58 protein-coding genes (1 of these 58 only partly in view) are annotated in these 55,791 nt (G+C 71.6%); 47 read left to right on the top strand and 11 right to left on the bottom strand.

All coding sequences use genetic code 11. From position 1 onward, the window contains the following. Both ffh and P0Y31_RS16580 read left to right on the top strand, forming a co-directional pair. Positions 1–825: the 3' portion of a signal recognition particle protein gene (ffh, locus tag P0Y31_RS16585; protein ID WP_275871411.1), read on the top strand. It extends 789 nt beyond the left edge of the window; 825 of the gene's 1,614 nt are visible here — the last part of the coding sequence; its start codon lies beyond the left edge, outside the window; it ends in the stop codon at positions 823–825. 126 nt (positions 826–951) lie between these two features. Then, on the top strand, positions 952–1,572 hold the full coding sequence (locus tag P0Y31_RS16580; RefSeq protein ID WP_275871409.1) for a hypothetical protein: 621 nt from the start codon (positions 952–954) through the stop codon (positions 1,570–1,572). Between the two features lie 115 nt (positions 1,573–1,687). Here the strand turns inward: P0Y31_RS16580 and P0Y31_RS16575 are convergent, their stop codons facing one another. Next, positions 1,688–2,341 (bottom strand): hypothetical protein, encoded by a 654-nt coding sequence (locus tag P0Y31_RS16575; RefSeq protein ID WP_275871407.1) that lies wholly within the window; start codon positions 2,339–2,341, stop codon positions 1,688–1,690. A 320-nt stretch (positions 2,342–2,661) separates the two neighbouring features. Between P0Y31_RS16575 and P0Y31_RS16570 the strand changes: the two genes are divergently transcribed. Further along, positions 2,662–3,756, top strand: coding sequence for an amidohydrolase family protein (locus P0Y31_RS16570; RefSeq protein ID WP_275871405.1), 1,095 nt, complete (start codon positions 2,662–2,664; stop codon positions 3,754–3,756). Between the two features lie 13 nt (positions 3,757–3,769). Here P0Y31_RS16570 and P0Y31_RS16565 read toward each other — a convergent pair whose 3' ends face one another. Next, positions 3,770–4,696: a sulfite exporter TauE/SafE family protein gene (locus P0Y31_RS16565; protein WP_275871403.1), complete on the bottom strand. Its 927-nt coding sequence runs from the start codon at positions 4,694–4,696 to the stop codon at positions 3,770–3,772. A gap of 326 nt (positions 4,697–5,022) precedes the next feature. On the opposite strand from P0Y31_RS16565, the gene P0Y31_RS16560 reads away from it, so the two are divergent. The 19 genes from P0Y31_RS16560 to P0Y31_RS16470 all read left to right on the top strand — a co-directional run bounded on the left by P0Y31_RS16560 (position 5,023) and on the right by P0Y31_RS16470 (position 20,362). After that, positions 5,023–6,066 carry a sulfate ABC transporter substrate-binding protein gene (locus P0Y31_RS16560; RefSeq protein ID WP_275871401.1) on the top strand — a complete coding sequence of 348 codons (1,044 nt, stop codon included), beginning with the start codon at positions 5,023–5,025 and terminating at the stop codon, positions 6,064–6,066. 8 nt (positions 6,067–6,074) lie between these two features. Then, entirely contained in the window at positions 6,075–6,962 is an 888-nt protein-coding gene (cysT, locus tag P0Y31_RS16555; RefSeq protein ID WP_275871399.1) for a sulfate ABC transporter permease subunit CysT, read from the top strand. Continuing rightward, positions 6,959–7,765, top strand: a complete 807-nt coding sequence (gene cysW / locus P0Y31_RS16550) for a sulfate ABC transporter permease subunit CysW (protein ID WP_275871397.1) — start codon at positions 6,959–6,961, stop codon at positions 7,763–7,765. The genes cysT and cysW overlap by 4 nt, the downstream gene beginning before the upstream one ends. Continuing rightward, the gene (locus P0Y31_RS16545) at positions 7,762–8,772 is read left to right on the top strand and encodes a TOBE-like domain-containing protein (RefSeq protein ID WP_275871395.1); all 1,011 of its coding nucleotides are present in this window, start codon (positions 7,762–7,764) and stop codon (positions 8,770–8,772) included. The genes cysW and P0Y31_RS16545 overlap by 4 nt, the downstream gene beginning before the upstream one ends. 37 nt (positions 8,773–8,809) lie before the next feature. Beyond that, entirely contained in the window at positions 8,810–9,283 is a 474-nt protein-coding gene (locus P0Y31_RS16540; protein ID WP_345803645.1) for an Rrf2 family transcriptional regulator, read from the top strand. 187 nt (positions 9,284–9,470) lie between these two features. Continuing rightward, entirely contained in the window at positions 9,471–9,944 is a 474-nt protein-coding gene (rpsP, locus tag P0Y31_RS16535) for a 30S ribosomal protein S16 (protein ID WP_275871693.1), read from the top strand. 2 nt (positions 9,945–9,946) lie between these two features. After that, positions 9,947–10,189, top strand: coding sequence for an RNA-binding protein (locus P0Y31_RS16530; protein ID WP_275871393.1), 243 nt, complete (start codon positions 9,947–9,949; stop codon positions 10,187–10,189). Between the two features lie 88 nt (positions 10,190–10,277). Further along, positions 10,278–10,820, top strand: coding sequence for a ribosome maturation factor RimM (gene rimM, locus P0Y31_RS16525; RefSeq protein WP_275871391.1), 543 nt, complete (start codon positions 10,278–10,280; stop codon positions 10,818–10,820). Positions 10,821–10,822: 2 nt separating this feature from the next. Beyond that, complete coding sequence (trmD, locus tag P0Y31_RS16520) at positions 10,823–11,623, top strand: tRNA (guanosine(37)-N1)-methyltransferase TrmD (RefSeq protein WP_275871389.1); 801 nt, start codon at positions 10,823–10,825, stop codon at positions 11,621–11,623. 291 nt (positions 11,624–11,914) lie between these two features. Continuing rightward, positions 11,915–12,274, top strand: coding sequence for a 50S ribosomal protein L19 (rplS, locus tag P0Y31_RS16515; RefSeq protein WP_275804080.1), 360 nt, complete (start codon positions 11,915–11,917; stop codon positions 12,272–12,274). A 72-nt stretch (positions 12,275–12,346) separates the two neighbouring features. After that, entirely contained in the window at positions 12,347–13,093 is a 747-nt protein-coding gene (gene lepB, locus P0Y31_RS16510; protein ID WP_275871387.1) for a signal peptidase I, read from the top strand. Continuing rightward, positions 13,090–14,130, top strand: a complete 1,041-nt coding sequence (gene lepB / locus P0Y31_RS16505; protein WP_345803644.1) for a signal peptidase I — start codon at positions 13,090–13,092, stop codon at positions 14,128–14,130. Before lepB (P0Y31_RS16510) ends, lepB (P0Y31_RS16505) begins: the two co-directional genes overlap by 4 nt. A gap of 3 nt (positions 14,131–14,133) precedes the next feature. Further along, the gene (locus P0Y31_RS16500; RefSeq protein WP_275871385.1) at positions 14,134–14,895 is read left to right on the top strand and encodes a ribonuclease HII; all 762 of its coding nucleotides are present in this window, start codon (positions 14,134–14,136) and stop codon (positions 14,893–14,895) included. Further along, positions 14,892–15,209 (top strand): DUF2469 domain-containing protein, encoded by a 318-nt coding sequence (locus tag P0Y31_RS16495; RefSeq protein ID WP_275804074.1) that lies wholly within the window; start codon positions 14,892–14,894, stop codon positions 15,207–15,209. The genes P0Y31_RS16500 and P0Y31_RS16495 overlap by 4 nt, the downstream gene beginning before the upstream one ends. A 98-nt stretch (positions 15,210–15,307) precedes the next feature. Continuing rightward, the gene (locus P0Y31_RS16490) at positions 15,308–15,682 is read left to right on the top strand and encodes a YraN family protein (RefSeq protein ID WP_275871383.1); all 375 of its coding nucleotides are present in this window, start codon (positions 15,308–15,310) and stop codon (positions 15,680–15,682) included. Next, positions 15,682–17,223 (top strand): YifB family Mg chelatase-like AAA ATPase, encoded by a 1,542-nt coding sequence (locus P0Y31_RS16485; RefSeq protein WP_275871381.1) that lies wholly within the window; start codon positions 15,682–15,684, stop codon positions 17,221–17,223. The genes P0Y31_RS16490 and P0Y31_RS16485 overlap by 1 nt, the downstream gene beginning before the upstream one ends. Before the next feature lie 35 nt (positions 17,224–17,258). Further along, on the top strand, positions 17,259–18,335 hold the full coding sequence (dprA, locus tag P0Y31_RS16480; protein ID WP_275871380.1) for a DNA-processing protein DprA: 1,077 nt from the start codon (positions 17,259–17,261) through the stop codon (positions 18,333–18,335). 100 nt (positions 18,336–18,435) lie between these two features. Further along, positions 18,436–19,350 carry a tyrosine recombinase XerC gene (locus P0Y31_RS16475; protein WP_275871378.1) on the top strand — a complete coding sequence of 305 codons (915 nt, stop codon included), beginning with the start codon at positions 18,436–18,438 and terminating at the stop codon, positions 19,348–19,350. A 163-nt stretch (positions 19,351–19,513) separates the two neighbouring features. Continuing rightward, positions 19,514–20,362 carry a DUF3152 domain-containing protein gene (locus P0Y31_RS16470; RefSeq protein ID WP_275871376.1) on the top strand — a complete coding sequence of 283 codons (849 nt, stop codon included), beginning with the start codon at positions 19,514–19,516 and terminating at the stop codon, positions 20,360–20,362. Between the two features lie 15 nt (positions 20,363–20,377). Here P0Y31_RS16470 and P0Y31_RS16465 read toward each other — a convergent pair whose 3' ends face one another. Continuing rightward, entirely contained in the window at positions 20,378–20,992 is a 615-nt protein-coding gene (locus tag P0Y31_RS16465) for a M23 family metallopeptidase (protein WP_275871374.1), read from the bottom strand. A 172-nt stretch (positions 20,993–21,164) separates the two neighbouring features. Here P0Y31_RS16465 and P0Y31_RS16460 point away from each other — a divergent pair, with 172 nt between their 5' ends. Beyond that, positions 21,165–21,362 (top strand): hypothetical protein, encoded by a 198-nt coding sequence (locus tag P0Y31_RS16460; RefSeq protein ID WP_275871372.1) that lies wholly within the window; start codon positions 21,165–21,167, stop codon positions 21,360–21,362. Between the two features lie 20 nt (positions 21,363–21,382). Here P0Y31_RS16460 and P0Y31_RS16455 read toward each other — a convergent pair whose 3' ends face one another. After that, the gene (locus P0Y31_RS16455) at positions 21,383–22,549 is read right to left on the bottom strand and encodes a pyridoxal phosphate-dependent aminotransferase (RefSeq protein WP_275871370.1); all 1,167 of its coding nucleotides are present in this window, start codon (positions 22,547–22,549) and stop codon (positions 21,383–21,385) included. 70 nt (positions 22,550–22,619) lie between these two features. Here P0Y31_RS16455 and P0Y31_RS16450 point away from each other — a divergent pair, with 70 nt between their 5' ends. The 4 genes from P0Y31_RS16450 (at position 22,620) to P0Y31_RS16435 (ending at position 26,456) form a co-directional block, all read left to right on the top strand. Further along, entirely contained in the window at positions 22,620–24,086 is a 1,467-nt protein-coding gene (locus P0Y31_RS16450; protein ID WP_275871368.1) for a glycosyltransferase, read from the top strand. 259 nt (positions 24,087–24,345) lie between these two features. Next, positions 24,346–25,248 carry a 30S ribosomal protein S2 gene (gene rpsB / locus P0Y31_RS16445; RefSeq protein WP_275871366.1) on the top strand — a complete coding sequence of 301 codons (903 nt, stop codon included), beginning with the start codon at positions 24,346–24,348 and terminating at the stop codon, positions 25,246–25,248. A gap of 57 nt (positions 25,249–25,305) precedes the next feature. After that, positions 25,306–26,136, top strand: coding sequence for a translation elongation factor Ts (tsf, locus tag P0Y31_RS16440; RefSeq protein ID WP_275871364.1), 831 nt, complete (start codon positions 25,306–25,308; stop codon positions 26,134–26,136). A gap of 122 nt (positions 26,137–26,258) precedes the next feature. Further along, entirely contained in the window at positions 26,259–26,456 is a 198-nt protein-coding gene (locus P0Y31_RS16435) for a hypothetical protein (RefSeq protein ID WP_275871362.1), read from the top strand. Here P0Y31_RS16435 and P0Y31_RS16430 read toward each other — a convergent pair. Next, complete coding sequence (locus tag P0Y31_RS16430; protein WP_275871360.1) at positions 26,437–27,042, bottom strand: antibiotic biosynthesis monooxygenase; 606 nt, start codon at positions 27,040–27,042, stop codon at positions 26,437–26,439. The genes P0Y31_RS16435 and P0Y31_RS16430 overlap by 20 nt on opposite strands. A 109-nt stretch (positions 27,043–27,151) precedes the next feature. Between P0Y31_RS16430 and pyrH the strand changes: the two genes are divergently transcribed. The 5 genes from pyrH to purU all read left to right on the top strand — a co-directional run bounded on the left by pyrH (position 27,152) and on the right by purU (position 31,831). Further along, entirely contained in the window at positions 27,152–27,895 is a 744-nt protein-coding gene (gene pyrH, locus P0Y31_RS16425; protein WP_275804046.1) for a UMP kinase, read from the top strand. Between the two features lie 96 nt (positions 27,896–27,991). Continuing rightward, positions 27,992–28,549, top strand: a complete 558-nt coding sequence (gene frr / locus P0Y31_RS16420) for a ribosome recycling factor (protein ID WP_275871358.1) — start codon at positions 27,992–27,994, stop codon at positions 28,547–28,549. A gap of 29 nt (positions 28,550–28,578) precedes the next feature. Beyond that, positions 28,579–29,511 carry a phosphatidate cytidylyltransferase gene (locus tag P0Y31_RS16415; RefSeq protein WP_275871356.1) on the top strand — a complete coding sequence of 311 codons (933 nt, stop codon included), beginning with the start codon at positions 28,579–28,581 and terminating at the stop codon, positions 29,509–29,511. A 70-nt stretch (positions 29,512–29,581) separates the two neighbouring features. Beyond that, positions 29,582–30,802, top strand: a complete 1,221-nt coding sequence (gene rlmN, locus P0Y31_RS16410; RefSeq protein ID WP_275871355.1) for a 23S rRNA (adenine(2503)-C(2))-methyltransferase RlmN — start codon at positions 29,582–29,584, stop codon at positions 30,800–30,802. Between the two features lie 144 nt (positions 30,803–30,946). Continuing rightward, positions 30,947–31,831 (top strand): formyltetrahydrofolate deformylase, encoded by an 885-nt coding sequence (gene purU / locus P0Y31_RS16405; RefSeq protein ID WP_275871353.1) that lies wholly within the window; start codon positions 30,947–30,949, stop codon positions 31,829–31,831. 83 nt (positions 31,832–31,914) lie between these two features. On the opposite strand, the gene P0Y31_RS16400 is transcribed toward purU, so the two are convergent. The 5 genes from P0Y31_RS16400 to P0Y31_RS16380 are packed head-to-tail and all read right to left on the bottom strand — an operon-like array spanning position 31,915 to position 36,811. Next, on the bottom strand, positions 31,915–33,075 hold the full coding sequence (locus P0Y31_RS16400; RefSeq protein ID WP_275871351.1) for an LOG family protein: 1,161 nt from the start codon (positions 33,073–33,075) through the stop codon (positions 31,915–31,917). 25 nt (positions 33,076–33,100) lie between these two features. Next, entirely contained in the window at positions 33,101–33,490 is a 390-nt protein-coding gene (locus P0Y31_RS16395; RefSeq protein ID WP_275871349.1) for a TIGR03618 family F420-dependent PPOX class oxidoreductase, read from the bottom strand. A gap of 17 nt (positions 33,491–33,507) precedes the next feature. Next, positions 33,508–34,875 carry an FAD-dependent oxidoreductase gene (locus P0Y31_RS16390; protein ID WP_275871347.1) on the bottom strand — a complete coding sequence of 456 codons (1,368 nt, stop codon included), beginning with the start codon at positions 34,873–34,875 and terminating at the stop codon, positions 33,508–33,510. A gap of 26 nt (positions 34,876–34,901) precedes the next feature. Continuing rightward, the gene (locus tag P0Y31_RS16385) at positions 34,902–36,341 is read right to left on the bottom strand and encodes an aspartate aminotransferase family protein (protein ID WP_275871345.1); all 1,440 of its coding nucleotides are present in this window, start codon (positions 36,339–36,341) and stop codon (positions 34,902–34,904) included. Then, positions 36,338–36,811, bottom strand: coding sequence for an Lrp/AsnC family transcriptional regulator (locus P0Y31_RS16380; RefSeq protein WP_275804029.1), 474 nt, complete (start codon positions 36,809–36,811; stop codon positions 36,338–36,340). The genes P0Y31_RS16385 and P0Y31_RS16380 overlap by 4 nt, the downstream gene beginning before the upstream one ends. Positions 36,812–36,992: 181 nt before the next feature. Between P0Y31_RS16380 and P0Y31_RS16375 the strand changes: the two genes are divergently transcribed. The 15 genes from P0Y31_RS16375 to P0Y31_RS16305 all read left to right on the top strand — a co-directional run bounded on the left by P0Y31_RS16375 (position 36,993) and on the right by P0Y31_RS16305 (position 55,271). Further along, entirely contained in the window at positions 36,993–38,441 is a 1,449-nt protein-coding gene (locus tag P0Y31_RS16375; protein WP_275871343.1) for a gamma-aminobutyraldehyde dehydrogenase, read from the top strand. A 63-nt stretch (positions 38,442–38,504) separates the two neighbouring features. After that, positions 38,505–39,719 (top strand): extracellular solute-binding protein, encoded by a 1,215-nt coding sequence (locus P0Y31_RS16370; RefSeq protein WP_275871341.1) that lies wholly within the window; start codon positions 38,505–38,507, stop codon positions 39,717–39,719. Then, positions 39,719–40,852: an ABC transporter ATP-binding protein gene (locus P0Y31_RS16365; protein ID WP_275871339.1), complete on the top strand. Its 1,134-nt coding sequence runs from the start codon at positions 39,719–39,721 to the stop codon at positions 40,850–40,852. Before P0Y31_RS16370 ends, P0Y31_RS16365 begins: the two co-directional genes overlap by 1 nt. Continuing rightward, positions 40,845–41,759, top strand: coding sequence for an ABC transporter permease (locus P0Y31_RS16360; RefSeq protein WP_275871337.1), 915 nt, complete (start codon positions 40,845–40,847; stop codon positions 41,757–41,759). Before P0Y31_RS16365 ends, P0Y31_RS16360 begins: the two co-directional genes overlap by 8 nt. Before the next feature lie 2 nt (positions 41,760–41,761). Beyond that, positions 41,762–42,553, top strand: a complete 792-nt coding sequence (locus tag P0Y31_RS16355; RefSeq protein ID WP_275871335.1) for an ABC transporter permease — start codon at positions 41,762–41,764, stop codon at positions 42,551–42,553. A gap of 5 nt (positions 42,554–42,558) precedes the next feature. Beyond that, positions 42,559–43,830, top strand: a complete 1,272-nt coding sequence (locus P0Y31_RS16350) for a saccharopine dehydrogenase C-terminal domain-containing protein (protein ID WP_275871333.1) — start codon at positions 42,559–42,561, stop codon at positions 43,828–43,830. A 9-nt stretch (positions 43,831–43,839) separates the two neighbouring features. Next, a complete protein-coding gene (speB, locus tag P0Y31_RS16345; RefSeq protein ID WP_275871331.1) occupies positions 43,840–45,027 on the top strand; it encodes an agmatinase in 1,188 nt (395 codons plus the stop codon). Beyond that, positions 45,027–46,487 (top strand): NAD-dependent succinate-semialdehyde dehydrogenase, encoded by a 1,461-nt coding sequence (locus tag P0Y31_RS16340; protein ID WP_275871329.1) that lies wholly within the window; start codon positions 45,027–45,029, stop codon positions 46,485–46,487. The genes speB and P0Y31_RS16340 overlap by 1 nt, the downstream gene beginning before the upstream one ends. A gap of 33 nt (positions 46,488–46,520) precedes the next feature. Beyond that, complete coding sequence (locus tag P0Y31_RS16335) at positions 46,521–47,042, top strand: potassium channel family protein (protein WP_275871327.1); 522 nt, start codon at positions 46,521–46,523, stop codon at positions 47,040–47,042. 108 nt (positions 47,043–47,150) lie between these two features. Further along, positions 47,151–48,227, top strand: coding sequence for a DnaB-like helicase C-terminal domain-containing protein (locus tag P0Y31_RS16330; protein WP_275871325.1), 1,077 nt, complete (start codon positions 47,151–47,153; stop codon positions 48,225–48,227). 49 nt (positions 48,228–48,276) lie between these two features. Further along, on the top strand, positions 48,277–49,545 hold the full coding sequence (gene dxr, locus P0Y31_RS16325; protein ID WP_275871323.1) for a 1-deoxy-D-xylulose-5-phosphate reductoisomerase: 1,269 nt from the start codon (positions 48,277–48,279) through the stop codon (positions 49,543–49,545). Further along, positions 49,545–50,888, top strand: coding sequence for a site-2 protease family protein (locus P0Y31_RS16320; RefSeq protein WP_275871689.1), 1,344 nt, complete (start codon positions 49,545–49,547; stop codon positions 50,886–50,888). The genes dxr and P0Y31_RS16320 overlap by 1 nt, the downstream gene beginning before the upstream one ends. Positions 50,889–50,937: 49 nt before the next feature. Next, positions 50,938–52,098 (top strand): flavodoxin-dependent (E)-4-hydroxy-3-methylbut-2-enyl-diphosphate synthase, encoded by a 1,161-nt coding sequence (gene ispG / locus P0Y31_RS16315; RefSeq protein ID WP_275871321.1) that lies wholly within the window; start codon positions 50,938–50,940, stop codon positions 52,096–52,098. A gap of 186 nt (positions 52,099–52,284) precedes the next feature. After that, positions 52,285–55,005: a lamin tail domain-containing protein gene (locus P0Y31_RS16310; RefSeq protein ID WP_275871319.1), complete on the top strand. Its 2,721-nt coding sequence runs from the start codon at positions 52,285–52,287 to the stop codon at positions 55,003–55,005. Further along, the gene (locus tag P0Y31_RS16305; protein ID WP_275871317.1) at positions 55,002–55,271 is read left to right on the top strand and encodes a hypothetical protein; all 270 of its coding nucleotides are present in this window, start codon (positions 55,002–55,004) and stop codon (positions 55,269–55,271) included. The genes P0Y31_RS16310 and P0Y31_RS16305 overlap by 4 nt, the downstream gene beginning before the upstream one ends. Before the next feature lie 51 nt (positions 55,272–55,322). On the opposite strand, the gene P0Y31_RS16300 is transcribed toward P0Y31_RS16305, so the two are convergent. Then, positions 55,323–55,791: HNH endonuclease signature motif containing protein (locus tag P0Y31_RS16300; protein ID WP_275871315.1), on the bottom strand; the 469-nt coding region annotated here is incomplete at its 5' end.

Here is a 55,791-nt window from a genome sequence, read left to right as displayed (position 1 = left end):
CTCTCCAAGCTCGACGGTGACGCCCGCGGTGGTGCCGCCCTGTCGGTGGCCTCGGTCACCGGGCGGCCGATCATGTTCTCCTCCGTCGGCGAGGGCGTGAAGGACTTCGAGGTCTTCCACCCCGACCGGATGGCCTCACGGATCCTCGACATGGGTGACGTGCTCACCCTCATCGAGCAGGCCGAGAAGGCGTTCGACCGCGCCCAGGCGGCCGAGATGCAGCGGAAGTTCCTCGCCGAGGAGGACTTCACGTTCGACGACTTCCTCAGCCAGATGGCCGCCATCAAGAAGATGGGGTCGCTGAAGTCGATGCTCGGGATGATGCCGGGCATGGGCCAGATGCGCGCCCAGCTCGACAACCTCGACGAGCGCGAGTTCGACCGGGTCGAGGCCATGGTGCGCTCCATGACGCCGTTCGAGCGCACGCACCCCAAGCAGATCAACGGCTCGCGCCGCGCCCGCATCGCCAAGGGCTCGGGCGTGCAGGTCTCGGAGGTCAACGCGCTGCTCGAGCGGTTCACCGAGGCGCAGAAGATGATGAAGCAGCTCGCCCGCGGCGGCGGCATCCCGGGTATGCCGGGCATCCCCGGCATGGGTGGCGGCGGCCGCAAGGGCAAGCAGCAGCCGCAGCGCAAGAAGTCCAAGTCCGGCAACCCCGCCAAGCGCGCGGCCGAGGAGAGGGCTGCCGCGGAGAAGGCCCAGGCGGCCCGGACCTCCGGTGGCGGAGCCTTCGGTGCCGGTGGCCCCGGTGACGGGGACGGCGGCATACCGGACCTCGACCCCACGAACCTGCCCAAGGGCTTCGAGAAGTTCCTCGGCCGCTGACCGCGACCCCCGCGCGGGTGGGGGGGCGCTGACAAAACGGGGTCAACGGGACGGACTGGCTCAGCCGTTCGGACCGATCGCCCCGTGCTGCTCGCGACGGGACCGGATCGGTCCTAGCGTCGCCGCGTGGGGTTCACACTCGACGAGGCGATCGCGCTGGCCGACAGCGCGCACCGGGGGGCCGGTCGGCGTCGCGGCGGCGAGCGCCAGCGTGCCGTGCGGCGGCTGGCGGAGGCGGCCGGCTACGGGCCGGTGCACCAGATGGTGGCGGTGCTCCACGACGACGACGAGGAGAGCGGTCTGGGCCCGCTGCTCCTCGAGCGGGCACGCGACCAGGGTGCCCCTGACGACGTCGTGACCGGCCTGGAGAGCATCACCCGGCGGCCGGACCCGGCCGGACCGGGCGGCTGGGAGCCCTACCTCGACGGGCTGGTGGCGAGGGCAGCCACACACGACGTCGGCCGCGTGGTCACGCTGCTCGACGGGCTGGTGGCGATGCTGCCCTGGCACGCCCAGGAGCCCGTCGAGGCGTGGCGCCTGGTCGTCGAGCTGCGGTACGTGCCCGCCCAGACGACGCTGCTGGCCGCAGAGGCCCTGCGCCGGGCCGAGGGCCTCGCAGGGCCCTTCCCCGTCGAGCGGGGGGCCTTCGTGCGCTGGGGCATCGCCCTGGAGACCCGCACCCGGCGGCAGGACCCGCTCGCCGCGCTCGGGCAGCGGCTGCAGGACGACGGCGGTGCGGGCGCCTGACCGGCCTGCGCGGTGCCGGAGCGGGCAACGAGGCTCCTCTCTGGAGGAGGCAACCGAGGCCCCGCCCTGCACGGGCGGGGGCCTCAGTGACCTCCCTCTCGGTTCTCCTATGAGGTCAGGGTGTGGTGCCGACGTTCGTCGGGACCTCGTAGAAGCGCAGCTGGGCGACCTTCAGGCCGGCGTTGTCGTAGGACCAGAAGTAGTCCGCGAGGTCACGGTCGAACAGGAACTCACGGGTGTCGCAGACCAAGTCGCCGTCGGTGTCGAGGCAGAGCGAGAGCAGTTCCTTCGAGACGTTGCTGAACCGCGACTTGCCGGTGCTGCGCACCAGGACCATGTTCTCCGTGGAGCAGTACGTCTCGCCGTCCTCGTCGAAGCAGGTCGTGGTCACCGACGAGCCTCCCGGCTTGCCGAGGGCGCGGGCGTAGACGCTGTAGGCCGTCACGCCGTCGCCGTCGGGGTCTGGGTCGGGCAGCGTGAACTGGGCGCCGTCGCCGTCGAAGCAGTTGCCGTCACCCACGCCGTAGTCGTCCTCGCCGAGGTTGATGCGGCAGTTGCCCTGGTTCGGCACGAAGATCGTGTGGCGGTTGGTGTCGTCCATGGACGTCGACTTGGCGTTCTCGACGCCGATGATGTTGAGCGTGTAGTGAGCGCCGCTGGGCGCCCCGTTGCCGGGGCCGCCCTCGGGCGCGCCCGAGGCAGCGGGTGCGGCGATGAGCGCTGCGGCGAGTGCGGTGCCGAACGCGGTCAGTTTGGAAGCGAGACGCACAATGACCCTCCCTGGATGTCCGCCGGGCACCGTGCCACGGCGGTTGGATCTGGCGGTTTGCGCGAGAGTCCCCCCTTTTGGACCCCCTCGATCACTGTCCCGTGGGCAGGACTGCGATCTCTGGCACGCTAATGAGGTCGTGTGTGGATGCCTATGGTGGGTTTCGCATTGGGGGCAGTTGGCCGATCTGCCCTGGCCCTTTCTCCTGAGGCGTTCGGTCCGCTTCTCCGGTGTTCGACCCGAGCTGCCGCTTATGGGCAAGGCGGCGCCTGGCCGCGCCGCATGGGCCGGCGGGGATGAGGCTCGGTAGGGTCGCGGACATGACGGCGACGGTGCTCCACCTCAAGGGTCCGGTCCTGGTCGGACCGGACGACGTGCGAGCCGAGGCCTGGGTGGTGGGCGGCACGGTGACGTTCGACCGGCCCGCTGCCGCCGGTGCCGACGTGCAGACCGTGCGCGGGTGGGTGCTGCCCGGCCTCGTCGACGCCCACTGCCACGTGGGGCTCGACGCCCACGGCGCCGTCGACCGCGAGACCGCAGAACAGCAGGCGCTCGGTGACCGCGCGGCCGGCACGCTGCTCATCCGCGATGCCGGGTCCCCGTCGGACACCCGCTGGATCGACGAGCGGGACGACCTGCCGAAGGTCATCCGCGCCGGCAGGCACATCGCGCGCACCCGCCGGTACATCCGCAACTACGCCCACGAGATCGAGCCCGAGCAGCTCGTCGAGCGGGTGCGGATCGAGGCCCGGGCCGGTGACGGCTGGGTCAAGCTGGTGGGCGACTGGATCGACCGCGAGGTCGGCGACCTGACCCCCTGCTGGCCGGCGGACGTGCTCAAGGACGCCATCGCGGCCGCCCACGAGGAGGGGGCGCGGGTGACGGCCCACTGCTTCGGGGAGGCCTCGCTCTACGACTTCGCCGCGGCCGGCACCGACTGCATCGAGCATGCCACCGGTCTCGAGCCTGCGACCATCGAGCAGTTCGCCTCCCAGGGCATCGCCATCGTGCCCACGCTGGTCAACATCGCCACCTTCCCGGCGATCGCGGAGGGGGCCCGCGAGAAGTTCCCCGCCTACCACCGGCACATGCTGGCCCTGCACGAGCGTCGCCACGAGACCGTCCGTGCCGCCCACGAGGCGGGCATCCCCGTCTACGTCGGCACCGACGCGGGCGGCTCGCTGCCCCACGGGCTGGTGGCGCAGGAGGCCGCCGAGCTGGTGACCGCCGGGCTCACGCCCGCCGAGGCCCTGCAGGCCGGGGTCTGGGGCGCGCGGGAGTGGCTCGACCGCCCGGGGCTCGAGGAGGGGGCGGACGCCGACCTCGTGGTCTACGGGGCGGACCCCCGTGACGACATCGGCGTCCTGGCCCACCCCGAGCTGGTCGTGCTGCGCGGCCGGCCCGTTCGGGGCTGAGCCCGGCCCGGGATCAGACGGGGTCGGCCACAGCCACCCGTTCGTCGCTGGCGAGGGCGGGTGCGGGGGACTGGGCGCGCTCCGCCCGGTAGGCGCGCACGGAGTACGTCACCGCACCGATCCACATCGCCCAGATGAGCGCGTACACCAGGTACCTGGTGCTCGTGCCGGCGTCCAGCCAGTCGCTGAGCAGCAGCGTGCGGGCGTTGGTGAGGATGATCAGCCCGCCCACGAGCGAGCCAAGGACCCGAGGCGGGACGTGGCGCACGAGCCACGCGGCGATGGGTGCCGCCACCATGCCGCCGGCGAGCAGCGCCAGGGCCCACGCGGCGTTGACGCCCGCGGTGCCGAGGGCCAACAGGAAGCCGATGCTCGCGGCGACGGACACGAGGAACTCGCTGGTGTCGATGGAGCCGATCGTCTTGCGGGGCTCGAGGCGACCGCTGGCCAGGATCGCGGGTGTGCCCACCGGGCCCCAGCCGCCGCCCCCGGTGGCGTCGACGAATCCGGCGAAGAGACCGAGGGGGCCCAGGAAGCGGGCCCGCAGCGGCGTGCCGAGGCGGTCCTGGCGCAGCCCCCGGACGGTGAACCGACCCAGGACGTACAGGCCCAGGGCGAGCAGGATCAGCGACATCACCGGCTTGCCGACCGAGGTGTCGAGGTGGGAGAGGAAGGTCGCGCCGGCGAAGGCACCCACAGCCCCCGGAATACCGATCTTGAGGACCACCCGCCAGTCGACGTTGCCGAACTTCCAGTGCGCGGCGCCCGAGACGAGCGTGGTGCCGATCTCCGCGAGGTGCACCGTGGCCGAGGCCGCAGCCGGGCTGGTGCCCACCGCCAACAGCAGGGTGGAGGACGTCACGCCGTAGGCCATCCCCAGGCTGCCGTCGACCAGCTGGGCGCCCAGGCCCACGATCGCGAGCAAGATCAGCTTGCGCATCAGAACTCCCCTCGTTGTCGGCCACACAAGGCGCCACTACTCCTATAGGTCTTATAGGAGTATGGCGACGAAATGCGTGGGGGCAATCCGCCGCAGGCCGTATCTCGCATGCTGAAAACGACGGAGGAGGTGTCTAGTGCGGAGGCGGGATGTCCTCATCCTTCAAGCGTTCTGGTCAGCCAGCATTCGAGATGGTCCGGGTGGGTGGTTGACCCTTGGCCACGCCGGCGGAGAAACTCCTACTTGTCATATAGGACTAGGGGGAGAGACGAGGAAGTCTCGGGCCGTCTTGGCTTCTCCCCGACGAGGGGCACCAGGGAGATCACATGCAACGCACACCAGCCGTAGCGCTGGGCGGCATCTTTGCCGCCTCCGCCCTCGCGCTGTCCGCCTGCGCCGGCGGCGGGTCCGCCGACACGGTCGCCGCAGCACAGAGCGGCCCGGCAGCGGCCCGGGGCAGCGGGGGCACCATCAACCTCTATGCGTATGCCGTCCCGAAGGTCGGCTTCGACAAGGTCATCCCCGCGTTCAACGCGACCGAGGCGGGCAGGGGCGTGGCCTTCCAGCAGTCCTACGGCGCCTCGGGCGACCAGTCGCGCAAGGTCGAGGCGGGCGCGGCCGCCGACATCGTCAACTTCTCCGTCGAGCCGGACGTCACCCGCCTGGTCGACGCCGGGCTCGTCGACAAGGCCTGGAACGCCGGGGAGCACAAGGGCATCCCGTTCGGCTCCGTCGTCACCATCGTCGTCCGCAAGGGCAACCCCGAGGGCATCAAGGACTGGGACGACCTGCTCAAGCCCGGCATCGAGGTCGTGACGCCCAACCCGTTCAGCTCGGGCTCGGCGAAGTGGAACCTCCTGGCCCCGTATGCCGCGAAGAGCGCGGGCGGGAAGGACGCCAAGGCGGGCCTGGCCTACATCTCGTCGCTCGTGCAGGACCACGTCAAGATCCAGCCGAAGTCGGGCCGCGAGGCGACCGAGGCCTTCCTCCAGGGCAGCGGCGACGTCCTGCTCAGCTACGAGAACGAGGCGCTGTTCATCGAACGCGGTGGTGACCCGGTCCAGCACGTCACGCCACCGCAGACCTTCAAGATCGAGAACCCGGTGGCGGTGCTCGGCAAGAGCCCCAACGCCGCCAAGGCCAAGGCCTTCAACGACTTCCTCTACACGCCCGAGGCTCAGCGGCTGTGGGCCGAGGCGGGCTTCCGCCCCGTCGACGCCTCGGTCGCCCAGGAGTTCGCGAAGGACTTCCCTGAGCCCCAGCGGCTGTGGACGATCGAGGACCTCGGGGGCTGGAAGGCAGTGAACGACTCGCTGTTCAAGAAGGATGTCGGCTCGATCGCCGTCATCTACGACAAGGCCACCCGGTAGGGGCCCTGATGTCGACCCAGACCCTGGTTGGCAGGGACGCGCACCCCCACACCCTCCCCGCGTCCCTGCCGCCAGCTCCCTCGCCCTGGTCCCGGGCCCGGTGGCCCGGGGCCGGGCGGGCCCTCGGCGTTGGCGTGGTGTCCCTGTGGCTGAGCCTCATCGTGCTGCTGCCGCTGGCTGCGCTGACGGTGGCGTCCCTCGAGGAGGGGCTCGCCGGCTTCTGGGAGGCGGTGACGGCGCCGGTGGCGCTGGCCTCCCTTCGCGTGACAGTCGGCGTCTCCGTCGTCGTCGCCCTGGTCAACGCCCTGATGGGCACGCTCATCGCCTGGGTCCTGGTCCGCGACGACTTCCCCGGCAAGCGCATCGTCAACGCCCTCATCGACCTGCCGTTCGCGCTGCCGACGATCGTCGCGAGCATCGTGCTGCTCTCCCTCTACGGCCCGAGCAGCCCGGTGAACATCCACCTGAACGCGACCCAGGGAGGACTGGTCGTGGCGCTCGCGTTCGTCACGCTGCCGTTCGTGGTGCGCTCCGTGCAGCCCGTGCTCATCGAGGCCGACAGGGAGGTGGAGGAGGCGGCGGCGTCGCTGGGTTCTGACAGCTGGACGACGTTCCGGCGGGTCGTGCTGCCGACGCTGATGCCGGCCATCGTCAGTGGCACGGGGCTCGCCTTCGCCCGCGCGATCGGGGAGTACGGCTCGGTCGTCCTCATCGGCGGCAACATCCCGCGGGAGACCCAGGTGGCCTCGCAGTACATCCAGCAGCAGATCGAGATCGACCGGCCGGTCAACGCCGCGGCCGTCTCGGTGGCGCTGCTCGCGATCGCCTTCCTGACCCTGTTCCTGCTGCGTCTCTACATCAGCCGCGCCCAGCAGCGGGAGGAGAGTGCCGAATGAGGACCTCCCGCACCGCCCAGCTCACCCTGCGCACCATCGCCCTGGGGTACCTGTTCGGTCTCGTCGCCGTGCCCATCGCGGTGATCCTCTGGCGCACGTTCGGCGACGGGCTGATGCCCTTCCTCGAGTCGGTGCGCACCCCTGCGGCCATCTCGGCGCTGAACCTGTCGCTGCTCATCGTGGCCATCGTCGTCCCGCTCAATGTCGTGTTCGGCGTCGTCACCGCCATCGCGCTCGTGCGCTGGCGGTTTCCCGGCCGGGGCCTGGTACAGGCCGTGGTGGACCTGCCGTTCGCCGTCTCGCCCATCGTGGTCGGCGTCTCGCTGATCATGCTGTGGGGGGTCCACGGGTGGTTCGGCGGCCTGGAGTCCACCGGTTTCAGGGTCATCTTCGGCATCCCCGGCATGGTGATCGCGACCATCTTCGTGACTCTTCCCTTCGTCGTGCGGGAGGTCGAGCCGGTGCTGCACGAGATCGGCACCGACCAGGAGCAGGCCGCCGCAACGCTCGGCGCCTCCGCCTGGCAGACCTTCTGGCGGATCACGCTGCCGGCCATCCGATGGGGCCTCACCTACGGGGTGGTCCTCACCATCGCGCGGGCGCTGGGGGAGTTCGGCGCCGTGATCATGGTGTCCTCCGGGTTCCCCGGCGTCTCCCAGACGCTGACCCTCCTCGTGCACTCGCGCTACATCGACGACCACAACACCTTCGGGGCCTACGCCGCCGCAACCCTGCTCATGGGCCTTGCGCTGGTGACCCTGCTCGGAATGACCCTGCTCGACCGGAAGAGGAGCACCTCATGATCACTGTCGCCGGCGCCCGGAAGAACTACGGAAGCTTCGCCGCCCTCGACGACGTGAGCCTCGACATCCCTGCGGGCTCGCTGACCGCCCTGCTGGGCCCGAGCGGGTCGGGCAAGTCGACGCTGTTGCGCTCGATCGCGGGCCTGGAGGCCCTCGACTCGGGTCAGGTCGTGATCGACGGGCAGGACGTCACCTTCGTCCCGCCGCAGAAGCGGGGGATCGGTTTCGTCTTCCAGCACTACGCGGCCTTCAAGCACATGTCCGTGCGCGACAACGTCGCCTTCGGGCTGACCATCCGCAAGCGGCCGAAGAGGGAGATCGACAGGAAGGTCGACGAGCTGCTCGAGATCGTCGGCCTCGCCGGGTTCCAGCACCGCTACCCAGCCCAGCTGTCCGGCGGGCAGCGCCAGCGGATGGCGCTGGCCCGGGCTCTGGCCGTCGATCCCGGCGTGCTCCTGCTCGACGAGCCGTTCGGCGCGCTCGACGCGAAGGTGCGTGCCGACCTGCGTCGGTGGCTGCGCCGGCTGCACGACGAGGTCCATGTGACGACGGTGCTCGTCACCCACGACCAGGAGGAGGCGCTCGACGTGTCGGACCGCATCGCGGTGCTGAACGCGGGCCGCATCGAGCAGGTGGGCACCCCTGACGAGCTGTACGAGCAGCCCGCCAACGACTTCGTCATGTCGTTCCTCGGATCGGTCGCCAACCTGGGCGGCACGATGGTGCGTCCGCACGACATCCGGCTCGAGCGTGAGGCCACCGTGACAGCCCTCTCGCCGGGGGAGCAGGCACCGACGCGGGTGCGGGCCACGGTCGAGCGCATCGTGCGGTTGGGCTTCGAGGTGCGGGTCGACCTCGTCGACGACGCCAACGGTGAGCGCTTCGCCGCCCAGATCACCCGGGTCATGAGTGACGCCCTCGGCCTGCGACCCGGGGAGACCGTGCACGCCAGCGTGCCCGCCGAGGACGCGCAGGGCAGGCAGCTGGGTCGCACGCTGGCTGTGTAGGCCGGGGCGGCGACGTCCCGCGCCCTCGTACGCCACAATGCGTGCCGTGGACATCTCGGCGCGCACCGAATACGCGATCAGGGCGATGCTGACCCTCGCCGAGGCGTCGCTGACCCGGGCGGGCCCGGTGAGCGTCGAGAGCCTCGCGACCCGCCAGGACCTGCCCCGCAAGTTCCTCGAGGCGATCGTCTCGGACCTGCGTCGGGCGGGGCTCGTGGTGAGCACGAGGGGGGCCCGCGGCGGCTACTCCCTGAGCCGTGAGCCGGGGCAGATCAGCCTGGGAGACGTCTTCCGCGCCGTCGACGGCCCGCTGGCGGAGGTGCGCGGCCTGCGGCCGCACGAGACCCGCTACGAGGGGGTCGCGCAGCACCTGCCGACGGTGTGGGTTGCGGTGCGGGCGAGCCTGCGCCAGGTGCTCGACGAGACCAGCCTGAGCCAGGCCCTCTCCGGTGAGCTCCCCGCCTCGGTGCGGGCGCTGGCCGAGGCGCCGGACGCCTGGCGGAACCGCTGACGCCGCGGGCGGGCGCCCTGCCGCGTGGTCAGGGCACCGGCCGGCGTCTGGCAGAATGGTCGGCTGTACCCGTCCGGCCAGCACCCTCTCGGCAGGACCGGACGCCTACACCGAGCCCCCGGCACCCCGCGTGTTCCCCACCCGGTCTCGCCGCGCTCACAACACAGAAACAGGAGTGACCACACCCGTGGCCGTCAAGATTCGCCTGAAGCGGATGGGCAAGATCCGCAGCCCCTTCTACCGCGTTGTCGTCATGGACTCGCGCACCAAGCGCGATGGCCGTGCCATCGAGGAGATCGGCAAGTACCACCCGACCGAGGAGCCCTCGGTCATCGACATCGACACCGAGCGCGCGCAGTACTGGCTGGGCCAGGGCGCGCAGCCGACCGAGGCCGTCGAGGCCCTGCTCAAGGTGACCGGTGACTGGCAGAAGTTCAAGGGCCTGCCGGGCGCCGAGGGCACCCTGAAGGTCAAGGAGCCCAAGCCGTCCAAGAAGGACCTGTACGAGGCTGCCATCGCCGCCGCGGGCAAGGCCGAGGACGTCAAGGACACCGCGACGACCCCGAAGAAGAAGGCCGAGAAGAAGGCCGAGGAGCCCAAGGTCGAGGAGGCCCCGGCTGCCGAGGCCACCGAGGCCGAGGCTGAGAAGAGCGAGGCCTGACCGTGCTGGAGGAGGCGCTCGAGCACCTCGTCAAGGGCATCGTCGACCACAAGGACGACGTCGCCGTGCGGCGCAGGGACCTGCGCCGCGGTGAGGTCCTCGAGGTCCGGGTGCACCCGGAAGACCTCGGGCGCGTCATCGGCCGCTCGGGCCGCACCGCCAGCGCGCTGCGCACCGTGATGGGCGCCCTCGCCGGCGGCCACACCGTCCGGATCGACATCGTCGACACGGATCGGGTCCGCTGACCGAGCGTCCACACCACGCCAACCACGGGGTATGCCGGGAGTCCACCTCCCGGCATACCCCGTAGTTCTGCCCCCAAGGAGGCCCCAGATGCACCTGCTCGTAGCCCGGATCGGGAAAGCACACAGCCTGCGCGGTGAGGTGACCGTGCAGGTCCACACCGACGACCCCGAGACCCGCTTCGTGCCCGGGGCGCGGTTCGCCACCGAGGCCGCCGACGGCTCAGGGGTGCCGCGCGAGCTGGTGCTGAGCAGCGTCCGCGTCCACAACGGCACCTGGCTGCTGGCCTTCGAGGGCATCCCCGACCGCACCGGCGCCGAGGGGCTGCGCGGAACGCGGCTGTTCGTCGACACCGAGACCGTCGAGGACGAGGTCGAGGAGGACGCCTGGTACGAGGACGAGCTCGTGGGCCTGAGGGCCGTCGACCCCGCCGGTGCCGAGCTCGGCACCGTCAGCGGCCTCGAGGTCGGGCCGGCGCAGGACCTCCTGGTGCTCACCCTGCCCGGCGGCGGCACGGCCTACGTGCCGTTCGTCGCGGAGATCGTGCCCGAGGTCGACGTCGAGGCGGGCCGCGTCGTCATCGACCCGCCGCCCGGCCTGCTCGAGCTCAACGCCGAGCCCGGCAAAGGCTGAGCATGCGCCTCGACGTCGTCTCGATCTTCCCCGACTACCTGGCGCCGCTGGACCTGTCGCTCATCGGCACGGCCCGCCGCACGGGTCTGATCGACCTGCACGTGCACGACCTGCGGGACTTCACGCACGACCGCCACCGCACGGTCGACGACACGCCCTACGGTGGCGGCGCGGGCATGGTGATGCGACCCGAGCCGTGGGGCGAGGCGCTCGACCACCTGCTCGCGCAGGGGCCGGCCGACGCGCCACCCCACCTCATCGTGCCGGGGCCCGGAGGGCTGCCCTTCACCCAGGCCATGGCGCGCGACCTGGCCCAGCAGCCGTGGCTGGCCTTCGCCTGCGGCCGCTACGAGGGCATCGACGAGCGGGTCTACGAGGAGGCCCGGGAGCACATGCCGGTCTCCGTGGTCTCGCTCGGCGACTACGTGCTCAACGGCGGCGAGGTCGCGGTGCTGGCGATGGTCGAGGCGATCGCGCGGCTGGTGCCCGGCGTCATCGGCAACGCGGAGTCCCTGGTCGAGGAGTCCCACGAGGACGGGCTGCTCGAGTACCCCGTCTACACCAAGCCCGCGGTGTGGCGCGGGCGAGCCGTGCCCGACGTCCTCCTCTCGGGCCACCACGCGGCCATCGCGCGCTGGCGGCGTGACGAGCGGCTCCGGCGGACCCTGCGCCGCCGCCCCGACATGGTCGCGGCCCTGGACGAGCAGGACCTCGACGCCCGCGACCTCGAGGTGCTCGAGGAGAAGCCGCCGCCGGCGACGCCCGGGCAGCCAGCCGCGGAGGCACCCCGCCCGCAGCGCTGAGGCCGTCGGAGGGGGGTGGTTCGCCGCCCAGGAGGGCGGTGCGCCACGACGCTCGGCCGGGGCACGGCATACCGACTTTCCTCCGCCGCGGTGGGCCCTCCCCACGGATTTCGGTCCGGGCGGGACACCGTGGCAGAATGGCTCTTCGCGCCCACTGGACACCGGCCCCTGCCACAGGGGGAGTGACCCTGCGAAGCCAGGTCACGCGGCCCCAGGGACAGCGCACCCCATCACGAAGAAGTACCGGACACCGTGGGTGGCCTGTGGCACCTGCGAGAAAGCGAACCAGCCATGCAGCGTTTCGACGAGCTCGACAAGGCCTCCCTGCGCGACGACATCCCCGACTTCCGCGCGGGCGACACCGTCAACGTGCACGTCAAGGTCGTCGAGGGCAACCGCTCCCGCGTCCAGGTGTTCAAGGGCGTCGTGATCCGCCGCCACGGCGGCGGCGTGGGCGAGACCTTCACCGTCCGCAAGGTCTCCTTCGGTGTCGGCGTGGAGCGCACCTTCCCGGTGCACACCCCGATCATCGACAAGGTCGAGGTCGTCACCCGCGGTGACGTCCGTCGCGCGAAGCTGTACTACCTGCGCGAGCTGCGCGGCAAGGCCGCCAAGATCAAGGAGAAGCGCGAGACGACCCCCGCCAGCTGAGCGGGTCGACTCCCACCGCGAGGCGCCCTGGTGCGCTCGCAGCTCCGGCACGAGGGCTAGGCTCCGGTCACGATGAACTCCGGACCTGACTCCCCGCAGTCGACACCGGCCGCCGCGCCTGCCCCGGCAGACGCGGCGGCCGCGTCGTCTGCGCCCCCGCGCCGGCCCTCGTGGCTGCTCCTGGCCGGCATCGCGCTGCTCGTGATGATGCTGGTCCGGGCCTTCCTCGTGCAGTCCTTCTACATCCCCTCTGCCTCGATGGAGCCCGCCATCACCCCCGGTGACCGCATCCTCGTCGACAAGACGGCCGGCGCCGACGACCTGCGGCGTGGTGACGTCGTCGTCTTCGACGGCACCCGCTCGTTCGCGGTGGCCGACCGCAGCCCGCAGCAGGCCGACGGCCTCGTCGGGCGGGTGCTCGGTGGCGCGGCCTCGCTCTTCGGTGTGGACCTCGCGGAGCAGGACTACGTCAAGCGGATCGTCGGCCTGCCGGGGGACCGGGTCGTCTGCTGCGACGCGCAGGGTCGGCTCACGGTCAACGGCCGGGCCGTCGAGGAGGACTACCTGCCCGAGGGAACCAAGCCGAGCGAGACGACGTTCGACGTGACAGTCCCCGCCGGGCGGCTCTGGCTGATGGGAGACAATCGCAGCAACTCCGCCGACTCCAGGGCGCACCTCGGTGACCCGGGGGGCGGCATGGTGCGGACCGACGACGTCGTGGGCAGGGCCACGGCGATCTACTGGCCGCTGGACCGGCTCGGGGGTCTGGCCACATCGCCGGCACTCCGTTCCATCCCGGCGGCAGAAGGGGCACGATGAGCGAGGACCAGGGTCGCGGCCGCACCGGCGCCGGCCACGAGGCGGACCCGGCCTGGCTGCGTCACGACTTCGACGAGGCCGCCCCGGGCGACGCCGCCCCGGACGACGGCTGGCTGCGCCACGACGTGAGCCACGAGGGGGTTCCCGTCGACGAACCTGCCCGCAGGGTGGTCGACGAGCCGCACGCCGCGGATGGCCACGCCTCGGAGGGCTACGCCGAGGAGAGCCGTGCCGAGGAGCGCCACGTCGACGAAGGCCGCCCCGAGCGGCGTCGGCACGCGGGCGGGAGCGGGGCCGGCAGCATGGTCAGGGCGGCGACGAAGGAGTTCGTCATCGTCATCGGCATGGCGCTCGTACTCTCGTTCGTCGTCAAGACCTGGCTGCTCCAGGCCTTCTACATCCCGTCGGGCTCCATGGAGGACACGCTGGTCCTCAACGACCGGGTGATCGTGAGCAAGCTGACCCCCGGCGCCTTCGACCTCAAGCGCGGCGACATCGTGGTGTTCTCGGACCCGGGCGACTGGGTCGACCCGCTGCCGAAGGCCGAGCACGGCCCGGCGGTGACGGCCATCCGGCAGGGCCTGATGTTCGTGGGGCTGCTGCCCAACGACGCCGAGGACCACCTCATCAAGCGCGTGATCGGCCTGCCCGGGGACCGGGTGGTCTGCTGCGACGAGGGCGAGCGGCTCACCGTCAACGGCGTCCCGCTCGTCGAGTCCTACATCAAGCCGGGCGACGCGCCGAGCAGCACGGACTTCGACATCACCGTGCCCGAGGGGTCGGTGTGGGTCATGGGTGACCACCGCTCGGACTCCTCCGACTCGCGCTTCCACGACCCGGCCGGCAACGGTGCGGACGGGTCCGTGCCCCAGAGCCTGGTCGTCGGGCGGGCCGTCGCCCTGGTGTGGCCGCTCGACCACCTCACGTGGCTGTCGAACCCCAAGGCCACCTTCGCGAAGGTGCCCGCTGCCGGCAGCGGGACCACGCCCGCTCCCGCACCGACACCGGCTCCGACGACGACCACAGGTGGCGGCTGACCCATGCCCACCGCACCACCGCGCACCCGCAAGCCCAGCCTGCGGGTGGAGCGAGCGCTGCAGCGTGACGGTCACCGCGTGCTGGCAGGGATGGACGAGGTCGGCCGAGGGGCGCTCGCGGGCCCGGTGACGGTGGGCGTGGTGCTCATCGACGAGACCTGCCGCAGCGCGCCGGCCGGCGTGCGCGACTCCAAGCTGCTGACCCCCGCAGCCCGCGCGGCCATGGTGCCCAGGATCCAGCGGTGGTGCCTGGGCCATGCCGTGGGGCACGCGTCCGCGGAGGAGATCGACCGGATCGGGATCATCGCCGCCCTGAGACTGGCCGGCCTGCGTGCGCTCGAGGCCGTGGGCACGGCGCCCGACCTGGTGATCCTCGACGGCAACCACGACTGGCTCACCGAGCCCGGGGAGGTGGGTCTGCTCGCCTTCGCCGGCGACGGCCCCACCACCCCGCCGGTCACCACGATGGTCAAGGCGGACCTGAAGTGCTCGTCGGTCGCCGCCGCGAGCGTGCTCGCGAAGGTCGCCAGGGACTCCCTGATGACGCAGGCGGCGCTGGAGCACCCGGCATACGGGTGGGCCGAGAACAAGGGGTATGCCGCGCCCGAGCACATCGCGGCCCTCGAGTCCGAGGGGCCGTGCGCGCTGCACCGCCGCTCGTGGCGCCTGCCCGGGACCATGGTGGAAGATGAGGTCGGGGAGGCAGCCGGGCCGACCCCGGACGACCACGGCGTACTGGACGAGAGAGACGCGGGATGGGCATGAGCTCGGAGGACCTCGAGAAGTACGAGAGCGAGATGGAGCTCGCGCTCTACCGCGAGTACCGGGACGTGGTTGGCCTCTTCACGCACGTCGTCGAGACCGAGCGCCGCTTCTACCTGTGCAACTCGGTCGACGTGAAGGTCCGCAGCGAGGGCGGCGAGGTCTACTTCGACGTCACCATGCAGGACGCCTGGGTCTGGGACATCTACCGGCCGGCCCGGTTCGCCAAGAACGTGCGCGTCGTGACGTTCAAGGACGTCAACGTCGAGGAGCTCGCCAAGTCCGAGCTCGAGATGCCGAAGGGCCCCGGCTTCTAGCCACCCCGGCGTCCACAGCCGGCCCGGTCGGCGTCACGTCGTCCACAGCCCGGCACCGGCCTGCTGACCGCCCCCACCCGCTGCGGCACCGTCGGGGCATGGACCAGAAGGCAGCACCCGCGGCGACCCTCGCTCTCGGGCGCTACGGCGAGGACCTGGCGGCGCGATACCTCGCCGAGCGCGGCATGGAGGTGCTCGACCGCAACTGGCGGTGCGAGCACGGCGAGATCGACCTCGTCGCGCTCGACGGCGACTGCCTCGTGGTGTGCGAGGTCAAGACGCGCCGCAGCACCGCCTTCGGTGAGCCCGTGGAGGCCGTGACGTGGCGCAAGGCGGCACGGCTGCGCCGGCTGGCCTCCGCCTGGCTGGCGCACCACGAGCTTCGACCGGCCGCGCTGAGGATCGACGTGGTGGGCGTGCTGCGCCCCCGCTCCGGTCCTGCCGCCCTGCGCCACGTGCGAGGAGTCGGCTGATGGGCCTGGGCCGCACACGGTCGGTGGCGCTCACGGGGCTCGACGGCGCCCTGGTGCAGGTCGAGGCCGACATCGCGCAGGGGTTGCCGCACTTCGCGGTGAGCGGGCTGCCCGACACCGCGTGCCTGCAGTCCACCGACCGCATCAAGGCAGGCACCACCAACAGCGGCCTGCCGCTGCCGCAGCGCCGCATCACGGTCAACCTCTCGCCGGCCTCGATCCCCAAGGCCGGCACCGCCTTCGACCTGGCCATCGCGGTGGCGGCACTCGTCGCCGCGCAGGTGCTGCCCGCCGACACCGCCGAGGAGGTGGTGCACCTCGGCGAGGTGGGGCTGGACGGGTCGATCCGGGCGGTGCGCGGCGTCCTGTCGAGCGTTCTGGCCGCGGCCGCGCACGGCGTCCAGGACGTGGTGGTGCCGCTGGCGAACGCCTCCGAGGCGTCGCTGGTCCCCGGCGTGCGGGTGCACGCCGTGCCCGACCTGGCCACGTTGCGCGAGCGGTACGCACGGGCCCGCGGCGGACGGCTGCCCGTCGTGCCGCTGGGCGAGGCCGAGGCCGGGGAGACATCGCCCCCGGCCGTGAAGGACCTCGCCGACGTCGTCGGGCAGCCCGAGGCCCGGATGGCCCTCGAGCTGGCCGCCGCAGGGGGCCACCACCTCTTCCTCATGGGACCCCCCGGAGCAGGGAAGACGATGCTGGCCGAGCGTCTCGCCTCGGTGCTGCCCCGGCTGGAGCCGCAGCAGTCCCTGGAGGTGCTCGCCGTCCGCTCGCTGCTCGGGCCGGTGCCCGACGCCCTGTCGGTCGTGGGCACGCCGCCCTTCGTGGCACCCCACCACAGCGCGTCCACGGCAGCCATCGTCGGCGGCGGCAGCGGTGCCATCCGGCCGGGCGCCGTCTCGCAGGCACACCACGGCGTGCTGTTCCTCGACGAGGCGCCCGAGTTCAAGGTGACCACCCTGCAGGCCCTGCGCCAGCCCCTGGAGTCCGGCGAGGTGTGGGTCTCCCGGGCCCGTTCGTCCGTGCGGTTCCCCGCCCGGTTCCAGCTCGTGATGGCAGCCAACCCGTGCCCGTGCGGCCTGGGCTTCGGCAAGGGGGCCGAGTGCTCCTGCCGGCCGCAGGCGAAGCGGGCCTACGCGGCCAAGCTGGGCGGGCCGCTGCTGGACCGGGTCGACCTCCAGGTCGCGATGCCCGCCATCAACCTGGCCGCCCTCGGGGAGGGGGCGGGCGAGACCAGCGCGGTCGTCGGGGCACGCGTCGAGCAGGCCCGTGCGCTGCAGGCCGCTCGGTGGGAGGGGTCGCCCTGGTCGCTCAACGGGCAGGCTGCCGGCAGTGCGCTCCGGCGCGCTCCCTACCGGCTCGCGCGGGCCGTGACGGCCGACCTCGACCGGGCTCTCGACCGCGGTCTGATCACCTTGCGCGGATACGACCGGGTGCTGCGGCTGGGCTGGACCGTGGCCGACCTCGGCGGCCACGACGCGCCCACCCGCGACGACCTCGGCCTGGCCTTGACCTTGCGCAACCAGGGCCCGGTGGCGGCGTGAGGGGGCGGATGCCGGCCGGCGAGCGGGAGGCGCGCATGGCGTGGAGCCGGATCTCCGAACCGGCCGACCCCAAGGCATTCGAGCTCGTCCGCGAAGCCGGCGCCGAGGGTGCCCTGGCCGCGGTGCTCGGCGGCACCGCCCGTGACGGGGCCCGGTTCATGCCCCGGCTCGAGACCCTCGACATCGACCACGACCTGCGCGTGGCCGCGAAGGTGCAGGCCCGGGTGGTCGTCCCGGGCGACGACGAGTGGCCCGCCGGCCTCGACGACCTCGAGGTGCCACCGCACTGCCTCTGGGTGCGTGGCACGGAGCACCTGGGCGGGGGCTGCGAGCGCAGCGCCGCGATCGTGGGGGCACGCAGCGCGACGCACTACGGCGAGGCCACGGCCAACGACATCGCCGCAGGGCTCTGCGAACGCGCCTTCTCGGTGGTCTCGGGTGCCGCGTTCGGCATCGACGGCGCCGCCCACCGGGGAGCGCTGGCGGTGCAGGGCGTGACCGTGGCCGTGCTCGCCGGAGGCGTCGAGCGGGCCTACCCGGACGCCCACCGCGGGCTGCTCGAGAAGATCGTCGCGACCGGTGCCGTCGTCAGCGAGGTGCCGCCCGGCTGTGCGCCGACGCGGTGGCGGTTCCTCCGACGGAACCGGCTGATCGCTGCCATGACCCGTGGCACGGTGGTCGTGGAGGCCGGGCTGCGCTCCGGCTCGCGCAGCACCGCAGGGGAGGCGACCAAGCTGGCTCGCGTCGTGGCGGCAGTTCCGGGACCGGTGACCTCCGCGGTGTCCGCCGGCTGCCACGAGCTCATCCGCAGCGGCGAGGCGGCGCTCGTGACCGACGCGGCAGAGGTGGCCGAGCTGCTCGGCGACCTCGGCACCGACCTGGCCCCGGTCAAGCGGGGTCAGGATCGGCCCGAGGACGTCCTGGGGGCGGTGGAGTCGGTCGTGTGGTCAGCCCTGCCCGTTCGCGCTGCCGCAGGGGTGGCGGCGCTCGCGGTGCGCACGGCCCTGGCCGAGCGGGATGTCCTGGCCTGCCTGGGGCGGCTCGAGCTGCTGGGTCTGGCCCGCCGGGACGGCGACGCGTGGCGGCGTCCTGCGCGCCAGCCGTCTGGGTGACCAGGCCTCGGGTGGTGGTTCCCCCGCAGCCGGCGCGGTCGCAGCCCCCGAGCGGCGAGGCGCCTTGAAGGCAGGCGGCGGGTTTGCGACGGTGCCCATCGTGAGCGACGCGACGACCGAGGCGGTGGAGGGGTTCGCCCGGCACCTGCGCTCCGAGCGCGGGCGCTCCGAGCACACCACGAGGGCCTACCTCGGCGACGTGCGCAGCCTGCTCGGCTTCCTGGATGAGCAGTGCGGGGTGAGCGAGCTGGCCGACGTCACGCTTCGCGACCTGCGCTCCTGGCTGGCGCACCTCGCCGACTCCGGTGCGGCCCGCGCCACCATCGCCCGGCGCTCCGCAGCAGCGCGCACCTTCCTCGGCTGGGCCACCCGCACGGGGCGCATCCCCAGCGACCCGTCGGTGCGCCTCGCAGCTCCCAAGCGCCAGCGCCACCTGCCAGGCGTCCTCAAGCAGGCTGAGGCGAGTGCGCTGCTCGACGTGGCGGCCGTCGCCGCCGACGACGAGGACCCCATGCACCTGCGCGACCGGGCCGCCCTGGAGTTGCTCTACGCCAGCGGCATCCGCGTCGGCGAGCTCGCCGCGCTCGACGTCGACGACCTCGACCTCGCCGGGGGTGTCGTGCGCGTCATGGGCAAGGGCGCCAAGGAGCGCACGGTGCCGTTCGGCGGACCCGCCAGGGACGCCCTCGACCGGTGGTTGCGCCACGGCCGTCCCCAGGTCGTCACCGCGCAGAGCGGGCCGGCCGTCTTCCTCGGCAGGCGGGGGCGCAGGGCCGACCCCCGGCAGGTGCGCACCGCGGTGCACCGGCTGCTCGCCCACGTGCCGGACGCCCCGGACGTCGGCCCCCACGGGCTGCGGCACAGCACGGCAACCCACCTGCTCGAGGGAGGCGCCGACCTGCGCCTGGTCCAGGAGATGCTGGGCCACGCCTCGCTCGCCACGACGCAGATCTACACCCACGTCTCCGTCGACCGGCTCAAGCAGTCCTACCGCCAGGCCCACCCACGAGCCTGACCACGCTCGACCGGCGTCCGCCGAGGTTCGGCGACTCGGGCAACAGCGGGCCGGTGGTTTTCGCGTGTGCGGGCGAGGCGGCTCGCGACAGCCCGTTGTTTCAGGGAAAGATGGTGCACGAGGGCGCCGGCACGGCACCCCGCGAGCCAGCCCGAGGGAACCCGTGAGCCAGCCACACCGTCGACCACGGCACCGGTCGGTCAGCCGCACCATCCGGCTGCGCCGCACCGTGCTCGGCGTCGTGGTCCTCGCACTCGTCGCGGTGACCACCGTGCGGCTGGTCTCTCGCCAGGACGCCACCGAGGTGGCTGCGGCCGCGGCCGACCGGCTGCCCGGCGTGCAGGCGACCGCCACCGCGCCCGCACCCGCAGCGCCCCCGGCATCGACGCCGTCGCAGACGCCGCCCCCGGACAGCCAGGACGGCTCGACCACCACCGAGGCTCCGCGTCGCACGGAGGTGGCCGTCCCCCAGAACGGCACGGGGAAGATCAGGGTCGTCAGCGTCCCCGGGCCGCAGTCGACGGCGCAGGGCCGCGAGGTGCGCTACACCGTCGAGGTCGAGCAGGGCCTCGGCGTCGACGAGGCCGAGGTGGCCAGGACCGTGCGCACCGTGCTGCTCGACAAGCGCGGCTGGCAGCAGGAGGACGGCGTCCGCTTCGTCAACGTCAGTCCCTCGGAGGAACGGGCGGGCTCCCACGTCGACATCCGGGTCACCCTGGCGAGCCCCGGCCTCACCGACCGCCTCTGTGCACCGCTGCGGACGCTCTCGAAGGTCTCCTGCTGGAACAACGGGCGCTCGGTGCTGAACCTGCGCCGCTGGCTGCTGGGGGATGACAGCTACGGCGAGGACGTGGAGCGCTACCGGATCTACCAGGTGAACCACGAGGTCGGCCACGGGCTGGGGCACCAGCACCAGTCCTGCCCCGGCCAGGGCGAGCGGGCCCCCATCATGGTCCAGCAGACGCTCGGGCTGCAGGGGTGCAAACCCTGGCCGTACCCCGTGGGCGCCTGAGCGCCGCGGGCACGCTCAGGGGTCGGTCAGCGGCAGCAGGACGACCCGGCTCGGCCGCAGGAGCCCGAGCGGGTCGAGGTACAGCCCTCCTCGGACCGCCCCGAGGTGCAGGCACCCTCGGCAGTGCGAGCCGCCCGGCTGCAGCACCCCGATGACCTGGCCTGACGAGACCGCGTCGCCGGTCCGCACGCCGGCCTCCACAGGTTCGTAGGTCGTGCGGACACCCCCTGCGTGCAGCAGGGTCACGGTGCCGCGGCCCGCGACGACTCCCGCGTGGGTGACCCGTCCGGCAGCGGCCGCCAGCACCGGTTGCCCTGCACGCGCCCGCAGGTCGACGCCGCGATGACCTCGACCCCACGTGCTCAGAGGGGCCCGGAACGCCCTGGCCACGGAAGGTTGCGGCTCGAGCGGCCAGCGCCACCCGACTCGTGGTGCCAGGCGGGGCGAACCGGGCCCGGCCTCCGTTGCAGGAGGGTCCGGCGGGTGGGGCCGCGCCGCGGGCGGCACTGCCGGCGGCGACGGTGCAGGTGCGACCGACCGAGCCGGTTCAGTGGTCGCGGGCGGCGCGAGGGTGACCGCGCCGAGGGCCAGGGTGGTGGCGGACAGCAGGGCCGGGGCGAGGGTCACCATGGGTCGAGCGTGGGCCCGCTGCGCGCTGTCGGCGAGCTGCGTTCGTGGCCCTGTGGACCGCGGGACGGCGCACGCGAGTGGTGTGGAGGCGCCGGTCGTCGCCAGCCCTCGCGGGCGCCGGACCCGGCGTGGCACGCCGGCGCTGTCGGCGCTTCGTGGCACCGTGAGGGCCATGGAGACGACAGCCGACCTGATGCTCGTGACCGGGGTGCTGGCCCGCTGCGGCGACTGTGCGGGTGAGCAGATCCTCATGCCCGCCGACGACACGGGGGAGTACTGCTGCACCGTCTGCGACGCCGCTGTCCTGCTCTGGGACGTCGTGGTGACGACCCCCGAGCACGGCGCGCGCAGCTCCGCCCACGTGGCCTGAGGCGCGCTCCCGCCGCCGTCTCAGGCGCTGGTCCCGGCCCGCGACAGCCGGGCCACCGCCTCGGCCAGGACCTGGTCGCGCTTGCAGAAGGCGAACCGGACCAGGGTCCGAGCAGCGTCGGGGTCGTCGTGGAACACCGACACCGGCACCCCGACCACCCCGGCCAGCGACGGCAGCCGGCGGCAGAGCTCCAGCCCGTCGGCAGCCCCGAGCGGCGCGGCGTCGGCCACCACGAAGTAGGTGCCCGACGGCACCGCCACCTCCAGCCCCGCCGACCGGAGGCCCTCCACGAGCAGGTCGCGCTTGGCCTGCAGCGCCGTGGCCAGACCGGCATACACCTCGTCGCCCAGCCCGAGGGCCAGCGCGACCGCCGGCTGGAACGGACCGGAGCCGACGTAGGTGAGGAACTGCTTGACGGTGCGGACCGCGGCCACCGCCTCCGCCGGGCCGGTGACCCAGCCGACCTTCCAGCCCGTGGCGGAGAACGTCTTGCCCGCTGAGGAGATCGTCAGGGTGCGCTCGGCCATGCCGGGCAGGGTCGCCACCGGGACGTGTTCCAAGCCGTCGAAGACCAGGTGCTCGTAGACCTCGTCGGTGACGACCCAGGCGTCGTGCTCGCGCGCCAGCGCACAGACCAGCTCCAGCTCGGCCCGGGTGAACACCTTGCCGGTGGGGTTGTGCGGCGTGTTGAGCAGCACCAGACGGGTCCGGTCGGAGAACGCCGCCCGCAGCGAGGCCTCGTCCACGGCGAAGTCGGGGAACCGGAGCACCGACGTGCGCCGCACGGCGCCGGCGAGGGCGATCGTGGCGGCATACGAGTCGTAGTAGGGCTCGAAGGTGACCACCTCGTCGCCGGGCTCGCAGAGGGCGAGCACGGTGGCGGCGATCGCCTCGGTGGCCCCGACCGTCACCAGCGCCTCCGACGCAGGGTCGAGGTGGATGCCGTAGAAGCGCCACTGGTGCGCTGCGACGGCGTCGAGGAGCTCAGGAACGCCGGGGCCGGGCGGGTACTGGTTGCGGCCGGACGCGATCGCCGCCCGGGCGGCCTCGAGCATCTCGGCCGGCCCATCGGTGTCGGGGAAGCCCTGGCCGAGGTTGATGGCGCCGGTGTCGGCGGCCAGCGCCGACATCTCCGCGAAGATGGTCGTGCCGAAGCCGCGCATCCGTGCCACCAGGGGAGTGCCCATGCGGGGAGGCTAGCGGGGCAAACGGGGCAAAGACAGGTCCCGCCGTGCCCGGCGTGACAGCATGAAAGCCATGAGGGAAGTCGAGATCGACGCCATCCCCCTGGACCGCCTGGTGAGCCTGCTGGCGCCCGAGCGGGCGGCTCGCCTCGCCCGCTACGCAGACCGCGCCCGGGAGATCCTCGCCGGCCGCACCATCTGGAACGTCAACGCGACCGCCCAGGGCGGCGGTGTCGCCGAGATGCTCCAGGCGCTGCTGGCCTACACCAAGGGTGCCGGCGTGCAGACCCGGTGGCTCGTGCTGCGTGGCGACGCCGAGTTCTTCACGATCACCAAGCGGCTGCACAACGTGCTGCACGGCATGGCCGGTGACGGCGGACCGCTCGGGCTGGCGGAGCAGCGGCACTACCACGACGTGCTCGCCCAGAACTTCGAGGTGCTCCGGCCGATGGTGCGGCCCGGCGACATCGTGCTGCTCCACGACCCGCAGACCGCGGGCCTGGCCGGCATGCTCAGCGAGGCCGGCGCCCACATCGTTTGGCGCTGCCACATCGGGCGCGACACCCCGACGCCCCTGACCGACATCGGCTGGGGCTTCCTGCGGCCGCACATCGAGGCCGCCGACGCCTTCATCTTCTCGCGGCGCGCCTACGCCCCGGCGTGGGTACCGGGGGACCGGCTCTGGGTCATCCCGCCGTCCCTCGACCCGTTCAGCGCGAAGAACGCCGAGCTGTCGCCGGCCGACGTCGACGCGGCGCTGCGGGAGGCCTCGCTGGTCGACGCCGACCGCGACCACGGCAGCCTGCAGTTCACGCGTCGCAACGGCTCGACCGGCACGGTCCGCGGGCACCGCCGGCTCGTGCTCGACGGCTCCCCGGTGTCGAGGGGCGCCCGCATCGTCCTGCAGGTCAGCCGCTGGGACCGGCTCAAGGACATGGGTGGGGTGCTCACCGGCTTCTCCGACCACCTCGAGCAGTTCCCGCCCGACGTGCACCTGATGCTGGTCGGGCCGGACGTCACCGGCGTGAGCGACGACCCGGAGGGCGCCGAGGTGCTGGCCGAGTGCGAGGGGCTGTGGGCGACGCTGCCGGCGGAGCGGCGCAGCCGCGTGCACCTGGTGTGCCTGCCCATGGACGACATCGACGAGAACGCCCACCTCGTCAACGCGCTGCAGCGCAGGGCCGCCATCGTGGTGCAGAAGAGTCTCGTCGAGGGCTTCGGCCTCACCGTCACCGAGCCGATGTGGAAGAGCAAGCCCGTCGTGGCCTCGGCGATCGGGGGCATCCAGGACCAGATCGTGCACGGCCAGAGCGGCCTGCTCCTCAACGACCCGCAGGACCTCGACACCTTCGCCAAGCTGCTGCAGGACGTGCTGACCGACGAGGAGTACGCCCGGATGCTCGGCACCGGCGCCCGTTCGCGGGTGCTCGACCTCTACCTCGGCGACCGCCACCTCACGCAGTACGTCGACCTGTTCGAGCAGCTCTACCAGCGGCGCGCGGCCCCAGAGGCCGACCGCGGGCTGGGCGGCAGCCGCTGATTTCCCAACCCCGGTCGGCACGCCGTACGATGGGCGGCGGTCACGTGTGCCCAGGTGCACGCGACCAAATTCGCGCGTCTTCCCACCAGTGACGAGGTCAACCTCTGAACTGGGGCGCACCACGGCAGTCCGTATGCCGTGCGGCCGGGCCCGATCCCGTGCCGCGCGTCGTGCGGCGGGGTGCGTGCAGGCGCCAGGCAGGTGGCCGGGACACCCGGCACACCGACGCAACTGACAACGACACAAGGGAGAACACGGCATGGCCGTCGTCACCATGCGCCAGCTCCTCGAGAGCGGCGTCCACTTCGGGCACCAGACCCGTCGCTGGAACCCGAAGATGAAGCGCTTCATCATGACCGAGCGCAACGGCATCTACATCATCGACCTGCAGCAGTCGCTGACGTACATCAACAACGCCTACGAGTTCGTCAAGGAGACCGTCGCCCACGGCGGCACGATCCTCTTCGTCGGCACCAAGAAGCAGGCCCAGGAGCCCATCGCCGAGCAGGCGACCCGGGTCGGCATGCCGTACGTCAACCAGCGCTGGCTCGGTGGCATGCTCACCAACTTCCAGACGATCTCCAAGCGCCTCACGCGCCTCAAGGAGCTCGAGGAGATCAACTTCGACGACGTGGCCGGCTCGGGCCGCACGAAGAAGGAGCTCCTGATCCTCAACCGCGAGAAGGACAAGCTCGAGAAGACCCTCGGCGGCATCCGCGACATGGCCAAGGTCCCCTCGGCCGTGTGGATCGTCGACACCAAGAAGGAGCACCTCGCGGTCGACGAGGCCCGCAAGCTCGGCCTGCCGGTCATCGCGATCCTCGACACGAACTGCGACCCCGACGAGGTCGACTACAAGATCCCGGGCAACGACGACGCCATCCGCTCCGTCACCCTGCTGACCCGCGTGATCGCCGACGCCGTGGCCGAGGGCCTCATCGCCCGCTCCGGTGCCAAGACCGGAGAGGACACCGGTGTCGCCGGTGACGAGCCGCTGGCCGAGTGGGAGCGCGAGCTCCTCGGTGGCGACGCCGCCCAGGCTGCCGAGCAGGCCGCCCCCGAGGCCGGCGAGACCGCTGCCGCCGACGCTCCGGCTGCCGCCGAGGCCGCTGCCCCCGAGGCCGCGACCGAGGCCGACGCCGACGCCGACGCCAAGGCCTGAGGCGCCACCCGCACCCCACCGCATCGACGACACACGACGAGAAGCGAGACAACATCTATGGCGAACTACACCGCCGCTGACATCAAGGCGCTGCGCGAGCAGACCGGCGCCGGCATGCTCGACGTCAAGAAGGCCCTCGACGAGGCTGACGGCGACCGCGCCAAGGCCACCGAGATCCTGCGCGTCAAGGGCCTGAAGGGCGTCACCAAGCGCGAGGGCCGCACCACCTCCAACGGCCTGGTGGCCGCCAGGGTCGAGGACGGCGTGGGCACCCTCGTCGAGGTCCTCTGCGAGACCGACTTCGTCGCCAAGGGCGAGAAGTTCGGCGAGCTGTCCCAGCAGGTGCTCGACCAGGCCGTCGCCTCCGGCGCGGCCGACGCCGACTCCCTGCTGGGGAGCACCCTGGCCGACGGCAGGACCGTCCAGCAGCTGCTCGACGAGGCCAACGCCACCATCGGCGAGAAGATCGAGGTCAAGCGGGTCGCCCGCCTCGAGGGCGGCACGGTCGTGTCCTACCTGCACAAGACCAGCCCCGACCTGCCCGCGCAGATCGGCGTGCTGTTCGCCGCCGAGGGCGGCGACGAGCAGGTCGGCCGCGACGTCGCGATGCACATCGCCGCGTTCAGCCCGACGGTGCTGACCCGTGAGGAGGTCGACGCCGAGACGGTCGAGAACGAGCGCCGTGTCGCCGAGGCCACCGCGAAGGAGGAGGGCAAGCCCGAGGCCGCCCTGCCGAAGATCGTCGAGGGTCGCGTCAACGGCTACTTCAAGGAGAACGTCCTGCTCGAGCAGCCGTTCGCCAAGGACGCCAAGAAGACCGTCGCCAAGGTCCTCGAGGAGGCCGGCGCCAAGGCCCAGGCCTTCGCCCGCTTCCGCGTCGGTTCCTGACGCGACATCGAGCCGCGAGGCCCGTCCCCCTCGGGGGGCGGGCCTCGCGCCGTTGTGGGCGCCGTTTCCGGCGCCACGCGGTATGCCGCCCGCCCACCGTGGGCACGCGGCATACTGCAGGCATGGGGAGACGCAGAGGGCGGCACGAGCGCCGCGACGGGCACCGGAGGGTGCACCGCCCGCTGCCCGACTTCAGCGAGCTTCCCGAGCGGGTGCGGCCGGAGGACATGGTGACGACCCAGGAGGTCGAGCCGGCGCCCGACCCCCAGGGCGGGCGCGACACCGAGACCGAGTTCGTGCTCAGGAACGCCGGGTTCTAGCCCGGCGGCCGCTCAGCCAGGGCTGCAGCAGGCGGGTCACCTGCGGCAGCACGAGGTAGGTCATCAGCGGGGTCAGCAGCAGCGTGGAGACGAGGACCCGCAGCACCAGCGGCCAGTGCCCCAGCAGGGGCGTCAGCAGCCACGTGAAGAGCAGGTTGGTGGGGAAGAACGCCACCCAGATGACCACGGCCTGCTTCCACCGCGGGGGAGCAGGGGGCGGGAGGTCGCTCACCGAGCGCTCGCGGGGCTCGTCGAACCAGCCCTCGATGCCCGTGCGGTGCTCGACCCGGGTGTGCTCCACGAGGTCCTGCGCCGAGCGCAGCCAGCGGGTCCGCTCCGGCGAGCTCTCCCAGCCCTGCAGGGTCTCGGGGGAGTCGAACCGGTAGAGCATGTGCCAGTCGGGGGAGTCCGCAGCCGGCCGAACCCAGCCGGTGCCGAGGAAGCCGGGGAAGCGCTCGGCCATGGAGGTGCCGGCGTGCACCCACGCCTGCATGAGCAGCTCGTCCTCGGGGCGCACCCTGCGGGTGATCGCGACGGTGACCGGGTGGCGGGCGGTGCTGTCGGGGGCGGCGGGGGTCTCAGGCATGGCCGGATGATTGTCCCAGATCACGCGGCCGGCCCCGCCCGGGTCGATCCGGGGGCCCCCGGTGTGGAAAGATCGAGCGACCGCCGCCGAGCCCTGATGGAGGAAGCCTGTGACCACTGACGGAGCCGACGTCACCGAGAGCCGCTCATACCGACGCGTGCTGCTGAAGCTGTCGGGAGAGGTCTTCGGAGGCGGCCGGATCGGCCTGGCCCCGGACGTCGTCCGCGGTATCGCCCAGCAGATCGCGCGTGCCGTGCGCGAGGGCAGCGAGGTCGCCGTCGTCGTGGGCGGGGGCAACTTCTTCCGCGGCGCCGAGCTGCAGCAGCAGGGCATGGACCGTACCCGCGCCGACTACATGGGCATGCTGGGCACGGTCATGAACTGCCTCGCGCTGCAGGACTTCCTCGAGAAGGAGGGCGTCGAGACCCGGGTGCAGACCGCCATCGCGATGGGCCAGGTCGCCGAGCCCTACATCCCCCGCCGGGCCATCCGCCACCTCGAGAAGGGGCGCGTGGTGATCTTCGGTGCCGGCGCCGGCATGCCGTTCTTCTCCACCGACACCGTCTCGGCGCAGCGCGCCCTCGAGATCAAGTGCGACGCGGTGCTCATGAGCAAGAGCGGCGTCGACGGCGTCTACGACTCCGACCCGCGCACCAACCCCGACGCGAAGAAGCTCGACGAGATCACCTACAGCGAGGCCATCCAGCAGGGACTGCGCGTCGTCGACGCCGCCGCGTTCAGCCTCTGCATGGACAACAAGCTTCCCATGGTGGTCTTCGGCATGGAGGGCGAGGGCAACGTCGTCCGGGCCATCCGCGGTGAGAGGATCGGGACGCTGGTGACGGCGGACTGACCGCACCACGGCACGAAGCGCACCACCAGCACCGAGCACACCCCGCACGAGAACAACGACCGAGAGGCCGGCACCCACGGCCCCGAAGGAGCCGACATGATTGACGAGACCCTGCTCGAGGCCGAGGAGAAGATGGAGAAGGCCGTCGAGGTGGCCAAGGAGGACTTCGCCGGCATCCGCACCGGCCGGGCGACCCCGGGCATGTTCAACAAGCTGGTCGTCGACTACTACGGCGCTCCCACGCCGCTGCAGCAGCTGGCGTCCTTCCAGACGCCCGAGGCGCGCACCATCCTCATCTCGCCGTTCGACAAGTCCGCCATGGCGGCCATCGAGAAGACGCTGCGCGACTCCGACCTCGGCGTGAACCCGAGCAACGACGGCAACGTCATCCGCTGCGTGCTGCCCGCCCTCACCGAGGAGCGCCGCAAGGACTACATCAAGCTCGCCCGCCACAAGGGCGAGGACGCCAAGGTCTCCATCCGCAACATCCGCCGCCACGCCAAGGACCAGCTCGACCGCTTCGTCAAGGACGGCGAGGTCGGTGAGGACGAGGGCAAGCGCGCGGAGAAGGACCTCGACGCGACGACCAAGAAGTACGTCGACTCCGTCGACGAGCTGATGCGGCACAAGGAGGCCGAGCTGCTCGAGGTCTGAGCGACCCGACAGCTCCCGCACCACCAGCCATGACCTCGTCGTACCCCACCCGCCGCTCGCTGCGGGACAGCCGGGCTGCCGGCTCGACCGCGGTTGCCGACGACTCCTCGGGCGGCGGCACCGCACGCCGGGCCGCCGCCGCGCCGAAGACCTCCCGCGCCGGCCGCAACCTGCCCGCCGCGATCGCCGTCGGCGTCACCCTCGGCGCCCTGATCATCGTCTCGCTGGTCGTCGCCAAGGAGCTGTTCCTGGGCATCGTGGCGATGGCGGTGGCCGTCGGGGTGTGGGAGCTGCGCAAGGCCCTGGCCCAGGTCGGCATCCACGTGCCGCTCGTCCCGTCGCTCGTCGGCATGGTGAGCATGCTGGGGTCGGCCTACTGGGGAGGGGCCCAGGCCCTCTCCGTCACCCTGGGGCTCACCTGCGTCGGCGTGCTGCTCTGGCGCGTGGCCGACGGCGTGCGCGACGCGGTCCGCGACATCGCCGGCGGCATGTTCGTGGCCCTCTACCCGTCGTTCCTCGCCGGCTTCGCCGCGCTGCTGCTCGCGGCCCCGGACGGGGTGGCCCGGGTCATCGTCTTCGTCCTGGTCACCGTGCTCAGCGACATCGGTGGCTACGTCTTCGGTGTGCTGTGGGGACGGCACCCGATGGCCCCCGCCGTGAGCCCCAAGAAGTCCTGGGAGGGCTTCGCCGGCTCGGTCCTTGCCTGCATGGTCGGCGCCTCGCTCAGCATCTCGCTGGCCCTGGGCGGGCCGTGGTGGGCGGGTCTCATCATGGGCGCGGCAGTCGCCGTCGGGGCCACCGTAGGCGACCTGACCGAGTCGACCATCAAGCGTGACCTCGGCATCAAGGACATGAGCCACGTCCTGCCCGGCCACGGCGGCGTCATGGACCGGCTCGACTCCCTGCTCGTCACCGCGCCGCTGAGCTGGGCGCTGCTGCTGGTCTTCGTCCCGCTCCACTGAGGTCGGGACGCCGAGCACCCGGCGCACCGGCGTTTTCCGCTGGGGCGCCTCGGCTGAGACACTGGTGGGGATGTCCGAGAACCCCACCCCCGTGGCCCTGCCCGAGCCGAGCACCGAGAAGCCGAGGCCGGGCCAGCTCACGTTCACCGCCCCGCGGCGGGGCAAGCCGCCGCGGCACCTCGCCGACCTCACGCCGGCGGAGCGCAAGGAGGCGGTGGAGTCGCTGGGCCACAAGGGTTTCCGGGCCAAGCAGCTGTCGACACACTACTTCGAGCGGCTCGTCGAGTCGCCCGACGAGATGACCGACCTGCCCAAGGCGATCCGCGACGACCTCGTGCGCGACCTGCTGCCGCCGCTGCTGACCCCGCACGTGCAGCGCACTGCCGACGACGGCGCCACCATCAAGTCGGCCTGGCGACTGCACGACGGTGCGATCGTCGAGTCGGTGCTCATGCGCTACCCCAACCGGGTGACCATCTGCATCTCGAGCCAGGCCGGCTGCGGCATGAACTGCCCCTTCTGCGCCACCGGCCAGGCCGGGTTGACCCGCAACATGTCGGCCGCCGAGATCGTCGAGCAGGTCGTGTGTGCCGCGCGGCAGCTGCGCCGTGGCGAGCTCGCTCCCAGTGTGGCGGCGGTGACGGGCGCCGAGCTCGGTGACGAGGACGGCCCCCCGGAGGTGACCGGGCCGACGCGCATCTCCAACGTCGTCTTCATGGGCATGGGGGAGGCGCTGGCCAACTACAAGGCGGCCATCGGCGCCATCCGCCGGCTGACCGACCCGGCTCCGGACGGCCTCGGCATGTCGGCCCGCGGGATCACCATGTCGACCGTCGGCCTCGTGCCCGCGATCGACAAGCTGGCCGCCGAGGGCATCCCGGTGACCCTCGCCCTGTCGCTGCACGCCCCGGACGACGAGCTGCGCAACGAGCTCGTGCCGATCAACACCCGTTGGAGCGTCGACGAGGCCCTCGACGCGGCTCGCCGCTACTTCGAGGCCACGGGCCGCCGGGTGAGCATCGAGTACGCCCTCATCAAGGACATCAACGACCAGGCGTGGCGGGCCGACCTGCTGGGGGAGAAGCTGAACGCCCGGGGCCGCGGCTGGGTGCACGTCAACCCGATCCCGCTCAACCCCACCCCCGGCTCGAAGTGGACCGCCTCCCGGCCAGGTGTGGAGCAGCAGTTCGTGGAGCGGCTGCGCGCGCACGGCATCCCGACGACGATCCGCGACACCCGGGGGCAGGACATCGACGGCGCCTGCGGGCAGCTGGCCGCCTCCACGGCGTAGCCGACCTGCGGCCCGACAGCGGGGGCGCCACCCGTCCCGGGGTCGCCACGCGTCCCCGGGAGTGGTCATCCGCCACCGGTCCGACGGCGGATCGGTAGGGTGACGGCCCTCCCGAGAGGAACAGCCCGACAGCGAGGAGCGAGCGTGCACGGCGAGCCCACCCCGACCCTGGAGGCCGGTCGCGAGTTCGTCCTGACCGTGTCGTGCCCCGACCGGCGGGGCATCGTGCACGCCGTCACCGGCGTGGCGCTCGCGCAGAGCCTCACCATCGCCGACGCCCAGCAGTTCGGCGACCCGTCGTCAGGGGAGTTCCACCTGCGGATGCACCTCGTGCGCGAGGGCCCGCCCATCGACGTCGCCGACCTGCGCGCGGCGATGGAGCCCACGGCCGCGGCGTTCTCGATGGCCTGGGCCCTGCACGACCAGTCGGTGCGCCACCGGGTGCTCGTCATGGTCAGCCGGCAGGGGCACTGCCTCAACGACCTGCTGTACCGCGCGGAGACCGGCTCGCTGCCCGTGGAGATCCCGGCCATCGTGTCCAACCACGACGACTTCCGCGGCCTCGCGCAGTGGCACGAGATCCCCTTCCACCACGTGCCCGTCACCCGCGACACCAAGGCGCAGGCCGAGGCCGAGCTGCGTCGCCTCGTGGTCGAGCACCGGGCCGACACCATCGTGCTGGCCCGCTACATGCAGATCCTCTCGGCCGACCTGTGCGCCGAGTTCCCCGGGCGGATCATCAACATCCACCACTCGCTGCTGCCGAGCTTCAAGGGCGCCAAGCCCTACACCCAGGCGCACGACCGCGGCGTGAAGGTCATCGGGGCCACCGCCCACTACGTGACGGCCGATCTCGACGAGGGACCGATCATCGAGCAGGACTTCCGGCGCGTCGACCACCGGATGAGCCCCGCCGAGCTCGCCGGCGTCGGCCAGGAGCTCGAGGCGATGGCCCTCGCCCGCGCGGTGCGTTGGCACGTCGAGCACCGGGTGATCCTGCGTGGCCGGCGCACGATCGTCTTCGACTGAAGCCCAGGTGCCGGTGGTGTGCTCAGGGCGGATCGGGACGCGGGGAGCTCGAGTCCCGGGACCGGTTCGGCCACAACGCCCCGTCACCCGCACAGCAGCCTCGGCACCTCGTCGATGTCGTCCACGAGGTGGAGCGCCTGCTCCATGTCCCGCCCCGCCGCCAGCGCCGTCAGGCCCGCCCAGACCGGCACGGTCTCGGTCCAGTGCCTGACGCCGACCAGCACCATCGGCGGCAGCACGGAGCCGGCGGGCGCGTAGTAGAGGCGGGTGGCGGCCTGGAAGACCTCCTGCGCCGTGCCCGCGGCACCCGGGAGCACCACCAGGCCCGCCGTGCACCGGGCCAGCAGCCCGTCCTCGCGGATGGCGTTGGAGAAGTACTTGCCGATGCCGTCGCAGAAGACGTTCGGGGGCTCGTGGCCGTAGAACCACGTCGGGATGCCGACGCTGCTCACGGCCCGCGGTCGGCCTGACTCCATCAGCTCGTCGTGCAGCTGCAGGGCGACCTGCGCCCAGGGTGCGATGTCCGGGGAGAACGACGGCACTGCCGCCAGCCGGCCGAGGGCGTCCTCGAGCCTGGTCGTGTCGGCGCAGAAGGCGCCGAGGTTGGCAGCCTCCATGGCGCCGGGGCCACCGCCGGTCGCCACGACGAGCTCCTCGGCGGCGAGGGCGTGACCGAGCCTGGCGGCCACGGCATACCCGTCGGTGCCGCGCGCCAGCGCGTGTCCGCCCATGACGCCCACGACCGGGCGGTGACCGATGAACTCGGTCAGGGCATCGGTCATCGAGTCGTCGTGGATGGCCCGCAGCAGCGTGACGAAGGCGTCGTGGTGCAGCCGGGCGTCCCGCGACCAGGTGTAGGCCAGCGCGTCCGGCGTCTTGTCGTAACCCTGTTCGGCGAGCCCGGCGTAGAGCTCGTGCGGCTGGTAGAGCGTGGCGCGATAGGGGTTGACCGGCGCGTGCGGGTCGGTGGGGAAGATGAGGGCCCCGTGCTCCCGCAGGTGCACCTCGAGTGCCGGTGGCAGCCGGCCGCCGAGCACCACCATGCCCTCGACGTCGGTGCGCGCGAGCAGCTCCTCCTCATGGCCGGTGAGGTCGAGGTCCTGCAGCCGCAGTCCGCACAGCGGGTGGCCCCTGGTGAGGGCGTCCTCCAAGGCGCGGAGCGACTCGATCTCACGGTGGCGCAGCGACTCGATGGTCCTGTCGGCCGGGTGTCTCCGCGCCGTGACAGGGTGGGGGTCGGACATGGGGCGACCCTAGCCCTGCGGAGACCTAGAGGTTGCCCAGCACGCGGTCGACCTCCACGGCGACGACCACGCGCTCGGCGTTGACGCGTGGGGGGCGGTAGCGCGCGGCATACCACTGCTCGGCCTCGCGCACCGCTTCGGGCGAGGTGAGCACGTGGGCCACGCCTTCGAGGGAGAGCCAGTGCCGCCCGTCGACCTGGCAGAGCACCGCCCGGCAGCCGGCGGAGGCGTTGCGGGCCTTGCGGCTCGAGCTGCTGGTGATGACCCGGGCCAGGCGGTGCTCCGGATCCCACGTGAAGCCGACCGGCACGACGTGCGGTGTGCCGTCGGGGCGAAGGGTGGTCAGCGTCGCCAGGTGTCGTGTCGTCAGGAAGTCGAGGGCCGCAGGAGAGAGAGCGGCGGGGTCGTGGGCCACGGCGCCAGTGTGCGGGCTCAGTGGCCCGTGAGCGCGCTGAGCAGCCTGCCCTGTACGGCGGGGCGCCCGGCGCGCTCCTCCTCGAGGTCCGCCGCGTGGGCCAGCCGCAGCCCGGCGTTGACGCCGAGCCACCGCAGTGGTTCGGGCTCCCACTTCCGCGATCGGTGGCCCACCCACGGCAGCGTGGTCAGCGAGGTTTGCCGTCCGCGCACCAGGTCGGCCAGGGTGCGACCGGCGAGGTTGCTGGCCGCGACGCCGTCGCCGACGTAGCCGCCGGCCCAGCCGAGCCCCGTCGCGGCGTCGTAGCCGACCGCCGGGTGCCAGTCGCGGGCGATGCCGAGTGGACCGCCCCACGCGTGGGTGAACCGCACGCCGTCGAGCTGCGGCAGCATCTGCCGCAGCGTCGCCCGCAGGTCGTCGAACACCTTCTCCTCGTGGTCGAAGCCCGGGCGGACCCGTGAGCCCCAGTGGTAGGGGGCGCCTCGGCCGCCGAAGGCAATGCGGTCGTCGACGGTGCGCTGGCCGTAGGTGACCACGTGCCGGTGGTCGGCGAACACCTCTGCGTGGGCGAGCCCGATCTCGTCCCACCGGGCGCGGGACAGCGGCTCGGTCGCCACCATCAGCGAGTAGACCGGGGCGAGGGAGCGGCGCCGCCCGGGGAGCGAGGGCGTCCAGGCCTCGGTGGCGCGGATGACCACGCGGGCGGTGACCCGGTGGCCCCCGGCGGTGTGCACCGCACCCGGGCCGAGCGAGACCACCGTGGTCCCCTCGGCGATCCGCCCGCCGCGCCGCCGCACCGCGGCTGCCAGCCCGTCGACGAGGCGCCGTGGGTGAACCCGGGCGCAGTGCGGGTTCCACGTGCCGCCGTGGACGTCGCTGGCGGCCAGGCGCTCGCGGGCCTCCTCGGCGTCGAGCCACTGCGTCCCCTCGCCCCAGTGCTGCCCGGACTCGACGTCGGCGCGGGCCCGGACGGCTTGGGCCCGGTTGCGGGCGAGCACCACCGTGCCGCCGTTGTGGAAGCCGCATTCGACGTCCTCGGCGCGGGTGACCTCGCCCACCTCGGTGACGGTCTCCTGCAGGGCTCGCACCATCGCGCGCGCGGCGTCCGGGCCGCTCTCCCGGGCGATGGACCCGGGCCCCACAGGCCAGAGGGCGGAGACCCAGCCCCCGTTGCGCCCGCTGGCCCCGAAGCCGACGTGCTCCGACTCGAGCACGAGCACGTCGAGCGACGGCTCGTCGCGCAGGAGGTAGTAGGCCGTCCAGAGCCCGGTGTAACCGCCGCCGACGATCACGACGTCGGCGGCGGTGTCGTCGGTCAGGCTGGAGGCGGAGTCGGCAGCCACCCTGGCGCCCTCCCACCACAGGGGGCGCACGGGTGTGGTCACGGCCGGAAACCCTTGCCGGCCAAGGCCTAGAGGTGCTTCTCGGCGTCCTTGAGCACCGAGCGCAGCCGCGAGGCGATGTCGTCGAACTCGGCCTGGCCGATGATGAGCGGCGGCGCGAGCTGGATGACGGGGTCGCCCCGGTCGTCGGCGCGGCAGTAGAGGCCGGCGTCGAACAGCGCCTTGGAGAGGTAGCCGCGCAGCAGCCGCTCGGACTCGTCGTCGTTGAAGGTCTCGCGGGTCTCCTTGTCCTTGACGAGCTCGATGCCGTAGAAGTACCCGGCGCCGCGGACGTCGCCGACGATCGGCAGGTCGAGCAGGCCCTCGAGCGCGTCGCGGAACTTCGGGGCGTTGTCCATCACGTGCTGGTTCAGGCCCTCGCGCTCGAAGATGTCGAGGTTGGCCAGCGCCACGGCAGCGCTGACGGGGTGGCCGCCGAAGGTGTAGCCGTGGGGGAAGAACGTCGTGCCCTGCTTGAACGGCTCGAACAGCCGGTCGCTGGCGATCATGGCGCCGATGGGGGAGTAGCCCGAGGTCATGCCCTTGGCGCAGGTGATGATGTCCGGCACGTAGTTGAAGTCGTCGCAGGCGAACATCGACCCGATGCGGCCGAACGAGCAGATGACTTCGTCGGAGACGAGCAGCACGTCGTACTCGTCGCAGATCTCGCGCACCCGCTCGAAGTAGCCGGGCGGCGGCGGGAAGCAGCCGCCGGAGTTCTGCACCGGCTCGAGGAAGACGGCGGCCACGGTGTCGGGGCCCTCGAACTCGATGGCCTCGCCGATGCGGTCGGCCGCCCAGCGGCCGAAGGCCTTCTCGTCGTCGCGCAGGTGCTCCGGCGCCCGGTAGTGGTTGGTGTTGGGGACCTTGAAGGCGCCGGGCACCAGCGGCTCGAACATCTCCTTCGCGGCCGGGATGCCGGTGATGGAGAGGGCGCCCTGCGGGGTGCCGTGGTAGGCCACGTTGCGGCTGATGACCTTGTGCTTGGTCGGCTTGCCCATCAGCTTGTAGTACTGCTTGGCCAGCTTCCAGGCGGTCTCGACGGCCTCGCCGCCGCCGGTGGTGAAGAAGACGCGGTTGAGGTCGCCGGGGGCGCCGGCGGCCAGGCGCTCGGCGAGCTCGATGGCCCGCGGGTGGGCGTAGGACCAGAGCGGGAAGAAGGCGAGCTCCTTCGCCTGCTTGGCCGCCGCCTCGGCGAGCTCCTCGCGGCCGTGGCCGACCTGGACCACGAACAACCCGGCGAGGCCGTCGATGTACTCGTTGCCCCGGTCGTCCCAGATCTTGTGGCCCTCGCCGCGGGTGATGATGGGCACCGAGTGGCCCTGGCCTCCCTCGCTGCGGTCCTCGAAGACCGAGTGCCGGGTGAAGTGCATCCACAGGTGGTCGCGGGCAGCCTCGCTGTGGAGGGTGCCCATCGGCGTGCGGGTGTCGCTCGACGGCTCGAAGATGGCGGACGGCTCGGTGGTCATCGTGTACCCCAGTTGTAGTGCTGTTTGTTGAGTTTCAGATAGACGAAGGTCTCGGTGGTCAGGACCCCTCCCAGGGTCCGCACCCGCTTCGTGAGCAGCTCGAGCAGCTGGTCGTCGTCCTCGCACACGACCTCGGCGAGCAGGTCGAAGCTGCCGGCCGTGGTGACGACGTAGTCGACCTCCGGCATCGCGCTCAGCGCCTCGGCCACGGAGGTCAGGTCGCCGTCCACGCGGATGCCGATCATGGCCTGCCGGCGGAAGCCCACCTGGAGCGGATCGGTCACCGCGACGATCTGCATGACCCCCGAGTCGAGCAGGCGCTGCACCCGCTGGCGCACCGCCGCCTCCGACAGGCCCACCTGCTTGGCGATCGTCGCGTACGACTGCCGCCCGTCCTCCTGGAGGTGCTCGATGATCGCCTTGGAGACGTCGTCGAGGCGCGCCTCGTGGTGGTTCGGGGAGCGGGTCACGCCCGCCATGGTGTCCTCTTCGGCAGAGGCGCGCAAGTACCCAGACGACGGAATCCGTCGTCGATTTGTTAAATCGATGTTGATTTCCGCAATCAGATGCGCCGAACCTATTGAAATCGCTGCGACGGTGGCTACAGTTCGAGACACCGGAATCCGTACCGATCCCCCCGGGAGAGCCCTCGTGACTGCCACCCCTCGTGTCCTGCGCAACTTCGTCAACGGCGAGTACGTCGACCCGGAGACCGACGCGACGACCGACATCGTCAACCCTGCCACCGCGCAGGTCGTGGCCAAGGCGCCGGTGTCGACGCAGGCCGACGTCGACAAGGCGTATGCCGCCGCTGACGCCGCCTTCGGCGAGTGGGGCCAGGCCACCCCGAGCGAGCGGCAGAAGGCGCTGCTCGACTTCGCCGACGCGATCGAGCGGCGGGCCGACGAGTTCGTGCGCCTCGAGGCGGAGAACACCGGCAAGCCGCACGCCCTGACCGCCAGCGAGGAGGTGCCGCCGATGGTCGACCAGCTGAGGTTCTTCGCCGGCGCGGCGCGCGTCCTCGAGGGCAGGTCGGCCGGTGAGTACATGAAGGGCCACACCTCGTGGATCCGGCGCGAGCCGATCGGTGTCGTGGGCCAGGTGACGCCGTGGAACTACCCGATGATGATGGCGGTCTGGAAGATCGGGCCCGCGCTCGCCGCCGGCAACACGATCGTCCTCAAGCCGTCCGACACCACGCCCGAGACCACGCTGCTGATGGCCGAGATCGCGGCCGAGTTCCTCCCGCCGGGCACCTTCAACGTCGTCACGGGTGACCACAACACGGGCCGAGCCGTCGTGTCCCACAGGACGCCCGCCCTCGTGGCCATCACCGGCTCGGTGCGCGCCGGCATGCAGGTCGCCGAGAGCGCGGCCCACGACGTCAAGCGGGTGCACCTCGAGCTCGGCGGCAAGGCGCCCGTGGTGGTCTTCGACGACGCCGACATCGAGGCCGCCGTCGAGGGCATCGCCGGCGCCGGCTACTTCAACGCCGGACAGGACTGCACCGCGGCGACGCGCGTGCTCGCGGCCCCGCGCATCCACAACGACTTCGTCGACGCCCTCGCCGAGTACGCCAGGAGCTCGACGAAGGTCGGCATGCCCGAGGACGAGGACGCCGCCTTCGGGCCCGTGAACAGCGCCAACCAGCTGCAGCGGGTCCAGGGCTTCCTCGAGCGGCTGCCCGACCACGCCAGCGTCGCCGCCGGCGGACACCGGGTCTCCTCGCTCGGGGACGGCTTCTTCCTCGAGCCCACCGTGCTGTCCGGCCTGCGCCAGGACGACGAGGCCATCCAGAACGAGATCTTCGGGCCGGTCATCACCGTCCAGCAGTTCACCGACGAGGACGAGGCGGTGCGCTGGGCCAACGGCGTGGACTACGGCCTGGCCTCCAGCGTGTGGACCAGGGACTTCGGCCGGGCGATGCGCATGTCCAAGCGGCTCGACTTCGGCGCGGTCTGGATCAACACGCACATCCCGATCGTTGCCGAGATGCCGCACGGTGGTTTCAAGAAGAGCGGCTACGGCAAGGACCTGTCCATGTACGGGTTCGAGGACTACACCCGCATCAAGCACGTCATGGCCAACATCGAGAGCTGATACCTCCCGACCACGCACCAGCACCAACCTCGCCCCCGCGGCGCCGGCACCAGGAGAGCACCCATGAACGACCAGATCCCCCCCACCCTCAGCGCCGCCCTGGCGCGAGGGCTGCTGTCCCGCCGGACGCTGATGCTGGGCGCCGCAGGCCTCGGCGTCACGGCACTGGCCGCATGTGGTTCCGAGGGTCGCAGCCCGGCGGCGAGCGGCACGAGCGCCACCGCCAAGGCGGCCGAGGACCTGTCCGACACCGAGAAGATCGTCAACTGGTCCAACTGGACGCAGTACATCGACGTGTCCGAGGACGAGAAGAGCCGTCCGACGCTGGATGCCTTCACCAAGCAGACCGGCATCAAGGTCAACTACACCGAGGACTACAACGACAACGACGAGTTCTACGCCAAGGTGCGCCCGCTGCTGGCAGCCGGCAACGACACGGGTCGTGACGTCTGGTGCAGCACCGACTGGATGGTGGCGCGCCTGATCCGCCAGGGCTACGTGCAGAAGCTCGACATGGCGAACATCCCCAACGCCAAGAACCTCGAGGAGTCGCTGAGGAACGTCGAGTTCGACCCGGGCCGCGCCTACTCGCTGCCCTGGCAGAGCGGGTTCGCGGGCATCGCCTACAACCTCGACGCCACGGGCGGCAAGAAGATCGAGACCATGGAGCAGCTGCTCACCGACCCGGCCCTGAAGGGCAAGGTCACCCTCCTGTCGGAGATGCGCGACACCGTGGGCCTCGTGCTGATGGAGCAGGGCAAGAACCCGGCCGACTTCACCGACGCCGACTACGAGGCCGCCATCGCCATGATCCAGAAGGCCAAGGACGCCGGCCAGATCAAGGGGTTCACCGGCAACGACTACACCGACGGGCTCACCAAGGGTGACATCGCCGCGTGCGTCGCCTGGACCGGTGACGTCGTGCAGCTGCAGTTCGAGAACCCGAAGGTCGGTTACACCCTGCCGGAGAAGGGCTTCACGCTCTGGTCCGACAACTTCGTCATCCCCGCGATGGCCAAGCACAAGAAGAACGCCGAGACCCTCATCAACTACTACTACGACCCCGCCGTCATGGCCCAGGTCGAGGCGTGGGTCAACTACATCCCGCCGGTCAAGGGCACCAAGGAGGCACTGACCAAGGACGACCCGGAGACTGCCGACAACCCGCTGATCTTCCCCAGCGAGGAGGTGCTGGCGCGGGCCCGCGTCTTCCGCGGCCTCTCCCCGGAGGAGGAGACCAAGTACAACGCCATGTTCTCCGAGCTGACCACGGGCTGATGGCGGCGCAGGTCCCAGAGCACGGCGCAGGCTCGCTGCGCCTCGTCGGGCTGACGAAGTCCTTCGAGCAGTTCACCGCCGTCCACCCGCTCGACCTGACGATCGAGCAGGGCTCGTTCTTCGCCCTGCTCGGCCCCTCCGGCTGCGGCAAGACCACCACCCTGCGGATGGTCGCGGGCCTGGAGGACCCCACCGCGGGGCAGATCCTCATCGGGGACAAGGACATCACCAGGACCAAGGCATACCAGCGCAACGTCAACACGGTGTTCCAGTCCTACGCCCTCTTCCCGCACATGACCGTGATCGACAACGTGTCGTTCGGCCTCAAGCGGCGCGGCGACAAGGACGCACGGAAGAAGGCGCAGGAGGCCCTCGAGCTCGTCCAGCTCGGCCAGGTCGCCAAGAAGAAGCCGTCCCAGCTCTCCGGCGGCATGCAGCAGCGGGTCGCGCTGGCGCGCGCCGTGGTCAACCGGCCCGACGTGCTGCTGCTCGACGAGCCGCTCGGGGCCCTCGACCTCAAGCTCCGGCGGCAGATGCAGATCGAGCTCAAGCGGATCCAGTCCGAGGTCGGCCTGACGTTCATCCACGTCACCCACGACCAGGAGGAGGCCATGACCATGGCCGACACCATCGCGGTGATGAACGCCGGCAGGCTCGAGCAGCTCGGCGACCCGGCGACGCTCTACGAGCAGCCGCGGTCGACCTTCGTCGCCAACTTCCTCGGGCAGTCCAACCTCCTCAAGGCGACCGTCACCGGCGAAGCCGGGTCGGAGGGCACGGTCATCGTGCGCACCCACGACGCCGACCTCGAGGTCTCCCGCGAGCACCTGCCCGACGGCATACGCGACATCTTCCTCGGCGTGCGCCCGGAGAAGCTGCGGCTCGGCACCACCGGTGGCCCGAACCAGCTCAAGGGCACGATCACCGACGTCTCCTTCTCCGGCGTCGCCACGCAGTACCTCGTGCGCATGCCGTGGGGTCGCGAGCTCGTGGTCGTGCAGCAGAACGACGGCTCCGCGCGGGCCACCGTGGGGGAGAACGTCACGATCTCCTGGGCGGCAGAGCACGGGTTCGCGCTCGACGCCAGGGAGGACGCCGAGGCCGGAGCCGAGCTGGAAGACGACCGTGGCTGAGGCGCCGGCGCTGTCGACCGGGGTCAGCGACCACCCCTCCCGGGCACGCCGGAACTGGGTTCCCTACGCGCTCCTCGCGCCGGGCCTGCTGTGGCTGGTGGTCTTCTTCGTCGCGCCGATGATCACGCTGGGCTCGCAGTCGCTGCAGGAGGGCAGCGTCGACGAGGGCTACACCTTCACCGGCAACGTGGCGATCTACGCCGACGCCCTCTCGCGCTACTGGCCGCACCTGCTGCGGTCGGTGGGGTATGCCGCGACCGCGACCCTGGTCGCGCTCCTGCTGGGCTACCCCCTGGCCTACTTCATGGCGCAGAAGGCGGGGCGGTGGAAGAACGTCCTGCTGGTGCTGGTCATCGCGCCGTTCTTCACCAGCTTCCTCATCCGCACCCTGGCGTGGCGCACGATCCTCTCCGACACCGGCCCCGTGACGGAGATCGCGCAGGCGACCGGGTTCACCACGTTGCTGCAGGCCGTCGGCCTGACCAACAACGAGACGCTGCTCGCCAGCAAGTTCGCCGTGATCGCGGGCCTGACCTACAACTTCCTCCCGTTCATGATCCTGCCCCTCTACGCCAGCCTCGAGCGTCTCGACTCCCGTCTCGTCGAGGCGGCCGGTGACCTGTACGCGACGCCGTGGCGGGCCTTCCGGCACGTCACCTGGCCGCTCTCGCTGCCGGGCGTCGTGGCCGGCACCCTGCTCACGTTCATCCCCGCCGCCGGCGACTTCATCAACTCCCGGCTCCTCGGCAACACCCAGACCGTGATGGTCGGGCAGGTCATCGACAGCCAGTTCCTGCGCGTCCTCGACTACCCGATGGCCGCGGCCCTCTCCTTCATCCTGCTCATCCTGATCGTCACCCTCGTCGCCCTGTACGTGCGCCGGGCCGGCACCGAGGAGCTGGTGTAGCCATGGCGTGGATTCGCCGCCACCTGCTGGCCTTCGCCGCGCTGGCCGTGCTCGCGTACATGCTGGTGCCCAACATCATCGTCGCGGTCTTCTCGTTCAACGACCCGGTCGGCCGCTACAACTACACGTGGACCAAGTTCTCCACGGAGGCGTGGGCCAACCCCTGTGGGGCGCAGGGCATCTGCGAGTCCGTGGGGCTCAGCCTCAGGATCGGGTTCGTCGCCGCGCTGGTCGCCACCGCCCTGGGCACGATGATCGCCTTCGCCCTGGGCCGGCACCGCTTCCGCGGACGCTCGTCGACCAACCTGCTCATCTTCATGCCCATGGCGACCCCCGAGGTCGTCATGGGGTCGAGCCTGCTGACGCTGTTCCTCATGATGGGCCTGCCCGCGGGTGGGCTCGCGATCACCATCGCGCACATCATGTTCTGCATCTCGTTCGTCGTCGTCGCCGTCAAGGCCAGGGTGGCCACCCTCGACCCCCGCCTGGAGGAGGCGGCCGCCGACCTCGGCGCCAACGCGTTCCACACGTTCGTGCGCATCACGCTGCCCCTGGCAGCACCGGGCATCGCGGCCGGTGCGCTCCTGGCGTTCTCGCTCAGCTTCGACGACTACATCATCACCAACTTCAACGCGAGCCCCAGCTCGATCACCTTCCCGATGTACGTGTGGGGCGCCGCCCAGCGCGGAGCGCCGGTGCAGGTCAACGTCATCGGCACGATCATGTTCCTGCTGGCGCTGCTCGCCGTGATCACCGGCCAGTTCCTCGCCAGCCGCCGAGAGAAAGCAGCCTGACCGCCGTGCGCATCCTTCTGGTCGGCTCCGGCGGCGTCGGTGACGCCGCAGCCCGGATCGCCGTCGAGCGAGACTTCTTCGAGCTGCTGGTCGTCGCCGACTACGACGAGGCGAGGGCCAAGGCCACCGCCGAGGCGGCCACGGCCCGCCGGCCCGGTGAGGGCCGGCTGGTGGCCGCACGGGTCGACGCCTCGCGCGCCGAGGAGGTCGAGGCGCTGGCGCGCGAGCACGGCATCACGCACGTCCTCAATGCCGTCGACCCGCGCTTCGTCATGCCGATCTTCCGTGGTGCGCTGGCCGCAGGCGCCGACTACCTCGACATGGCCATGAGCCTGTCGCAGCGGCACCCCGAGCAGCCCTACGCGCAGACCGGGGTCAAGCTCGGGGACGAGCAGTTCGCGAGGGCGGGGGACTGGGAGTCGGCCGGGCGCCTGGCCCTGGTGGGGATCGGCGTCGAGCCCGGCCTGTCCGACGTTTTCGCCCGGTATGCCGCCGACCACCTGTTCTCGGAGATCGACGAGCTGGGCACCCGCGACGGCGCCAACCTCGCGGTGCACGACGAGGACGGCAACGAGGTCTTCGCGCCGAGCTTCTCGATCTGGACCACCATCGAGGAGTGCCTGAACCCGCCGGTCGTCTGGGAGAAGGAGCGCGGCTGGTACACCACGGCGCCCTTCTCGGAGCCGGAGGTGTTCGACTTCCCCGAGGGCATCGGGCCGGTCGAGTGCGTCAACGTCGAGCACGAGGAGGTCCTCCTCATGCCGCGCTGGGTCGACGCCAAGCGGGTGACGTTCAAGTACGGCCTCGGTGACGAGTTCATCGGCGTCCTGAAGACCCTCAACACCCTGGGCCTCGACCGCACGGAGAAGGTCCGGGTCGGGGGAGTCGAGGTCTCGCCGCGCGACGTCGTGGCCGCGTGCCTGCCGGACCCCGCGACCATCGGGCCGCGGATGACCGGCAAGACCTGTGCGGGCCTGTGGGTGACGGGCAGGGGCAAGGACGGCCGGCCGCGCGCGACGTACCTCTACCACGTCGCCGACAACGAGCAGACGATGCGCGACTACGGCGCCCAGTGCGTGGTGTGGCAGACCGCGGTCAACCCCGTCGTGGCCCTCGAGCTCCTCGCGACCGGCGCGTGGTCGGGCGCCGGTGTGCTGGGCCCCGAGGCGTTCGACGCCGTGCCGTTCCTCGACCTGCTGAAGGCGCCGAAGCCGGAGGGCTACGGCTCCCCGTGGGGCATGGAGGACCGCCCGACGGCCGCCACGTCGGCGGGCTAGGGTCGAGCCATGACCCGCTACGGCGCCCAGTTCGGGCCCGACATCACGTTCCTCGGCGTTCCCGCCTGCGACCTCGACGAGCCGGAGACGTATGCCGGCGCCGACGTCGTGGTGCTCGGCGCACCGTTCGACGGCGGCACCTCGCACCGGCCCGGCACCCGGTTCGGCCCGCAGGCCATCAGGATGACCGACTACCTGCCGCACGACGGCTCCCGCCCGTCACTGGCGCTGCGCACCGACGGCCTCGTCGACCTCAAGGTCGTCGACGCCGGCGACGTCGAGATGTACTCCGGCGACATCGAGGTGGCGCTGCCAGCCCTTGAGTCCGCGGTGGAGAAGGTCGCCCGGGCCGGGGCCATCCCGGTCGTCCTCGGCGGCGACCACTCGATCGCCTTCCCCGACGCCAAGGGCGTGGCCAACGTCCTCGGGCACGGTCGGGTCTCGATGATCCACTTCGACGCGCACGCCGACACCGGCGACATCGAGTTCGGCTCGCTGTGGGGGCACGGGCAGCCCATGCGACGGCTCATCGAGTCGGGGGCCCTGCGCGGCGACCGCTTCCTCCAGGTCGGGCTGCGCGGCTACTGGCCACCGCCGGAGACGCTCGACTGGATGGCCGGCCAGCGGATGCGCTCGTTCGAGATGACGGAGATCGTGCACCGCGGCCTGCAGGACTGCCTCACCGAGGCGTTCACCATCGCGACCGACGAGTGCGACGGCGTCTTCCTCTCGGTCGACATCGACGTGTGCGACCCGGGGCACGCCCCGGGCACCGGCACCCCGGAGCCCGGGGGCCTGTCCGCCCGCGAGCTGCTCGACTCGGTGCGGCGGATCTGCCTCGAACTGCCGGTCGTCGGCATCGACGTCGTCGAGGTCAGCCCGCCCTACGACCACGCCGACATCACGGCGGCCCTCGCGAACCGGGTTGTGCTGGAAGCGCTCTCGGCCATCGCCCGCAAGCGCAGGGACGAGCGTGACGGCACCCGCTGGGACCCGGCACAGCCGCTGCTCGCCGGGCGGGTGCCCGAGCCCACGCAGCCGTTCGGCGGCACGCCGCACGCGCACGGCCACCACCACAGCACCGGCCTGTCGCACGACCACAACGAGACCTGGCCGCCCAAGGGCGGCCACCCGGCATACCCCCATGGCACGCCGACCGCCCACGAGACCCCAGACGAGACCGAGGAGAGCACCTGATGGCCATGTCGCAGAAGGACCTGATCGACTCCGTTCCGACGCAGCTCCTCATCGGGGGCTCGTGGCGGGACAGCTCCGACGGCGCCACCATCAAGGTCGAGGACCCCTCCACCGGCGAGGTCCTGACCGAGGTCGCCGACGCCACCGTCGAGGACGGCCTGGCTGCGCTCGACGCTGCCGCCTCAGCCCAGAAGGACTGGGCCGCGACGCCGCCGCGCGACCGCGGGGAGATCCTGCGGGCCGCCTTCGAGAAGATCACCGCGCGTGCCGATGACTTCGCGATGCTCATGACCCTCGAGATGGGCAAGACGCTCGCCGAGTCCAAGGGCGAGGTCACCTACGGGGCCGAGTTCTTCCGCTGGTTCTCCGAGGAGGCCGTGCGCATCCACGGCCGCTGGTCCACCTCGCCCAACGGCGCCACCCGGCTGATGACCATGAAGGCGCCGGTGGGCCCGACGCTGATGATCACGCCGTGGAACTTCCCGCTCGCCATGGGCACCCGCAAGATCGGTCCGGCGATCGCAGCCGGGTGCACCATGGTCGTCAAGCCGGCCGGACAGACGCCGCTCAGCATGCTCGCCCTGGCCGAGGTGCTGCGGGAGTGCGGCCTTCCCGACGGGGTGCTCAACGTCGTCACCACGACGCGCACCGGCGAGGTCATGGAGCCGATCATCCGCGACCCGCGGCTGCGCAAGCTCACCTTCACCGGCTCCACGCCCGTCGGCCGCAAGCTCGTCGAGCAGTCGGCGGAGCAGCTGCTGCGCGTCTCGATGGAGCTCGGCGGCAATGCGCCGTTCATCGTCTTCGAGGACGCCGACCTCGACCGGGCGGTCGACGGCGCCATGCTCGCGAAGATGCGCAACATCGGAGAGGCCTGCACGGCGGCGAACCGGTTCTACGTCCACGAGAGCCTCATGGACGAGTTCGGCCGCCGCTTCGCCGAGCGGATGGGCGCCCTGACGGTCGGCCGCGGCACCGAGGAGGGCGTCGACGTCGGCCCGCTCATCGACGCCAAGGCTCGCGACGGGGTGGCCGAGCTGGTGCGCGACGCCCGTGACAAGGGCGCCAACGTGGTGCTCGGTGGCAGTCCCTCCGAGGGCAAGGGCTACTTCTTCGAGCCGACCGTCGTCACCGGTGTGCCGAAGGACGCCCGCGTGATGACGGAGGAGATCTTCGGCCCGGTCGCCCCCATCGCGGGGTTCAGCTCCGAGGAGGAGGTGCTGGAGATGGCCAACGGCACCGAGTACGGCCTGGTCGCCTACGTCTTCACCCGGGACCTGTCGCGGATGATTCGGGTGAGCGAGGCGCTGGAGTTCGGCATGATCGGGTTCAACCAGGGGATCGTCTCCAACCCCGCGGCTCCTTTCGGAGGTGTCAAGGCCTCCGGGTTCGGCCGCGAGGGAGGGTTCGAGGGCATCGAGGAGTACCTCGAGACCAAGTACGTCGGCATCGCCCCCTGACGGAGGAGCCGGCGTCGGCGGAGGGAGCAGGCCATGCCTGACAGGGGGGTGCGCGAGCCGCTGGTGGGCCTGCTGTGGCACACCACCGTCGTGCTGGTGCTCCTCACGATCGGCTACTACCTGCTCCCGCTGCGGTCGCCCTGGGGCGACGCGACCGCGGCGGGCAGGCTCGCGGGTTCCGTCGTCGCCTGGGGTGTGCTGCTGTTCTTCCTGCGGACGGCGGCCCGGCGCAGCCACGACCGGCAGCCGCCCGAGTACCACCGGGTCCAGCAGCTGCTCACGTCCCTCTACCTGCTCGTCCTCGGCTTCGCGCTTCTCTACGCCATCACCTCGGCCGCCGCCCCCGAGCAGTTCTCCGGCCTGGAGAACCGCTCCGACGCGCTGTACTTCTCCGTGACGACCACGGCCACCGTCGGGTTCGGCGACATCCACGCGGCAGAGACGGCGGCCCGGTTGATGGTCACGGTGCAGATGCTGTTCAACCTCATCTACATCGGCACGGCCCTGCGCATCCTCAGCTCGGGCATCTCGTTCTCCCGGCCCGAGCGGGGCTGACCGGCACGGGGGGTTCGCCCCACTTCGCCCGGTTTGCGGATGGGCCGTTCGGGCACATTTCACGCAACGGCCTTTCGGGCCCTGCCGCTGCGCGGGTCGAATTGCGCCATGACAGCCACGGTCTCCGCCGCAGACCAGGCCGGCCTCCTCGAGGAGGACGGGGCGTCCGCCACTGCGCCCGCCGACCCGCGCCTGAAGTCCCTCACCAGCGTCCTCGCGGACACCACCCACAAGATCCAGCAGGGGCGCTCGGCGGGGGCCCGCGTGTGGCCCACGGGGTTCGACGCGCTCGACACCGCCCTCGCCGGTGGGCTGCGCTCGGGTGAGCTGATCCTCATGGGCGGTCCGCAGGGCCTCGGAAAGACCACCATGGCGCTGCAGATGCTGCGCCGTGCAGTGGTCACCGGCACGCGACCGGCGATCTTCTTCTCCTACGAGCACGACGCCCACGCAGTGCTCGAGCGCCTCATCGCGATCGAGGCCGCCGACCTCGGCGGGACGGAGGGCTTGACCCTCAACACGATCCGCCAGGTCTTCGAGTCCCGCCATGCCCGCGCGACCTCGCTCGAGGAGCAGTTCGGGAGCACCAAGGGCGGGGCCCACGCGGTGCGGGCCCTCGAGCGCTACGCCGACCGCCTGCACATCCACAGCTCCAGCGGCATGCACACCGGCATCGACGAGATCCGTGCGGCCGTGGAGGCGGTGGCCGAGGAGCACGGCCAGGCGCCGTTCGTCCTCGTCGACTACCTGCAGAAGGTGCCGGTGCGCGGCTCGGGCCTCAATGACGAGGACCGCATCACCCACGTGGTCGAGCAGCTCAAGGACATCGCACTGACGATGGAGGCCCCCGTGCTCGCCGTCGTGGCCGCCGACAAGGCCAGCCTGGTCGCCGGCAAGCGCATGCGCGTGCACGACCTGCGGGGCTCGTCCGCGCTCGCCTACGAGGCCGACGTCGTCTTCATCCTCAACGACAAGTACGACATCGTCGCCCGGCACCACCTGATGTACCACCTCGACAACGCCGAGCGGTTCCGCCAGTGGGTGGTGCTGACCATCGAGAAGAACCGGGGCGGCATCGACAAGGTCGAGCTCGAGTTCATGAAGCGGTTCGAGCAGGGCCGGTTCGAGCGCGAGGGCCGCATCGTGCAGGAGCAGCTCATCGAGGAGCGGATCTTCGTCGACTGACCCTGCTCCGGACCGGGCCCACGCCCGCCCGTCCGGTCGCACGTGTCCCATGGGGGAGAATGGGGCAGTGACCTCCTCCCGTTCCGTCGTCGTGCTCGGGTCGACCGGCTCGATCGGCACCCAGGCCCTCGACGTCATCGCCCGCAACCCCGACCGGTTCACCGTCGCCGCGCTCAGCGCCGGCGACAACGTCGACCTGGTCGCGCGGCAGGCCGTGGCGACCTCGGCGCCGCTCGTGGCCGTGGCCGGCGCCACCCGCGAGCAGGTCACCGACGCGATCGGTGCGTATGCCGCCCGGGCCGGCCGCACGGCATACCGGCCCGAGGTGGTGGTGGGCGAGGAGGCGAGCGTGCTCGCCGCCGGCTGCGGCGCGGACGTGGTGCTCAACGGGATCACCGGCTCCATCGGGCTGCGGCCCACGCTCGCGGCGCTCGAGGCCGGCTCGGTGCTCGCGCTGGCCAACAAGGAGTCGCTCATCGTCGGTGGCCCCCTCGTCAAGGCGCTGGCCCGACCCGACCAGATCGTGCCCGTCGACTCCGAGCACTCGGCCATCGCCCAGAGCCTGCGCGGCGGGCGGTCGGAGGAAGTGCGGCGGCTCGTGGTCACCGCCAGCGGCGGGCCGTTCCGCGGGCAGACCCGCGAGGAGCTGCGCCACGTGACCCCCGCCGAGGCGCTGGCCCACCCCAACTACGCCATGGGCCGCGTCGTCACCACCAACTCCGCCACGCTGGTCAACAAGGGCCTCGAGGTGATCGAGGCCCACCTGCTCTTCGACATCCCGTTCGAGCGGATCGACGTCGTCGTGCACCCCCAGCAGTGGATCCACTCGATGGTGGAGTTCCACGACGGCTCGACCATCGCGCAGATGGGGCCGCCGCGGATGCTCGTGCCGATCGCCCTCGGGCTCTCGTGGCCCGAGCGGCTGGCCGACGTCGACGTGCCCTGCGACTGGACGCAGGCGCAGTCGTGGGACTTCTTCCCGCTCGACGACGACGCGTTCCCCGCGGTCCGGCTGGCGCGGCAGGTCGGCGCGGCCGGCGGGACCTACCCCGCGGTCTACAACGCGGCCAACGAGGTGGGCGTCGACGCGTTCCACGAGGGCCGGATCGGGTTCCTCGACATCGTCGACACCATCTCGCGGGTCGTCGACGAGCACAGTGTCGACGAGCACGGTGACGCGGCGGGGAGTGATTCGGACGCCCTGAGCGTTGAGGAGGTGTTGCGGGCCGACGCCTGGGCCCGCGCACGCGCACGGAAGGTGTTGGGTTTGCCGCAGATCGACGCTGAAGCCACCGAAACCGCAGGGGCCGCCACGTGATGTACCTCCTCGGCGTCCTCTTCGTCGCCGTCGGCATCGGTGCCTCGATCGCCCTCCACGAGATCGGCCACCTCGTGCCGGCCAAGAGGTTCGGCGTCAAGGTCACCCAGTACATGGTCGGGTTCGGGCCCACCGTGTGGTCGCGGCACCGCGGCGAGACGGAGTACGGCGTCAAGGCGATCCCGCTCGGCGGCTACATCCGCATGATCGGCATGTTCCCGCCCCGGCCGGGCGACGACCCCGACACGCTGCGGGTGTCGAGCACCGGGCGGTTCTCCCAGCTCATGGACGAGGCCCGGCAGGCCAGCCTCGAGGAGGTCCAGCCGGGCGACGAGCGGCGCGTCTTCTACCGCCTCTCGGTGCCCAAGAAGCTCACGGTCATGCTCGGTGGCCCGGTGATGAACCTGCTCATCGCCACCGCCCTGTTCGGCGGCATCTTCACCCTCTACGGGCTGCCCGAGGTCACCCCGAAGCTGTCCAGCGTCAGCGAGTGCGTCGACGTAAAGAAGGCGGGGCAGAACACCTCGCAGGAGTGCACCCCCGACATGCCGGTCGCGCCGGCCAACGCCGCCGGGCTCAAGCCGGGCGACGAGCTCATCTCGGTGGCCGGCCGGCAGGTCTCGACCTGGGACGACGTGCGCGTCGCCATCCGGGGCAACCTCGACAAGCCGATGACCATCGTGTTCGAGCGCGACGGCCAGCAGCAGAGCGTCAGCGCCAAGCCGCTGGTGCTCGACCTGCCGGTCTACGACGAGCAGGGCCGTCCCGAGACCGATGCCTCCGGCGAGGTCATCACCGAGCGGGCCGGGTTCCTCGGCACCAGTGGCACCCCGGAGATCGTCCAGCAGCCCGTCGCGGCGGTGCCGGGACTGATCTGGGAGCAGGTCGCCCGCACGGCCGGGGTCGTGCTGCGGATCCCCGAGAAGATGGTCGGTGTGGCCGAGGCCGCCTTCGGCTCCGGCGAGCGCGACCCCGAGGGCCCGATCTCCGTGGTGGGCGTCGGCCGGGTCGCCGGCGAGGTCGCCAGCACCGACACCTCGCAGATCGACGGCGGCGCGATGGCCAAGTTCGTCACGCTCGTCGGCCTGATCGCCTCGCTGAACCTCGCGCTGTTCGTCTTCAACCTCATCCCGCTGCTGCCCCTCGACGGAGGTCACGTGGCGGGCGCCCTCTGGGAGGGGCTGAAGCGCCGGACCGCGCGGATGCTCGGACGGCCGGACCCCGGCTACGTCGACGTGGCCAAGGCGCTGCCCGTGGCGTATGCCGTGTCGTCGGTGCTCATCGTCATGTCCGTGCTGCTGATCTACGCCGACATCGTCAAACCGGTCCGCCTCGGCGGCTGACCGCCCCTCACGACACGGCCCTCCACGACACCTGGGAGATACTTCCTCCATGACCGTCTCGCTTGGCATGCCCTCCGCCCCCGCCCCCGTGCTGGCCCCGCGCCGCAAGACCCGCAAGATCCGGGTGGGCAAGGTCGAGGTCGGGGGCGACGCCCCCATCTCGGTGCAGTCCATGTGCACCACGCCGACCACGGACATCAACGCGACCCTCCAGCAGATCGCCGAGCTCACGGCATCCGGCTGCGACATCGTGCGCGTGGCCTGCCCCAGCCAGGACGACGCCGACGCGCTGCCGGCGATCGCCCGCAAGTCGCAGATCCCGGTCATCGCCGACATCCACTTCCAGCCGAAGTACGTCTTCGCCGCGATCGACGCCGGCTGCGCAGCGGTGCGGGTGAACCCCGGCAACATCCGCAAGTTCGACGACCAGGTCAAGGAGATCGCCCGGGCTGCCAAGGACGCCGGCGTCTCGATCCGCATCGGCGTCAACGCGGGCTCGCTCGACCCCCGGCTGCTCGAGAAGTACGGCAAGCCCACGGCCGAGGCGCTCGTGGAGTCGGCGGTGTGGGAGGCCAGCCTCTTCGAGGAGCACGACTTCCACGACTTCAAGATCTCGGTGAAGCACAACGACCCGGTCGTCATGGTCCGCGCCTACGAGATGCTCTCCGAGCGGGGCGACTGGCCGCTGCACCTCGGGGTGACCGAGGCCGGCCCGGCGTTCCAGGGCACCATCAAGTCGGCCACCGCCTTCGGCGCGCTGCTGTCGAAGGGCATCGGCGACACCATCCGCGTCTCGCTGTCCGCGCCTCCCGTCGAGGAGGTCAAGGTGGGCAACCAGATCCTCCAGTCGCTCAACCTCAAGCCGCGCAAGCTCGAGATCGTCTCCTGCCCCTCGTGCGGCCGCGCCCAGGTCGACGTCTACAAGCTCGCCGACGAGGTGACCGCCGGTCTCGAGGGCATGACCGTGCCGCTGCGCGTGGCCGTCATGGGCTGTGTCGTCAACGGCCCCGGTGAGGCTCGCGAGGCCGACCTCGGCGTTGCCTCGGGCAACGGCAAGGGCCAGATCTTCGTCAAGGGCGAGGTCATCAAGACCGTGCCCGAGTCGAAGATCGTCGAGACGCTCATCGAGGAGGCCATGCGCATCGCCGAGGAGATGGGGGAGCCCATCGACGAGGAGAGCGCGGGCGCACCGAGCGTCACCGTCGGCTGACCCACGACCACCCACGCCCCCAGCCTCGGGACCGGGGGCCGAACCGTTCGTGGTGCGTGTCCGCGCTGGCGTAGTACGAACCGGGCGGCGCCTCGACCGATCTGCGTAGGCGCCCTACGGAGAACTGCGCTATGGCCCGGGAGGGTGCGTAGGAAGACTGCATGGCACGACCACGAGGGGTGTGCCATGGGCATTCGGACCACACAGCGACTGGCTGCGCTCTGCGCGGCCGCCACGGCCGTCGGCGGGCTCGCCGTGGCCCAGCCGACGGGCGCCAGCGCGGCACCCTCCGACATCGTGATCTCCGAGCTGATGTACCACGCGGTCGACCCCGACCCCCTGGAGTTCATCGAGCTCGCCAACCGCGGGAGCGACCCGGTCGACATCTCGGGGTGGTCCTTCGGGGCGGGCATCACGCTCCCGGCGCCCTTCCCCGCCGGGACGGTGGTCCCGGGCGGCTCGCGGGTCGTGGGCGCGCCCGACGCGGCGGTCTTCGAACAGCGTTACGGCTTCGCACCGGACTTCACCTTCGCCGGCACCAGCCTCTCCAACGGTGGGGAGCAGGTGACCCTCGTCGACGACTCCTCGGCGGTGGTCGACGAGGTCACCTACGACGACGCGGCACCCTGGCCGGTCTCGCCCGACGGGGCAGGCCCCTCCCTCGAGCTGCTCGGCCTCTCGGCCGACAACGCCGACGCGGCGAGCTGGGCACCGAGCCAGGCCGCCTACGGCACGCCGCGGGCGGTGAACTCGGTCGAGCTGAACCCGCCGGCCGGCATCAGCCAGGTCACCGCCTCGCCGCAGCGCCCGGCGCCGAACCAGGCCGTCACCGTCAGCGCCCGCGCCACCCTCGGTGCCGCCGTCACCCTGACCACGAAGGTCATGTTCGGGCCGGACACCACCCGACCGATGCTCGACGACGCGGCGAGCCCCGGAGGGGCGGGCGACGGCGTGTATGCCGCGACGGTGCCCGGGGTCCCGGCCGGCCAGCTGCTGCGCTACCGCGTCGACGTCGTGGCCGGCTCCTCGACCGCGGCCCACCCGCCGGCCGGGGACTCGCGGCGCTACGAGGGCGTGGTCGCGACCGACCCCGAGCAGGACACGGCGAAGTACCGGGTGCTCGAGTGGTTCATGGCCGACGCCGACTACAACGACCTGCTCACCAACCACCGGTGCGACGGCGTCGACGCGCCCGCCGTCATCGCCTGGCAGGGCAAGGTGTTCGACGGTGCGCTGATGCACATCCGCGGCCAGAGCAGCTGCACCGACGCCAAGGTCAAGTGGGACGTCACCCTGCCCAAGGGGCACCTCATCGACCTCGGCGCACCCTACGCCTACCCGATGGACGAGTTCGCCCTCAACAGCAAGAACGCGCCCATCCCGGGGCTCGGCTGGAAGATGGTCGAGGAGGCGGGCAACGCCCCGCTGCGGTACTCGATGGTGCGCACCCACCGCAACGGCGACTTCTACAGCGTCGTCGAGCTGCTCGAGAAGTACGACAACGTGTGGCGAGGCCAGCGCGGCTACGACGACTGGGCCATCTACAAGGTCGACGCCGGTGGGCTGCGCACCTATGCCACCCCGGCGGAGCTCGAGGCGTCCCTGGACCTCGACAAGAAGAACGGTGAGGGCGACTACACCGATGCCTGGGAGCTGACGCAGTGGCTGGCCAAGCCCGACTCGGCGGCCAAGCGGGCCTGGCTCCACGAGCACGTCGACATCAGCCAGATGGTCAACTTCATGGCGCTGGTCGTCGCGATGCGGCAGTGGGACGTCGGCGGGAAGAACTTCTACATCGTGCGGGACGTGGAGGGCGACGGTCGCTGGCGCCTGCTGCACTGGGACCTCGACGGCATCTTCTCGGCGGGCCGCGACGGCAAGGGCGACCTCGTCACGCCGACCACCAGCTTCAACAAGCTGCACGCCTCGCTGCTGGCGATCCCCGAGGTCAAGGCCATGCACTTCCGCAGGGTCCGCACCCTGCACGACCGCTTCCTCGTCGGGAACGGCCTGCTCAGCACCTTCGACTCCTGGACCACCTGCTGCGCGAGCGACATCTCGCTGGACCGGCAGCGGTGGGGCACGCCCTCGTTGACGAACAGCCGGCAGAAGGTCGTCGACGGAGTGCAGGAGCGCCGCGACCAGATCGCGGCCCACACCGGGCAAGGGGAGATCCCGGTCTCGCAGACCAGCGCACCGGCGGTGGTCATCAACGAGATCCAGTACGCGCCCGCGAACCCCGCAGCCGAGTACGTCGAGCTCCACAACCCCTCGACCACCGAGTCCGTCGACCTGTCGGACTGGGTCCTCGAGGGTGTCGGCAGCTACGCCATCCCGCCCGGCACGGTGCTCCTTCCCGGCGCGTATGCCGTGTTCGTCAAGGACGACCCGACGTTCCGGTCGGTCCACGGCCCCGCCCTGTGGGTGGGCGGTGAGTACCCCGGCTCGCTCGGCGACACCGGTGGCACGGTGCGCCTCCGGCAGGGGAGCAGGGTGGTCGACGAGGTCGCCTACTCGGCCGCGGCGCCGTGGCCGTCGGTGGGCGGTGGCTCCTCCCTGGAGCTCAAGGACCCGGCGCTCGACAACGCCGACCCTCCAGCTGGGCCGCCAGCACCACGGGGGGCACGCCTGTGGCCCGCAACAGCGTCTTCGGCGGCGACAGCGGCGGTGGCGGCGGGGCTACGGTCCTGCCCTTCGGGTCCACCTGGCGCTACCTGGCCACCGGCGGCGACTTGGGCACCGTGTGGCGAGCAGCGGCCTACGACGACTCCGCCTGGCCGACCGGTGTGGGCGACCTCGGCTTCCGCAACCGCAACGCCACCACCATCCCCGCGACCAACGGGCGCAACACCTACTACTTCCGCACCTCGTTCTCCGTGCCGGCCGGCGACCCCGTCACCGCCGTGACCCTCGACCTGCTCCGGGACGACGGCGCGGTGGTCTACCTCAACGGCGTCGAGGTCGCCCGGTCGAACATGCCCTCCGGTGCGGTCACCTTCACGACCAAGGCGGCCACGGCGGTGGGCGGCGACGACGAGACCACGCCGGTGACGATCAGCCTGCCCGCCGGCGCCGTCGGGACGGGCACCAACTCCCTGGCCATCGAGGTGCACCAGCGGGGCAACAGCCCGGGCGACCTCACCCTGGATGCCCAGGTCTCGCTCACGCGCTGACGGCGTGCACGCTCCGCACCCCGCCGGCGGTTGGCGGGGTGTGGGGCGGGGTCACGCTGGCTCCTGCGCGGCGCGTCTCGCGAGGAGCTCGTCCCAGGAGCCGCGGGTGAGGTCCCACTCGACCCGCTCCCCGTCGACGTCCTTGACGACCCGGCCGGCGTAGCGGCGGTTGTGCACGATGGTGTGGTGCCGCTCGCACAGCAGGGCCGCGTTCGACAGGTCAGAGGGGCCGAGGTCCGCCCAGTGGACAAGATGATGAGCGTCGGTCCACTGTGGCGGGGCGTCACAACCCGGGTACGTACACCCGCCGTCGCGCAGCCAGAGCCGTTTGGTCTGGGCGTCGGTGAAGTACCGCTTCTCCAGCCCCCAGTCCACGACCTCACCCTTGCCGCCCAGGACGATGGGGATGACGGAGCCGTCGCAGCACAGCCGCCGCACGGTCTCCGGGGCCAGGTGGGTGCCGGCGTCCAACCCGCCCAGGGTGGTGGCCGCCCCGAGCCCGTCGCGCAAGGACTCCCAG

Source organism: Knoellia sp. 3-2P3 (assembly GCF_029223115.1).
Taxonomy (GTDB): Bacteria; Actinomycetota; Actinomycetes; order Actinomycetales; family Dermatophilaceae; genus Pedococcus_A.
The sequence above is the reverse complement of the archived record's forward strand: the minus strand, read 5'-3'. Positions and strand labels throughout refer to the sequence as shown.

Excerpts from the sequence above, each read along its gene's own strand:
- P0Y31_RS16400 (WP_275871351.1), bottom strand. The coding sequence starts at position 33,075 with ATGTCCGACCCCCACCCTGTCACGGCGCGGAGACACCCGGCCGACAGG.
- P0Y31_RS16490 (WP_275871383.1), top strand. The coding sequence starts at position 15,308 with ATGGACCAGAAGGCAGCACCCGCGGCGACCCTCGCTCTCGGGCGCTAC.
- rlmN (WP_275871355.1), top strand. The coding sequence starts at position 29,582 with ATGTCCGAGAACCCCACCCCCGTGGCCCTGCCCGAGCCGAGCACCGAG.
- P0Y31_RS16460 (WP_275871372.1), top strand. The coding sequence starts at position 21,165 with ATGGAGACGACAGCCGACCTGATGCTCGTGACCGGGGTGCTGGCCCGC.
- rimM (WP_275871391.1), top strand. The coding sequence starts at position 10,278 with ATGCACCTGCTCGTAGCCCGGATCGGGAAAGCACACAGCCTGCGCGGT.
- P0Y31_RS16450 (WP_275871368.1), top strand. The coding sequence starts at position 22,620 with ATGAGGGAAGTCGAGATCGACGCCATCCCCCTGGACCGCCTGGTGAGC.
- cysW (WP_275871397.1), top strand. The coding sequence starts at position 6,959 with ATGAGGACCTCCCGCACCGCCCAGCTCACCCTGCGCACCATCGCCCTG.
- dxr (WP_275871323.1), top strand. The coding sequence starts at position 48,277 with ATGGGGGAGAATGGGGCAGTGACCTCCTCCCGTTCCGTCGTCGTGCTC.
- P0Y31_RS16565 (WP_275871403.1), bottom strand. The coding sequence starts at position 4,696 with ATGCGCAAGCTGATCTTGCTCGCGATCGTGGGCCTGGGCGCCCAGCTG.
- speB (WP_275871331.1), top strand. The coding sequence starts at position 43,840 with ATGACCCGCTACGGCGCCCAGTTCGGGCCCGACATCACGTTCCTCGGC.
- P0Y31_RS16330 (WP_275871325.1), top strand. The coding sequence starts at position 47,151 with ATGACAGCCACGGTCTCCGCCGCAGACCAGGCCGGCCTCCTCGAGGAG.
- trmD (WP_275871389.1), top strand. The coding sequence starts at position 10,823 with ATGCGCCTCGACGTCGTCTCGATCTTCCCCGACTACCTGGCGCCGCTG.
- lepB (WP_345803644.1), top strand. The coding sequence starts at position 13,090 with ATGAGCGAGGACCAGGGTCGCGGCCGCACCGGCGCCGGCCACGAGGCG.
- P0Y31_RS16370 (WP_275871341.1), top strand. The coding sequence starts at position 38,505 with ATGAACGACCAGATCCCCCCCACCCTCAGCGCCGCCCTGGCGCGAGGG.
- P0Y31_RS16540 (WP_345803645.1), top strand. The coding sequence starts at position 8,810 with ATGCGTGCCGTGGACATCTCGGCGCGCACCGAATACGCGATCAGGGCG.
- P0Y31_RS16340 (WP_275871329.1), top strand. The coding sequence starts at position 45,027 with ATGGCCATGTCGCAGAAGGACCTGATCGACTCCGTTCCGACGCAGCTC.
- tsf (WP_275871364.1), top strand. The coding sequence starts at position 25,306 with ATGGCGAACTACACCGCCGCTGACATCAAGGCGCTGCGCGAGCAGACC.
- P0Y31_RS16500 (WP_275871385.1), top strand. The coding sequence starts at position 14,134 with ATGCCCACCGCACCACCGCGCACCCGCAAGCCCAGCCTGCGGGTGGAG.
- P0Y31_RS16545 (WP_275871395.1), top strand. The coding sequence starts at position 7,762 with ATGATCACTGTCGCCGGCGCCCGGAAGAACTACGGAAGCTTCGCCGCC.
- P0Y31_RS16495 (WP_275804074.1), top strand. The coding sequence starts at position 14,892 with ATGAGCTCGGAGGACCTCGAGAAGTACGAGAGCGAGATGGAGCTCGCG.
- P0Y31_RS16365 (WP_275871339.1), top strand. The coding sequence starts at position 39,719 with ATGGCGGCGCAGGTCCCAGAGCACGGCGCAGGCTCGCTGCGCCTCGTC.
- P0Y31_RS16355 (WP_275871335.1), top strand. The coding sequence starts at position 41,762 with ATGGCGTGGATTCGCCGCCACCTGCTGGCCTTCGCCGCGCTGGCCGTG.
- P0Y31_RS16455 (WP_275871370.1), bottom strand. The coding sequence starts at position 22,549 with ATGGGCACTCCCCTGGTGGCACGGATGCGCGGCTTCGGCACGACCATC.
- lepB (WP_275871387.1), top strand. The coding sequence starts at position 12,347 with ATGAACTCCGGACCTGACTCCCCGCAGTCGACACCGGCCGCCGCGCCT.
- P0Y31_RS16415 (WP_275871356.1), top strand. The coding sequence starts at position 28,579 with ATGACCTCGTCGTACCCCACCCGCCGCTCGCTGCGGGACAGCCGGGCT.
- P0Y31_RS16560 (WP_275871401.1), top strand. The coding sequence starts at position 5,023 with ATGCAACGCACACCAGCCGTAGCGCTGGGCGGCATCTTTGCCGCCTCC.
- ispG (WP_275871321.1), top strand. The coding sequence starts at position 50,938 with ATGACCGTCTCGCTTGGCATGCCCTCCGCCCCCGCCCCCGTGCTGGCC.
- P0Y31_RS16570 (WP_275871405.1), top strand. The coding sequence starts at position 2,662 with ATGACGGCGACGGTGCTCCACCTCAAGGGTCCGGTCCTGGTCGGACCG.
- P0Y31_RS16320 (WP_275871689.1), top strand. The coding sequence starts at position 49,545 with ATGTACCTCCTCGGCGTCCTCTTCGTCGCCGTCGGCATCGGTGCCTCG.
- frr (WP_275871358.1), top strand. The coding sequence starts at position 27,992 with ATGATTGACGAGACCCTGCTCGAGGCCGAGGAGAAGATGGAGAAGGCC.
- P0Y31_RS16485 (WP_275871381.1), top strand. The coding sequence starts at position 15,682 with ATGGGCCTGGGCCGCACACGGTCGGTGGCGCTCACGGGGCTCGACGGC.
- rplS (WP_275804080.1), top strand. The coding sequence starts at position 11,915 with ATGCAGCGTTTCGACGAGCTCGACAAGGCCTCCCTGCGCGACGACATC.
- cysT (WP_275871399.1), top strand. The coding sequence starts at position 6,075 with ATGTCGACCCAGACCCTGGTTGGCAGGGACGCGCACCCCCACACCCTC.
- P0Y31_RS16435 (WP_275871362.1), top strand. The coding sequence starts at position 26,259 with ATGGGGAGACGCAGAGGGCGGCACGAGCGCCGCGACGGGCACCGGAGG.
- P0Y31_RS16385 (WP_275871345.1), bottom strand. The coding sequence starts at position 36,341 with ATGACCACCGAGCCGTCCGCCATCTTCGAGCCGTCGAGCGACACCCGC.
- dprA (WP_275871380.1), top strand. The coding sequence starts at position 17,259 with ATGGCGTGGAGCCGGATCTCCGAACCGGCCGACCCCAAGGCATTCGAG.
- P0Y31_RS16465 (WP_275871374.1), bottom strand. The coding sequence starts at position 20,992 with ATGGTGACCCTCGCCCCGGCCCTGCTGTCCGCCACCACCCTGGCCCTC.
- P0Y31_RS16430 (WP_275871360.1), bottom strand. The coding sequence starts at position 27,042 with ATGCCTGAGACCCCCGCCGCCCCCGACAGCACCGCCCGCCACCCGGTC.
- rpsB (WP_275871366.1), top strand. The coding sequence starts at position 24,346 with ATGGCCGTCGTCACCATGCGCCAGCTCCTCGAGAGCGGCGTCCACTTC.
- P0Y31_RS16310 (WP_275871319.1), top strand. The coding sequence starts at position 52,285 with ATGGGCATTCGGACCACACAGCGACTGGCTGCGCTCTGCGCGGCCGCC.
- P0Y31_RS16335 (WP_275871327.1), top strand. The coding sequence starts at position 46,521 with ATGCCTGACAGGGGGGTGCGCGAGCCGCTGGTGGGCCTGCTGTGGCAC.